General features: G+C 37.2%; 63 protein-coding genes, 1 pseudogene, 1 riboswitch and 1 other annotated feature (1 of these 66 running past the window's edge). Of the genes and pseudogenes, 57 read left to right on the top strand and 7 right to left on the bottom strand.

The annotated features are described in order from the left end of the window. On the top strand, positions 1–511 hold the 3' portion of the coding sequence (locus ACQKII_RS04840; protein ID WP_427456875.1) for a peptidoglycan D,D-transpeptidase FtsI family protein. Its footprint begins 1,694 nt before the window's first position; only the last 511 of its 2,205 coding nucleotides appear in the window; its start codon lies beyond the left edge, outside the window; it ends in the stop codon at positions 509–511. A 256-nt stretch (positions 512–767) separates the two neighbouring features. On the opposite strand, the gene ACQKII_RS04835 is transcribed toward ACQKII_RS04840, so the two are convergent. Then, a complete protein-coding gene (locus ACQKII_RS04835) occupies positions 768–962 on the bottom strand; it encodes a hypothetical protein (RefSeq protein ID WP_427456873.1) in 195 nt (64 codons plus the stop codon). Positions 963–1,528: 566 nt separating this feature from the next. Here ACQKII_RS04835 and ACQKII_RS04830 point away from each other — a divergent pair. The 9 genes from ACQKII_RS04830 (at position 1,529) to ACQKII_RS04790 (ending at position 10,675) form a co-directional block, all read left to right on the top strand. After that, positions 1,529–2,506: a PstS family phosphate ABC transporter substrate-binding protein gene (locus ACQKII_RS04830; RefSeq protein ID WP_427457451.1), complete on the top strand. Its 978-nt coding sequence runs from the start codon at positions 1,529–1,531 to the stop codon at positions 2,504–2,506. A 64-nt stretch (positions 2,507–2,570) separates the two neighbouring features. After that, positions 2,571–3,518: a phosphate ABC transporter permease subunit PstC gene (gene pstC, locus ACQKII_RS04825; RefSeq protein WP_427456871.1), complete on the top strand. Its 948-nt coding sequence runs from the start codon at positions 2,571–2,573 to the stop codon at positions 3,516–3,518. 1 nt (position 3,519) lies between these two features. Continuing rightward, complete coding sequence (pstA, locus tag ACQKII_RS04820) at positions 3,520–4,398, top strand: phosphate ABC transporter permease PstA (protein WP_143995312.1); 879 nt, start codon at positions 3,520–3,522, stop codon at positions 4,396–4,398. A 54-nt stretch (positions 4,399–4,452) separates the two neighbouring features. Further along, positions 4,453–5,244, top strand: a complete 792-nt coding sequence (gene pstB, locus ACQKII_RS04815; RefSeq protein WP_427457449.1) for a phosphate ABC transporter ATP-binding protein PstB — start codon at positions 4,453–4,455, stop codon at positions 5,242–5,244. Between the two features lie 13 nt (positions 5,245–5,257). Continuing rightward, positions 5,258–5,917: a phosphate signaling complex protein PhoU gene (gene phoU, locus ACQKII_RS04810; protein ID WP_427456869.1), complete on the top strand. Its 660-nt coding sequence runs from the start codon at positions 5,258–5,260 to the stop codon at positions 5,915–5,917. Between the two features lie 192 nt (positions 5,918–6,109). Further along, the gene (locus ACQKII_RS04805) at positions 6,110–6,982 is read left to right on the top strand and encodes a hypothetical protein (RefSeq protein ID WP_427456867.1); all 873 of its coding nucleotides are present in this window, start codon (positions 6,110–6,112) and stop codon (positions 6,980–6,982) included. A gap of 68 nt (positions 6,983–7,050) precedes the next feature. Continuing rightward, positions 7,051–8,106 carry a mechanosensitive ion channel family protein gene (locus ACQKII_RS04800; protein ID WP_427456865.1) on the top strand — a complete coding sequence of 352 codons (1,056 nt, stop codon included), beginning with the start codon at positions 7,051–7,053 and terminating at the stop codon, positions 8,104–8,106. A gap of 39 nt (positions 8,107–8,145) precedes the next feature. Beyond that, positions 8,146–8,354: a binding site (T-box leader), on the top strand. A 360-nt stretch (positions 8,355–8,714) separates the two neighbouring features. Beyond that, a complete protein-coding gene (trpE, locus tag ACQKII_RS04795) occupies positions 8,715–10,100 on the top strand; it encodes an anthranilate synthase component I (RefSeq protein WP_427456863.1) in 1,386 nt (461 codons plus the stop codon). Continuing rightward, positions 10,097–10,675, top strand: coding sequence for an anthranilate synthase component II (locus ACQKII_RS04790; RefSeq protein ID WP_427456861.1), 579 nt, complete (start codon positions 10,097–10,099; stop codon positions 10,673–10,675). The genes trpE and ACQKII_RS04790 overlap by 4 nt, the downstream gene beginning before the upstream one ends. A gap of 75 nt (positions 10,676–10,750) precedes the next feature. Here ACQKII_RS04790 and ACQKII_RS04785 read toward each other — a convergent pair whose 3' ends face one another. Both ACQKII_RS04785 and ACQKII_RS04780 read right to left on the bottom strand, forming a co-directional pair. Further along, positions 10,751–11,248, bottom strand: coding sequence for a hypothetical protein (locus tag ACQKII_RS04785; RefSeq protein WP_427456859.1), 498 nt, complete (start codon positions 11,246–11,248; stop codon positions 10,751–10,753). Positions 11,249–11,250: 2 nt separating this feature from the next. After that, positions 11,251–11,703: a hypothetical protein gene (locus ACQKII_RS04780; RefSeq protein ID WP_427456857.1), complete on the bottom strand. Its 453-nt coding sequence runs from the start codon at positions 11,701–11,703 to the stop codon at positions 11,251–11,253. 150 nt (positions 11,704–11,853) lie between these two features. Here ACQKII_RS04780 and rpmG point away from each other — a divergent pair, with 150 nt between their 5' ends. From rpmG to ACQKII_RS04760, 4 genes are all read left to right on the top strand, one after another. Beyond that, complete coding sequence (gene rpmG, locus ACQKII_RS04775; protein ID WP_008408521.1) at positions 11,854–12,003, top strand: 50S ribosomal protein L33; 150 nt, start codon at positions 11,854–11,856, stop codon at positions 12,001–12,003. Positions 12,004–12,068: 65 nt separating this feature from the next. Further along, a complete protein-coding gene (locus tag ACQKII_RS04770) occupies positions 12,069–12,653 on the top strand; it encodes a 5-formyltetrahydrofolate cyclo-ligase (protein WP_427456855.1) in 585 nt (194 codons plus the stop codon). A gap of 2 nt (positions 12,654–12,655) precedes the next feature. Beyond that, complete coding sequence (locus tag ACQKII_RS04765) at positions 12,656–12,865, top strand: YqgQ family protein (RefSeq protein WP_143995301.1); 210 nt, start codon at positions 12,656–12,658, stop codon at positions 12,863–12,865. Positions 12,866–13,149: 284 nt separating this feature from the next. Next, on the top strand, positions 13,150–15,045 hold the full coding sequence (locus ACQKII_RS04760) for an LTA synthase family protein (RefSeq protein WP_427456853.1): 1,896 nt from the start codon (positions 13,150–13,152) through the stop codon (positions 15,043–15,045). A gap of 513 nt (positions 15,046–15,558) precedes the next feature. Here the strand turns inward: ACQKII_RS04760 and ACQKII_RS04755 are convergent. Both ACQKII_RS04755 and ACQKII_RS04750 read right to left on the bottom strand, forming a co-directional pair. Continuing rightward, the gene (locus ACQKII_RS04755; RefSeq protein ID WP_427456851.1) at positions 15,559–16,098 is read right to left on the bottom strand and encodes a TlpA disulfide reductase family protein; all 540 of its coding nucleotides are present in this window, start codon (positions 16,096–16,098) and stop codon (positions 15,559–15,561) included. A gap of 271 nt (positions 16,099–16,369) precedes the next feature. Then, a complete protein-coding gene (locus ACQKII_RS04750) occupies positions 16,370–16,549 on the bottom strand; it encodes a DUF2759 domain-containing protein (protein ID WP_010859823.1) in 180 nt (59 codons plus the stop codon). 167 nt (positions 16,550–16,716) lie between these two features. Here ACQKII_RS04750 and ACQKII_RS04745 point away from each other — a divergent pair, with 167 nt between their 5' ends. Beyond that, positions 16,717–17,361, top strand: a complete 645-nt coding sequence (locus ACQKII_RS04745; RefSeq protein ID WP_427456849.1) for an MBL fold metallo-hydrolase — start codon at positions 16,717–16,719, stop codon at positions 17,359–17,361. Positions 17,362–17,728: 367 nt separating this feature from the next. Next, positions 17,729–18,379, top strand: coding sequence for a YidC/Oxa1 family membrane protein insertase (locus ACQKII_RS04740; RefSeq protein WP_427456847.1), 651 nt, complete (start codon positions 17,729–17,731; stop codon positions 18,377–18,379). Positions 18,380–18,601: 222 nt separating this feature from the next. Here the strand turns inward: ACQKII_RS04740 and ACQKII_RS04735 are convergent, their stop codons facing one another. Further along, a complete protein-coding gene (locus ACQKII_RS04735; RefSeq protein ID WP_010859821.1) occupies positions 18,602–18,844 on the bottom strand; it encodes a DUF2626 family protein in 243 nt (80 codons plus the stop codon). Between the two features lie 117 nt (positions 18,845–18,961). Beyond that, positions 18,962–19,672: a helix-turn-helix transcriptional regulator gene (locus ACQKII_RS04730; protein WP_427456845.1), complete on the bottom strand. Its 711-nt coding sequence runs from the start codon at positions 19,670–19,672 to the stop codon at positions 18,962–18,964. A 323-nt stretch (positions 19,673–19,995) separates the two neighbouring features. Between ACQKII_RS04730 and comGA the strand changes: the two genes are divergently transcribed. The 41 genes and pseudogenes from comGA to ACQKII_RS04525 all read left to right on the top strand — a co-directional run bounded on the left by comGA (position 19,996) and on the right by ACQKII_RS04525 (position 57,590). Next, entirely contained in the window at positions 19,996–21,015 is a 1,020-nt protein-coding gene (gene comGA / locus ACQKII_RS04725) for a competence type IV pilus ATPase ComGA (RefSeq protein ID WP_427456843.1), read from the top strand. Then, complete coding sequence (gene comGB, locus ACQKII_RS04720) at positions 20,993–22,066, top strand: competence type IV pilus assembly protein ComGB (RefSeq protein WP_427456841.1); 1,074 nt, start codon at positions 20,993–20,995, stop codon at positions 22,064–22,066. The genes comGA and comGB overlap by 23 nt, the downstream gene beginning before the upstream one ends. Positions 22,067–22,077: 11 nt before the next feature. Next, the gene (gene comGC, locus ACQKII_RS04715; RefSeq protein ID WP_143995293.1) at positions 22,078–22,419 is read left to right on the top strand and encodes a competence type IV pilus major pilin ComGC; all 342 of its coding nucleotides are present in this window, start codon (positions 22,078–22,080) and stop codon (positions 22,417–22,419) included. After that, positions 22,416–22,856 (top strand): competence type IV pilus minor pilin ComGD, encoded by a 441-nt coding sequence (gene comGD / locus ACQKII_RS04710; RefSeq protein WP_427456839.1) that lies wholly within the window; start codon positions 22,416–22,418, stop codon positions 22,854–22,856. The genes comGC and comGD overlap by 4 nt, the downstream gene beginning before the upstream one ends. Continuing rightward, complete coding sequence (locus ACQKII_RS04705) at positions 22,853–23,167, top strand: hypothetical protein (RefSeq protein ID WP_427456837.1); 315 nt, start codon at positions 22,853–22,855, stop codon at positions 23,165–23,167. The genes comGD and ACQKII_RS04705 overlap by 4 nt, the downstream gene beginning before the upstream one ends. Then, positions 23,164–23,589: a competence type IV pilus minor pilin ComGF gene (comGF, locus tag ACQKII_RS04700; protein WP_427456835.1), complete on the top strand. Its 426-nt coding sequence runs from the start codon at positions 23,164–23,166 to the stop codon at positions 23,587–23,589. The genes ACQKII_RS04705 and comGF overlap by 4 nt, the downstream gene beginning before the upstream one ends. Continuing rightward, a complete protein-coding gene (locus ACQKII_RS04695; RefSeq protein ID WP_427456833.1) occupies positions 23,567–23,767 on the top strand; it encodes a hypothetical protein in 201 nt (66 codons plus the stop codon). The genes comGF and ACQKII_RS04695 overlap by 23 nt, the downstream gene beginning before the upstream one ends. 19 nt (positions 23,768–23,786) lie before the next feature. Continuing rightward, the gene (locus ACQKII_RS04690; protein ID WP_427456831.1) at positions 23,787–24,302 is read left to right on the top strand and encodes a shikimate kinase; all 516 of its coding nucleotides are present in this window, start codon (positions 23,787–23,789) and stop codon (positions 24,300–24,302) included. 144 nt (positions 24,303–24,446) lie between these two features. Continuing rightward, positions 24,447–24,539: riboswitch (glycine riboswitch) on the top strand. Between the two features lie 205 nt (positions 24,540–24,744). Continuing rightward, on the top strand, positions 24,745–25,848 hold the full coding sequence (gene gcvT / locus ACQKII_RS04685) for a glycine cleavage system aminomethyltransferase GcvT (RefSeq protein ID WP_427456826.1): 1,104 nt from the start codon (positions 24,745–24,747) through the stop codon (positions 25,846–25,848). Positions 25,849–25,873: 25 nt separating this feature from the next. Next, entirely contained in the window at positions 25,874–27,220 is a 1,347-nt protein-coding gene (gene gcvPA / locus ACQKII_RS04680; RefSeq protein ID WP_427456825.1) for an aminomethyl-transferring glycine dehydrogenase subunit GcvPA, read from the top strand. Continuing rightward, positions 27,213–28,676: an aminomethyl-transferring glycine dehydrogenase subunit GcvPB gene (gene gcvPB, locus ACQKII_RS04675; RefSeq protein ID WP_427456824.1), complete on the top strand. Its 1,464-nt coding sequence runs from the start codon at positions 27,213–27,215 to the stop codon at positions 28,674–28,676. The genes gcvPA and gcvPB overlap by 8 nt, the downstream gene beginning before the upstream one ends. Before the next feature lie 442 nt (positions 28,677–29,118). Beyond that, positions 29,119–30,039 carry a serine/threonine protein kinase gene (locus ACQKII_RS04670; protein ID WP_427456823.1) on the top strand — a complete coding sequence of 307 codons (921 nt, stop codon included), beginning with the start codon at positions 29,119–29,121 and terminating at the stop codon, positions 30,037–30,039. Positions 30,040–30,571: 532 nt separating this feature from the next. Next, complete coding sequence (locus tag ACQKII_RS04665) at positions 30,572–32,740, top strand: transcriptional regulator (protein ID WP_427456822.1); 2,169 nt, start codon at positions 30,572–30,574, stop codon at positions 32,738–32,740. A 248-nt stretch (positions 32,741–32,988) separates the two neighbouring features. Then, on the top strand, positions 32,989–33,414 hold the full coding sequence (locus ACQKII_RS04660) for a membrane-associated protease 1 (RefSeq protein ID WP_427456821.1): 426 nt from the start codon (positions 32,989–32,991) through the stop codon (positions 33,412–33,414). A gap of 92 nt (positions 33,415–33,506) precedes the next feature. Then, entirely contained in the window at positions 33,507–33,935 is a 429-nt protein-coding gene (locus ACQKII_RS04655) for a J domain-containing protein (protein WP_427456819.1), read from the top strand. A gap of 46 nt (positions 33,936–33,981) precedes the next feature. Then, on the top strand, positions 33,982–34,545 hold the full coding sequence (locus tag ACQKII_RS04650) for an FHA domain-containing protein (RefSeq protein ID WP_427457447.1): 564 nt from the start codon (positions 33,982–33,984) through the stop codon (positions 34,543–34,545). A 40-nt stretch (positions 34,546–34,585) separates the two neighbouring features. Next, positions 34,586–35,113 carry an FHA domain-containing protein gene (locus ACQKII_RS04645; RefSeq protein ID WP_427456817.1) on the top strand — a complete coding sequence of 176 codons (528 nt, stop codon included), beginning with the start codon at positions 34,586–34,588 and terminating at the stop codon, positions 35,111–35,113. A gap of 6 nt (positions 35,114–35,119) precedes the next feature. Next, a complete protein-coding gene (locus ACQKII_RS04640; RefSeq protein ID WP_427456815.1) occupies positions 35,120–35,962 on the top strand; it encodes a PP2C family protein-serine/threonine phosphatase in 843 nt (280 codons plus the stop codon). Between the two features lie 50 nt (positions 35,963–36,012). After that, positions 36,013–37,656: a PP2C family protein-serine/threonine phosphatase gene (locus ACQKII_RS04635; protein WP_427456813.1), complete on the top strand. Its 1,644-nt coding sequence runs from the start codon at positions 36,013–36,015 to the stop codon at positions 37,654–37,656. 1 nt (position 37,657) lies between these two features. Then, on the top strand, positions 37,658–38,935 hold the full coding sequence (locus ACQKII_RS04630; RefSeq protein WP_427456811.1) for a normocyte-binding protein: 1,278 nt from the start codon (positions 37,658–37,660) through the stop codon (positions 38,933–38,935). Further along, the gene (locus ACQKII_RS04625; RefSeq protein WP_427456809.1) at positions 38,926–39,621 is read left to right on the top strand and encodes an iron-dependent peroxidase; all 696 of its coding nucleotides are present in this window, start codon (positions 38,926–38,928) and stop codon (positions 39,619–39,621) included. Before ACQKII_RS04630 ends, ACQKII_RS04625 begins: the two co-directional genes overlap by 10 nt. Before the next feature lie 22 nt (positions 39,622–39,643). Further along, entirely contained in the window at positions 39,644–42,289 is a 2,646-nt protein-coding gene (locus ACQKII_RS04620; protein ID WP_427456807.1) for a molecular chaperone, read from the top strand. A gap of 30 nt (positions 42,290–42,319) precedes the next feature. Beyond that, entirely contained in the window at positions 42,320–43,105 is a 786-nt protein-coding gene (locus tag ACQKII_RS04615) for a DNA and RNA helicase (RefSeq protein ID WP_427456805.1), read from the top strand. A gap of 52 nt (positions 43,106–43,157) precedes the next feature. Further along, positions 43,158–43,835: a hypothetical protein gene (locus tag ACQKII_RS04610; protein WP_427456803.1), complete on the top strand. Its 678-nt coding sequence runs from the start codon at positions 43,158–43,160 to the stop codon at positions 43,833–43,835. Next, a complete protein-coding gene (locus ACQKII_RS04605) occupies positions 43,835–45,259 on the top strand; it encodes a hypothetical protein (protein ID WP_427456801.1) in 1,425 nt (474 codons plus the stop codon). Before ACQKII_RS04610 ends, ACQKII_RS04605 begins: the two co-directional genes overlap by 1 nt. Positions 45,260–45,306: 47 nt before the next feature. Continuing rightward, positions 45,307–46,437 carry a pentapeptide repeat-containing protein gene (locus ACQKII_RS04600; RefSeq protein ID WP_427456799.1) on the top strand — a complete coding sequence of 377 codons (1,131 nt, stop codon included), beginning with the start codon at positions 45,307–45,309 and terminating at the stop codon, positions 46,435–46,437. A gap of 26 nt (positions 46,438–46,463) precedes the next feature. After that, positions 46,464–47,039, top strand: a complete 576-nt coding sequence (locus tag ACQKII_RS04595; RefSeq protein WP_427456797.1) for a serine protease — start codon at positions 46,464–46,466, stop codon at positions 47,037–47,039. Between the two features lie 25 nt (positions 47,040–47,064). Next, entirely contained in the window at positions 47,065–47,802 is a 738-nt protein-coding gene (locus ACQKII_RS04590; protein WP_427456795.1) for a hypothetical protein, read from the top strand. A 133-nt stretch (positions 47,803–47,935) separates the two neighbouring features. After that, positions 47,936–48,343: a DUF4280 domain-containing protein gene (locus tag ACQKII_RS04585; protein ID WP_427456793.1), complete on the top strand. Its 408-nt coding sequence runs from the start codon at positions 47,936–47,938 to the stop codon at positions 48,341–48,343. A gap of 33 nt (positions 48,344–48,376) precedes the next feature. Then, a complete protein-coding gene (locus ACQKII_RS04580; protein WP_427456791.1) occupies positions 48,377–49,915 on the top strand; it encodes a contractile injection system protein, VgrG/Pvc8 family in 1,539 nt (512 codons plus the stop codon). Beyond that, positions 49,915–51,123, top strand: a complete 1,209-nt coding sequence (locus ACQKII_RS04575) for a hypothetical protein (protein ID WP_427456789.1) — start codon at positions 49,915–49,917, stop codon at positions 51,121–51,123. The genes ACQKII_RS04580 and ACQKII_RS04575 overlap by 1 nt, the downstream gene beginning before the upstream one ends. 3 nt (positions 51,124–51,126) lie before the next feature. Continuing rightward, complete coding sequence (locus ACQKII_RS04570) at positions 51,127–51,501, top strand: hypothetical protein (RefSeq protein WP_427456787.1); 375 nt, start codon at positions 51,127–51,129, stop codon at positions 51,499–51,501. A 1,167-nt stretch (positions 51,502–52,668) separates the two neighbouring features. Then, positions 52,669–53,550, top strand: coding sequence for a hypothetical protein (locus ACQKII_RS04565; protein WP_427456785.1), 882 nt, complete (start codon positions 52,669–52,671; stop codon positions 53,548–53,550). A gap of 6 nt (positions 53,551–53,556) precedes the next feature. After that, a complete protein-coding gene (locus tag ACQKII_RS04560) occupies positions 53,557–53,808 on the top strand; it encodes a hypothetical protein (RefSeq protein ID WP_427456783.1) in 252 nt (83 codons plus the stop codon). 327 nt (positions 53,809–54,135) lie between these two features. Beyond that, entirely contained in the window at positions 54,136–54,468 is a 333-nt protein-coding gene (locus ACQKII_RS04555) for a hypothetical protein (protein WP_427456782.1), read from the top strand. A 2-nt stretch (positions 54,469–54,470) separates the two neighbouring features. Next, positions 54,471–54,722: a hypothetical protein gene (locus tag ACQKII_RS04550; protein WP_427456780.1), complete on the top strand. Its 252-nt coding sequence runs from the start codon at positions 54,471–54,473 to the stop codon at positions 54,720–54,722. A 41-nt stretch (positions 54,723–54,763) separates the two neighbouring features. Continuing rightward, positions 54,764–55,171, top strand: coding sequence for a YwqJ-related putative deaminase (locus ACQKII_RS04545; RefSeq protein ID WP_427457445.1), 408 nt, complete (start codon positions 54,764–54,766; stop codon positions 55,169–55,171). Continuing rightward, the gene (locus ACQKII_RS04540; RefSeq protein ID WP_427456778.1) at positions 55,161–55,616 is read left to right on the top strand and encodes a toxin-antitoxin system YwqK family antitoxin; all 456 of its coding nucleotides are present in this window, start codon (positions 55,161–55,163) and stop codon (positions 55,614–55,616) included. The genes ACQKII_RS04545 and ACQKII_RS04540 overlap by 11 nt, the downstream gene beginning before the upstream one ends. 6 nt (positions 55,617–55,622) lie before the next feature. Next, positions 55,623–56,309: an endonuclease V gene (locus tag ACQKII_RS04535; protein ID WP_427456776.1), complete on the top strand. Its 687-nt coding sequence runs from the start codon at positions 55,623–55,625 to the stop codon at positions 56,307–56,309. A gap of 310 nt (positions 56,310–56,619) precedes the next feature. Further along, a pseudogene (locus ACQKII_RS04530) lies at positions 56,620–56,864 on the top strand (IS3 family transposase); the annotation flags it as partial. Between the two features lie 249 nt (positions 56,865–57,113). Beyond that, positions 57,114–57,590, top strand: coding sequence for a hypothetical protein (locus ACQKII_RS04525; protein WP_427456774.1), 477 nt, complete (start codon positions 57,114–57,116; stop codon positions 57,588–57,590). Positions 57,591–57,671 lie beyond the last annotated feature (81 nt).

Raw genomic sequence — 57,671 nt, 5'->3', positions numbered from 1 at the left:
AGAAGTGCGTGACCCATCAAAAGATGGCCAGAAGCTTGGGCAATTAGTAACAGAAGTGGGACCGACGATTTTAAATAGCATCGATAATTCAGCAGAAGAAATTAACTATGTGAAAAAAGGGCTTCGTCGTGTATATACAGGGAATCAAGGTTCTGCACGTAAACAATTCGCCAATGCACCTTATACAGCAGCTGGGAAAACAGGTACAGCTGAGGTAGTTTATTATGGACCATTAACAGAGCATTATGGGACTAATACATCTAACTTAACACACGTTGGTTTTGCTCCCTATGAAAATCCTGAAATTGCTTATGCTGTTGTCATTCCTTGGGTAACAACAATTTTTACAGAGTATTTAGATAATAATAATGAAATTGCTAAACGTTCAGTGGATAAGTATTACGAGTTAAAAGAAAAATATGATTCTGCGAAAGTTACTGATAGCAATGTAGAGCAACCAATTTTACCAGCAATCACGAAAGAAAAAATTGCTGAAGATGAGCAACAATAACAAAACTGCTAGTGCATGAAAAATGCCTAGCGGTTTTTTTCTTCCATTGAGTTGACTTTGATTATTTAGATCGATTATCGGCTTGGCGGATAGAATCTATAAAGTGATGGATAGAAAGTGAAAAGTGACGGATAGACGGATTAAAGTGACGGATAGACGGATTACGCCATAAAGCGGGCATGGATTTTACAGCACGCAGTTCTATATAAATAAGAAAATCGACTGTTTCTCATAGAAGAGACAGTCGATTTTTTTATTAGGCAGATAGTTGCTGGACAGCTAATTCAAATTGTTGCTTTGGTTTTGTACCATAAAGCTCTATATTATTACAGAAATAAGACTGTACCATAAAATCCACAGCCTCCTGTAAAGATAACTCCCGATGTTTCATGACAAGTGTTAAATACGTTTTAAAGTAATCGGCATTTTGTACTTTTGCATGTTTTATCACAAAGTCAAACCCCTCTTATATTATTTTCTGACACACAATTGCTTATTATAGCATCTTTCATAGGGGAAGCAAGTTTTATCTTCATTCAGAAGAAGACTCTCACCCCTTAAGATGGTGAAATGAATGTGGGTGTGGCCCCTTTTCGTTGGGTGTCCAATCTCCTGTCGCTGCCGCTACGCTTTCGCACATAAAACACCTGCTTGAAATAGAGGAACTCAGGCTAAGAACTTCACATCCTGTGAAAACGCCTGAGTGACCAACATCATGTTGCTGCCGCTACGTTAGCACTACACTTTCGCACAAAAAACATCTGTTGGCCTAAAGCCTCCGGTGAATGTCACGGATTTTGAAAGGAGTGAATTGTGCAGGCACAATTCAAAATCCGAACGCAATTACGCCAAGGTGAAATTGATGTCAATTGTAAATTCTTCTTTACAATCATTTACAAACCATTACATTCCTTTACGTCTCTTTTACGAACGGTTTATACGACTTCAACAATCAGTGTTTATAGTAAAGATTGTAAGGCAAACAACTATAAAAAAGTTAGTGACGGAGGCAATGAGATGAAAAAGTGGAAGTACTTAACGATGACAGCGGTAATGGGTTCAGCATTAATGCTAGGTGCATGTGGTGGTGACAACGCTACTCAAAACGGTAACAATGCAGAAACGAATGCACCAGCAAGTTCAGGTCAAGATGCTGCTGACGAAAAACTGCAAGGTTCTGTAGCTGGAGATGGTTCTTCAACAGTAGCGCCGATTATTGAAGCAGTTGTAGAAGAGTATGCAGGTGCACAACCGGATGTCAAAGTATCAGTAGGTGTTTCTGGAACTGGTGGTGGCTTTGAAAAATTCATCGCAGGAGAGACAGACTTTTCAAATGCATCTCGTTATATAAAAGATGAAGAGAAAGCGAAACTAGAAGAAGCAGGTATTGCTTTTACAGAGCTAGCTTTAGCATATGACGGTTTATCAGTAGTCGTAAACCCTGAGAATGATTGGGCAAAGGATTTAACAGTAGAGCAATTAAAACAGATTTGGGTTGAAGACGGGAAAGAAAAGAAGTGGTCTGATATCGATCCATCATGGCCAGCTGAAAAAATCGTATTCTATTCACCAGGTACTGACTCTGGAACATATGACTACTTTGATGAAGTGATTTTAGATGGCGCGGATCTAGTAAGTGCTGCAACATTATCAGAGGATGATAACATGCTAGTGCAAGGTGTAGCAGGTGACAAAAATGCAATCGGCTTCTTCGGCTATGCGTACTACTTGGAAAATAAAGACAAATTAAACATTGTGAAAGTAAATGGTGTAGAACCTACAAATGAAACAATTGAAACTGGTAAATACGAACCACTTTCACGTCCATTATTCACATATGTAAAAAATAGCGCGATTAAAGATAATGCAGCAGCATATGATTTCATGAAATTCACACTTGAAAACTCAGGAGATATGGCTGAGGCTGTAGGTTATGTTCGTCTACCTGAAGAAAAATATGCTGAAGGTTTAAAAACTTTAGAAGGCTTAAAATAAGTAGACATGCATAGAGGGAAAGAGATGTATGCTCTTTCCCTTGCTTACTTGAAAGGAGCACCCAATGGTTTCTCAAAAAGAAAATAAGACAACTTCTGTGCAGCAATTAATTGCGAATTCACGCAATCATAAAACGAAGAAAATAGTGGAAAAAGCAATGCCAGCTCTATTATTTTCTGCAGCCCTGATCTCTATTTTGACGACATTTGGCATTGTTTTCACCCTTATTTTTGAAACGTTTGAGTTTTTCAAACGTGTTTCGATTACGGATTTCCTATTTGGTACACAGTGGCTACCGTTTTCAGGAAAGGAACCGTTATTTGGGATTCTACCACTTATTGCTGGTACGTTGAAAGTCACACTGATTGCAGTTGTGGTGGCAGTACCATTTGGGATTGCGTCAGCGATTTATTTAAGTGAATATGCGAATGAGAAAACTAGACGTATTGTTAAACCGATATTAGAAGTTTTAGCAGGAGTACCAACAATTGTTTATGGTTTCTTCGCACTCACGTTTGTCACACCGATGTTACAACAAATTATTCCTGGGTTAAAACTTTTTAATGCACTAAGTCCAGGGATTGTTGTAGGGATCATGATTTTACCGATGATTACTTCACTATCAGAAGATGCCATGTCGTCTGTACCCAATAGTATGAGAGAAGGTGCACTTGCGCTCGGGGCTACAAAGTTTGAAGTGGCCATTAAAGTAGTTTTACCTGCGGCTTTATCAGGTATTATAGCATCTGTTGTACTCGCTATTTCCCGGGCAATAGGTGAAACAATGATCGTATCACTTGCAGGAGGATCCACGCCGAAATTTGATTTGGATGTCACAGATTCAATTCAAACGATGACAGCATATATTGTGCAGGTTTCAACAGGTGACGCAGGTTACGGAACGACAATTTACTACTCTATTTACTCAGTAGGATTCACATTATTTATCTTTACATTAGTGATGAATTTAATCGCTCATTATATTTCGAAACGCTTCAGGGAGGTTTACTAGCATGCGCTATATCGATGACTCAGTTGTCATGAAACGAATGACGAAGCGTATTACATTCAATAAAGTTTGGAAGACTTTGTTTTTCTTAGCCACTACATTTGCATTAGTGATGCTTGCTATTTTGCTATACCGCATAGTGACGCAAGGTATAGATTATTTAAACTTCAATTTCTTAACAAATTTCGCTTCACGATTTGCGGATAAAGCGGGAATCAAAGCGGCATTAGTCGGCTCACTTTGGCTGATGGGCGTTGTCGCACCCGTCTCAATCATTTTAGGTGTAGGTACCGCGATTTATTTAGAAGAATACGCAAAGAAAAATAGACTGAATGACTTTATTCGTATGAATATCTCAAACTTAGCGGGCGTACCTTCCATCGTTTTTGGTTTACTAGGGTTAACGATTTTTGTTCGTATGATGGAGTTAGGTAAAAGTATTTTAGCGGCAGGCTTTACGATGAGTTTACTAATTTTACCCGTTATTATAGTAGCTGCACAGGAAGCCATTCGTGCTGTGCCAAGTGAACAACGTGAAGCATCTTACGGTATGGGCGCGACAAAATGGCAAACAATTCTACGTGTCGTCCTTCCAGCAGCAATACCAGGAATTTTAACTGGAAGTATTTTAGCATTATCTCGTGCAATTGGTGAAACAGCGCCACTTGTGGTTATCGGAATTCCAGTTATTTTACAATTTTTACCTGATAATTTACTAAGTCAGTTTACGGCGCTACCAATGCAAATTTATGATTGGGCAAAACGTCCACAAGAGGCATTTCAATATGTAGCAGCGGCCGGTATTTTAGTGCTAATGACAGTGCTCTTACTGATGAACTCTATCGCGATCTTTATTCGAAATAAATTCCAAAAACGTTATTAATGAGGTGACCTTATGGTAATAGATTTTAAAGAGGAAAAATCAGTTGTCAAAACGATTCATACAGGCGCAAAGCCTTCTATAGATGTAGCAAAAAAAATGGTATATGATACACGCAATTTAAATTTATGGTACGGCGATCACCATGGTTTAAAGGATGTCAATTTAAGCATTTATGAAAACGAAGTAACAGCTATAATTGGTCCTTCTGGATGTGGGAAATCGACGTATTTAAAAACATTAAACAGAATGGTAGAGCTAGTACCAATCGTTCGTACATCTGGTGAAATTTTATATCGTGAGCGCAATATTTTGGATAAAAATTATACAGTAGAAGAATTAAGAACGCATGTAGGGATGGTCTTCCAAAAGCCAAACCCATTCCCAAAATCTATTTATGATAATATCGCATATGGCCCTCGTATACATGGTATTAAAAACAAAAAAATTCTGGATGAAATTGTTGAGAAATCATTACGTGGTGCGGCTATTTGGGATGAGGTTAAAGACCGTTTAAATCAAAATGCATATGGACTTTCCGGTGGGCAGCAGCAACGTATTTGTATCGCGCGTTGTTTAGCAATCGAGCCAGATGTCATTTTAATGGATGAGCCTACATCTGCACTTGATCCAATTTCTACGTTAAAGGTTGAGGAATTGGTACAAGAGCTGAAAAAAGATTATTCGATTATTATTGTCACACATAATATGCAACAAGCGGCTCGTATTTCAGATCGTACAGCATTTTTCCTAAGCGGAGAAGTTATTGAATACGACAAAACGGATGTGATTTTCCAAACACCTGCCGATCAACGTACAGAAGATTATATTTCAGGACGCTTTGGCTAAGGAGGAACGAAAGATGGTAGTGCGTGAACGCTTTGAGCAAGAGTTAAAAGAAATTCAGGGGCAATTTGTAGAGATAGCAAGTAGCAGTATTAATGCTTTAAAAATAGCTTTTGATGCGTTATTGGCGCAGGATTTAGAAAAGTCCTTAAAGGTTCTTGAAGATGATTTAGTCATTAATCGTCTAGAAGAAGAAATTAATGATCGTGTAATTTTAATGATTGCTAAGCAACAACCAGTAGCGACAGACTTACGCCGTCTAATGGTGTTAGTGAAAGCTGCGTCTGATATGGAAAGAGTTGGGGATTATGCGGTCAATATTGCCAAGGAGACAATTCGCCTCGGTAAAGAGCCCCTTATCTTTCCCACAACTAATTTACAGACAATGTGCAATAAAACGGTTGAAATGCTTGAAAGTATTATCAAAGCCTTTACGGAAGAAGATACTGTAAGTGCAAAAGAAATAGCCGAGCTTGATGATTATGTTGATGATTTATATGGGGCGACAGTGACCTTGTTACTACGAGCAGGTGCTGATAATCCATCGCATATTCACCAGATTACACATTTAACGTTTGTCTGCCGTTATTTAGAACGTTCAGCTGACCATGCAACAAATATTGCTGAGCACTTATTTTACTTAGTTAAAGGTAAACATTATGAATTGAATAATTAATGAAGAAGAGAAGGGCGGAAGCCATTCTCTTTTTTTGGGATGTGTTGCAAGTGCAGAAAAAATACTGAAATAACCGCAACATTGCCCTGCGTAGCAGCGTCAAATATTGCGCAGTAAATTGTATTGGCAAAAAACCAAATTGGTTATACTATAGACATTATCCAAAATTATGTGCCAAGGTGGTGCCGCTTTGTGAAAGATGCTGTAGAAACACTCATAAAGAAATTCGAACTTGATATCACAACTGAACAACGTGAATGCTTGTGTTTTTTATATGAACACTTACATCTTGAGGAGTTAAGTGACAGAGAGCAACATTTTTTTATTAACTATTTTTACAAGAGTGAGACACTACGAAATATGGCAGCATTTGCACTTGAGTTAGCTGATATCATGCATGAAATTCGAGAAAATATACCTGCTATTGAGCAGGCTGAACGGCTAGCGAATGGAAAAGAGCAACGCTTGTATTATGAACGAAAATGGCAGGAGACAAAGCGGCAACAACTGAAGCATCATACGACTAAAAAAGGGAATATCTTCTACGTCCCGTTTGCTGAATATAAAAAAGAGCTTGGACCAATGATTGTTTGTCTTGAACAATCAACAGGAATGGTGGCCTATTCCGAGCTTTGCAAAAGTATGATTTTACCGTTATTTACGACTGCACATCGTGAAAAGCGAGATTTATATATCGTGCCGTTTGATCGCCAAATTCATGTCCATTATCGATTTGAAAATGGACATTTAAATTTATCTGATTTTAAGGATTTTATAGAATATAAGGCAAAAGGCGAAGCTGCCATCTTACCTGTGTTACAGTTTGTGAAAGGATTACTAAAAGAAAATCAGCAATGTACAGAAGCAGATATTATTATATTCACCGAAGGTAATCCCATTGATGGTCAATATTTATTAGGAAAGCGTACGAAAGCAATGTTAGAAGAAATGAAGCATATCTATCATGCTGAGTTTTCTGTAATTGCTATGCATGAGCAAAATTTTAACGAGCAACAATTTTGGTTTGCCGAAAAAACTTTTTTTGCGGATGATGCTATTCAATAAACACATGGAGCTGACCAGTTGGATTTTGGTCGGCTTATTTTATGTACATAGGTAAAAAGGAGAATTATATGGATTCATTGAAATTGTTATTACCAAATGTGACAGCACCTTCATGGGCGGAAATTTTGATTGCAATTGCCTTGTGGCTAATTGGCTGGTTATTCCAACATTTCGTGCTGAAGAAAATCATTACGAGCAGTGTCGCGTTTTTGAAAAAAAGACAACGTTCCTTTCAAGCAACGGTACTGGAACAATTTAATAAAGCGATACGCTATGCATTTATGTCAGCGGTTATTGTTCTTAGCTTATCGCTGTTTCTAGATGTGGTGGCAACGAAAAACTTTGTTTTGTCCATTATGGTGTTTTTTGCCTTTAAAGGTGTATACGATGTATTACATTATTATACAAAAGAACCCTTGTCTATCAATAATGACGGGGAGCAAAATGTACTGTTGCCCTTTTTCCTACGTATTGGTAAAGTGCTCATCATGATTTTAGCTATGTTTACCATCGCTTCTTTTTGGGATTTTAACTTGAATGGCTTTTTAACGGGAATTGGCTTGACAGGTGTAGCCATTGCATTTGGGATTCGTGATACATTGGCCCATGTTTTTGGTGGGATGTCTGTTGCACTCGACAACCCGTTTCAAATTGGCGATTGGGTAACCACAGAAGATCAAAAGATTGAAGGAATCATTGAGGATATTAACCTACGTAGTACACTTATTCAAACAGGCGATAAAGGGCTAGTTTATGTACCAAACTCCTATTTAGTAAATCGCCCACTTTATAATTTAACGCAACGTGAAAAACGAAAATGTGAACAATTTCTTTATGTAGCACTTGAAAACGAAGAAGAAAAACTACGTAGTGCATTCAGTATGATTCATCAGCAAATTTATTTACATGAGGATACGGAAAAAGATTTGATTCATGTATTTATTGATGAGTTTCGACCAGCTTCATACCGTGTTCTGGTGCGATTTTATGTGGCCACAAACGATACGGGTGTTTTGTTAAGTGTAAGACAGGATATACTATTTGCTATTCGACAAATTTTGATAGATTATGATGTTGTACTAGCAGAGCAAACAGGTGATTATTGGCTTCATAACGAAAAATAATTTGAATTGTTAGACTCTTTGATTTACAATAGACACTAACAATCAGCTTTGATGAAGAGTAGTAGCTATTATATTTTGTTTCAGAGAGCTAGCGGTTGGTGAGAGCTAGTACAAATGAATGGTGAATGGACTTCGGAGCTCTAATCCTGAAAGAATTAGTATGGATTAGCGTTTGCCTACGTTACAAGGCTTTGAGTGGGTCTTAATGAGACCAATGAAGGTGGCACCACGGCTTTTCCGTCCTTTTGTGATGGAAAGGCCTTTTTATATGCATTCGCAAATGTTTTTTGTGGAGGAAGCGAAGCGGCAGCCATAGAAGACAGCCACCTGTATTGGTGGCGAGATGAATGCGATAGTCTTTTTTCAGTGAGCGTTCAAACACTGACTGAATAAAGATAAAGTCTCCGGCGGATGCCACGGATTTTGAAGGGAATCAAGGTAGGATGATCATCTAACTTCATCACAGCCATGAGATAGTGACTAACTGACCTGCATCATGCAGGCCAAAGTACAATTCAAAATTCGTACGCAATTTTGCTGAGGCGTAAATGATATTGAATTTTTGGTGCAGTAGAGCAGAGCATAGTATAGCGAAGGAGAGACAGAGTATGACAGTAGAGCTTAGGAAATTTGCCATGAAGGTATTACAAGGTGATATGATGACGCCGATTTCGGTGTATCAATCGCTAGCAGGAAAACATAAGATGCTATTCGAATCGTCGGCTAAGCACGAGGAAAGTGGGCGATATTCCTTTATCGCCGTCAATCCAATAGCTGAACTTATTGGGGATAAAAATGGCTACACATTTACGAAAGACAAGGATATGGAAAAGTCAAGCGGTAATGTACTTGTTAAATTAAAGCAGATGATGCCTTTCCATGAGACAGACTATCCATTTGCCTTTTTCGGAGGCGCAATTGGCTTCTTTGGTTACGAAACAGCGTTTTATGCTGAGAAAATCGGTGAATATTTACATGATGATTTAGCTATGCCAGATGTACATGTTTTTTTCTATGATACGTTTATCGTCTTCGATCATTTAAAGCAGGAGGTTACGTTAGCAGCTATCGATTTATTTGAAGAGGGGCGCTCGCTAACAATGATGGATGAGGCTATTAAAGAGATGGAGGCGCAGCTTTATGCTGGGACAACGTTTGAAGAGATGGAGCTAGGAACGTTAAATTTTCAACCCATGATACCAAGAGAAGAATTTGTTGACATGGTAGAACGTGCCAAACAGCATATTATAAAGGGTGACATTTTTCAAATCGTATTATCTCAGCGTTTTTCATCACGATATACTGGCAGTCCCTTTGCATTATACCGTCAGTTGAGAACATCAAATCCATCACCGTATATGTTTTATATGGATTATGGAGCGTATATAATTTTAGGCACTTCTCCTGAAAGTCTAGTAAAGGTTAAAGATCGAAAGGTAACAACGAATCCCATTGCAGGTACGAAGTCACGTGGTAAAACACTTGAGCAAGATGAGGCAATGGCTGAGAGCTTACGTAACGACGAAAAGGAAATTGCAGAGCACCGTATGTTGGTAGATTTAGGTCGTAACGATATTGGGCGTATATCAAAAGTAGGTTCAGTGAAGTTGGCTAAATATATGAACATTGAGCGTTATAAACATGTTATGCATATTGTATCAGAGGTCATCGGCGAACTACGCGATGAGGTGCATGTATTGGATGTGCTGCGTGCGTGCTTGCCAGCGGGTACAGTATCAGGAGCGCCGAAAATTCGTGCTATGCAGCTAATTAATGAGATGGAACCGGTGAAGCGTGGAGTTTATGCAGGAGCAGTTGGCTATATTTCTTCAACAGGGGATATGGATTTAGCCCTTGCAATTCGGACAATGATTATCAAAGATGACCGTGCGCATGTACAGGCGGGAGCTGGTATTGTATATGATTCGGTTCCTTTATCAGAATATGAAGAAACACTCAATAAAGCTCGTGCGCTACTGGAGGTAAAAAAATGATTTTATTGATCGATAACTATGATTCATTCACATATAATTTATATCAGCAGGTAAGTATGTTAGGAAAAGAAGTGAAGGTAGTACGTAACGATGAACTAACGATTGCAGCGATAAAGGAATTGCAGCCAGAGGCGATTATTTTATCTCCTGGTCCAGGTACACCAGATGAAGCAGGGATTACGGTGGATGTGGTGAAAGAGCTATATACGGAGTTTCCGATTTTAGGGATTTGTCTAGGACATCAATCGATTGGGCAGGCGTTTGGCGGGAACATCGTGCAAGCAAAAAATATTATGCATGGAAAGCTGTCTTCTTTGCGATACAGCAAAACAGGTTTATTTGCTCATTTAGACGGTGAACTTGAAGTGATGCGCTATCACTCGTTAATTATTGAGCCGAGTTCTTTACATGAGGATTTTATCATAACGGCAACCTCAAGTGATGATGCTGAAATTATGGCGATTCAGCACAGGCAATATCCGTTATTCGGGTTACAATTCCATCCAGAATCAATCGGCACAAAAGAGGGCAGTGAAATGGTGCTAGCCTTTCTAGAACAAGTACAAATGGTATAAAAGAAGGCTGTTACAAAAGTCAGTTGTTTCTGATTTTTGTTAACAGCCTTCTTTCAATAGATTATAAGTTGGGACTTATTGCTTCTTTCCGGTAATAAGTTTAGCAATTTCCTCTAATGACATCGAAGCGTTTACTTCGTAAGCGCCAATTTGTAAGCTGCGAGCATATTTAGCATTTGCCAGAAGGAGCTCCATTTCTACGCTATTCGGAATAATACCACCATCTTCAAGTTTCTGTGCCACGATATATGGGGTAATACCACTATATATTTGAAGCGTCATCGTAGTTGCATCTGTTGGGACATCTGTCTCAGTGTCAACTTCGTTTGTTTCTTCAGGCGTATGATCGTCTTGTGTATTTTTAGCAGCAGCCTGCTGCGTGGCCTGTTCTTTTAACGAGGCAAGTTCTTTCTTTGCGTTAGCTAATTTCTTTTGTAATGCCTCTACATCCTTGTCCGTAGAGGAGGTTACAGTGGGTAAGCCAATATTGACATCAAAACGATCTGCTAATGCAAGCAATGCCCCGATTAGAAAAAGTGCGATGCCAAATGCACGGATAGCGGAGTTATTCATAATTACCGACCTCCGTTTGCAATCACTTGTCGAACTTGCTCTTCTGTTAAATTTGAACGAATACTAATATCAGTTATAGAAAGGCCTTGCTTATTGAGTTCAAGTACCTGACTAATAATGATTTGGTGAATAGGCTTCGTTTGTTGGGGCGTTTGAGCTGACTTTGTCGCTTGAGCTGCTTGTTGAACAGCGTGCATAACCTGTTGCATTTTCGGATTTTGTATCGATTGATTTTGCGTTACAGGTGATTTCACCTGAAATTCTGGCTCTAGAAGAAGCTCCTCTTCAACAATTTTCAAGCGACGTTTCAAATTATTTGTTTCTTGAAAAATAGAGATAGATAACTCTTCTACATCTTGTTCGACTTTTTTCGCAGTATTTTTGAAAAAGAACGATACAACTATAAGAACGATACCAGCAATCATAAGTATGATGGATAAATCCAATAGTTTCACCTCATTAAATTATGTAATTATAAGGTATTTTACCACATGCAAACTTAATATGAAATGAAGGTAGATTTTTTTTCAGTTTATGGTATAATGGGTTAGTCGTATAAATCATGCTCAAATTTTAATTCTTGATATAGAGTGGGAGGGTTAATGATGCGCGTAAACATTACTTTAGCTTGCACAGATTGCGGCGAACGTAACTACATTTCAAAAAAGAACAAGCGTAACAATCCAGAGCGTCTTGAACTTAAAAAATATTGCTCTCGCGAGAAGAAGTACACTCTTCACCGTGAAACAAAGTAATCGCTCATTTAGCCAAAACCACATGTGGTTTTGGCTTTCTACATTCTAATAGGAGGTAGCCTCGTATGGATAAAACAATTTTACGAAATGAAGTGCACGAATCCCTTGCTAAAATGACTGCAACTGCATATCGCGACCAATCATTTTTAGTGGCTAAAAAAGTGTTACAGGAAACATATATAATAGAAGCAAAGACGATTGGTATTACGATATCCAATAAGCCAGAGGTCGATACAATTCATTTAATTGAAGCGCTATGGCAACTTGGCAAAAAGATTGCTGTTCCTAAATGTAACCCGAAAACGAGAGAAATGTCGTTTTATGTCATAGAATCGTTCGCTCAGCTAGAAACTGTTTATATGCATTTGCGTGAGCCAATTCCGGAACTCTCTGAATTTGTTGACGCAAATGAAATGGATGTCATACTTGTTCCAGGAGTTGTGTTTGACATACATGGCTATCGTGTAGGCTATGGTGGTGGTTATTATGATCGCTATTTAGTAAACTATACAAAGGGTAAGCTCATGTCGCTGCTTTTCGATGAACAGCTACGTGAAAATGTCCCAAAAGAGACACATGATTGTCCGGTGGATATCATTGTGACACCTACAAATCGTATTAACTGTGTAGCACAACGAGGAGCGAATTAAAAATGGATAAAATGTTAGATATTTATGAATTATTGAAAACATATGGCACTTATATTTATACACGTGATCCAATTGGTGATTTAATGTTAATGGAAGATGAAATTCGCGAGTTATATAAGTCTAATGTGCTAGATATTAAAGATTATCAAATGGCTTTATTATTGATTCGACAAGAAACAACAAGACTTCGGGTTGAACAAAATAAACAATAGTGTTTTAATTGTGAATGATTTGGGTATGGTAAAAATATTGTAATATGTATGTAATATTCTCAGAAACAGTGGTTTCCCACTGTTTTTATGTTTTTACGAAACTTTTTACAATGAGAAACGTATATATTAAGTATCCCGAGCATATAAGAGCATGAGCGGAAATGTTTTCCAAAAATATATCTGTTGCTTATCTGTGAAAAAAGGATTAAGATATATTTTGTTTCAGTAACAATTTAGTTAAATTTATTATTTTTTTGTGTAAGGAATAGGAGAGGATGTTAGGAATGAAATCATTAAAGTGGCCTAAACATTCATTTATGATACTAGCAGTCGTAGCAACTTGGATAAAAACGGTCATTGTTTACCACACAAGCTTTGAGATGAAAATTGAAAATGCAATGCAACAATTTATTTTGTTTATTAACCCGCTAAGTTTTTTACTGTTTACTTATGGTTTATCGTTATTCTTTAAATCACCGAAAGCAAAAAATCGTTATATTCTTATTGTCAGTGTTATTTTATCAATAGTCTTATATGGGAACGTTGCTTTCTATCGTTTCTACAATGACTTTATTACATTACCGGTATTATTCCAGACAAGTAACTTTAGTGATCTAGGAACATCGGCAGCAGCCATTATTAACCCTTGGGATTTATTGTACTTTACGGATGTATTTATTTTAATACTTGCAAATAAATACTTACCAAGAATGAAGGCAGCAGTAAAAGTTAACGTTGAATTCCGTCGTGCATTCTTCGTATTAGCAATTGCAATGACTTTCTTAAACTTAGGTTTAGCGGAAACAGAGCGTCCACAACTTTTAACACGTAGCTTTGACCGTGAATTACTTGTGAAAAATATCGGTACGTACAACTACCATTTGTATGATATTTATATTCAGTCAAAATCTTCTGCACAACGCGCATTAGCGGATGGCAGTGAATTAGTAGAAGTGAATAACTATATTCGATCAAATCAGGCAGCTATCAATAAAGATATGTTTGGAAAATACAAGGATCGTAATCTTATTGTTGTATCACTTGAGTCTTTACAAAACTTTGTGATTAATAATGATATGGACGGTCATGAAATTACACCGTTCTTAAACTCTTTAACAAAAGACCCAGACACGTATTATTTCAGTAATTTCTACCACCAAACAGGTCTAGGGAAAACATCTGACTCAGAATTTATTGTTGAAAACTCATTATTTGGCCTTGGTCGTGGTGCAGTGTTCTTCACACATGGTGGTAACACGTATAACTCAATGGCTGAACGTCTTGGGGAAAATGGTTACTTTACAAACGTTATGCACCCGAACAACAAATCGTTCTGGAATCGTGACATGATGTACAAATCATTAAAAATCAATAAATTTTATGATGTAGACTCATATAAAGTAGAAGAAGGGCAAGCAGTCAACTGGGGTATGAAAGATATTCCATTCTTTGACCAATCTGCTGCATTAATGAAAGACATGCCACAGCCATTCTACTCTCGTTTAATTACGTTAACGAACCACTATCCATTCACATTGGATCCAGATGATGTAATGATTCCTGAATATACTTCGAACTCAGGTACATTAAATCGTTACTTCCAAACAGTTCGTTACATGGACGAAGGTATTAAAGACTTTTTCCAAGCATTAAAAGATCAAGATGTCTATGATAACTCAATTATCGTTATGTACGGCGACCATTATGGTATTTCTGAAAACCATAACAAAGCAATGGCACAGTACTTAGGTAAAGATAGCATTACAGCTTATGATAATGCCTTGTTACAAGAAGTACCTTTATTCGTCCATATTCCTGGTTCTGGTGAAGGTAAAGAAATGCAGGAGGTAGCTGGTCAATTGGATTTACGTCCAACGATTTTACACCTTCTAGGAGTTGAAACGTCAAAAGATATGCAAATAGGTGCAGATTTATTCTCTCCTGAGCATGAGGATTTTGTTATTTTCCGTGACGGTCGTTTTGTAACTGACAAATATGTCTATGCTGGAGAAGCTTGCTACGACAAAGCAACAGGTGAGCAAATCGATGGTGAGCCATGTCAGCCTTATGCTGATCGTGCAACGATTGAATTAGAAAACTCTGATGCCATTATTAATGGAGACTTACTCCGTTTCTATGATGAAAAGACGGGCAACTTAAAGCAAGACGCAGTGAAATAAAGTGAAACTTCCATCAGTGGGGCTTTCTTCATCCCTACAATAAATAGAGGAACACAAGCTAAAACCTTCACATCCTGTGAAAAAGCTTGTGTGACCAACATCCTGTTGCTGGCGCTTCGCTTTCGCACAAAAAACATCTGTCGCTGCCGCTTCGCTTTCGCACATAAAACATCCTGTTGCCCCGAACCAATCGGGCTATTACGGTCAGTTAGATCGCCCACCTCAACTTTTAACTTGAGGTGGGCGGCTTGTACCTGACGCTTCGCTTTCGGAACAGATAAATTACTGACCGTTAATGCGGGATAAAAAAAAGAGATCTCCTTGTGAGGTCTCTTTTTTTATATAGCCATTTAATTAATGCTGAATATTCGAGTTTGCGGCTTTCTAATACTTATAGAGGGCTAAATACTACAATATGATGGCTGAGAGAGCGCTGGCTCATAAAATAGAGGCAGGGACAGAATGGAAATCAATTTCAAGCTCTTGTGATGAGCAGGTTAACTCCCACGACAACTAAAGAGTAGATAGCAATTTATCTAATTGCTTTTGATTGACTTGACCTTTTATCGTGTACTTTAGTATGCCCTCAGCATTAATAATAAAAGTTGTTGGAAAAGCCATTACTTCTAATGATTTACCTAGCGATCTATCTAAATCTAGAAATATAGGGAAACTTAAATTATACAATTCCTTAAATTTAATGGCGTTTTCACGGCTGTCTGATGAAGTTGCATTTATTGCTAATAACTCAACATTATCAGGTTTTTTGTCATAAAAGTCCTTTAAGTCTGGCGCTTCTTCTTGACAAGGGCCGCACCAAGAAGCCCAAAAGTTAATGATGAGGATCTTCCCTTTATATTCTTCCAATGTTGTCGTTGATTCATCTAATTGTGTCAATTTCGTGTCAAAGACGATTTGTTTGGTCCCATCTTCTTTATCAACGATCAAATTTATTGCTGCTTCCTTAGAAATTTCATTTTTCACAGCAATCCCAATGAGTGAAATGATCAATAACACTGAAAATATCATAAAAATAATTTTCTTACGCTGCATGAGAATCTCCTTAATACGGTACTATTTGTGATAAAGTGGATACTAAAAAATATACTATTTTTCTATATATTTACTTCTATTATACCTCAAATGAAAAGAGGTAACAGTAACTATTTTTTTACAAGGTACCGATGTATAACAGGACAAATTTCTGCAATTTGCACGATGTTAACTTGATTCGATACGTAGATAACAACGCTTTATTAAAAGGAGGGAAAGACATAGAAAAAGAGCAGCCTCTCATGAGACTGCTCTTTACTCTGTCTAAATCTTAGTGTAATGTTGGTGGGTATCCGCTATGGATAACTGTCATGATTGTGAACCAACCAAATACAGCTGCACTTAATAAGTTGAAAACAACGCTTAATAGGTTCTTTTCTTTAATTGCTTGGAATGTACCAACGACTGCTAAGATCGCTACTAGACCAAAAATAACCATTAATAAGTTCATTAAAAAGACACTCCTTTCGACATCAGAAAATGAATGTCGTAAACAATATTCCTACTTAATTGTAAACGTTCTACCTTTGTTTGTCGAGAACTAATATAGCGGAAACTATGAACTTTTATCGTCAAATTGTGGCAATGAATGTATAATATGAAGTTGAGGTGATGAGGATGATGAACGTACGAAGCTATTCGCTTGGTCCAGTGCAAACGAATTGTTATATCGTATCGAATAAAGACAAAGAATGTTTAATCTTTGATCCAGGCGAGGAAGCAGGACGTATTATAAAGGTTATACGAAGTAATGGACTTAAACCGCTAGGCATTTTTTTAACACATGCGCATTTTGATCATATTGGTGCAGTAGATACAGTAAGAGAGACTTTTGCACTTCCAGTATGGATTCATGAAAAAGAAGTTAGCTGGTTAAGTGACCCAACTAAAAATGGCTCGAGTAAATATGCAGCGCTGCCGAATTATAATGTCGCAGCACCAGCTGAAGAAAATATTATTAAGAAAGAACAACAATTTGACATAAGCAATTTTGTTTTTAAAGCTATTTTTACACCAGGTCACTCACCAGGTAGTATTTCATATATATTTGAAAATGATGGATTTGCAATTGTTGGAGACACATTATTTGAGCAAGGTGTTGGTCGAACAGATTTACTTGGTGGTTCGACAAAGGTATTGCTGGTATCGATTCATGATAAACTATTAACGCTACCAGAGGATACCATTATTTATCCAGGTCATGGTAATTATACGACAGTTGGGGCTGAGATGGAAACAAATCCATTTTTAAATGGCTTTTAAAAATTATTAGTCTGTATAAATTGTAAAATTATACAATCACATGCATTTATGATAAAATAGAACTAGGTGATGTGAATGGAATTAATACTACTACTGTCGTTGATTACTGATTTTAGTTACTTAGTTCAACATAGTCCATTTATTAAGGTATACATCTTTACCATTTTTGATAAAATTTCTGCCATCTATACTAAACTTGATGTAACGATTGATTTAACTGTTAATGTTAATTTCGAAAATAGGATTTATCTATCTCGTATATTTCTTAATAAATGGTTGAGAAAAGTAATTTACAGTAAGTCCGATAATGACGAAGAATTAATATCCCTTTTATAACAAACAATTATAAAAGGAGAGATATTAATTAATGTTTGAATTTTTATTAACACAACCAATGACAAATTTGTTAGATGTTTTCTTTAACTTTACAGGTAGCTACGTATTAGCTATAGTCCTTTTAACCGTTGTGATACGCTTAATGCTGATGTACCCTAATTATAAATCCTTTAAATCCCAACTAGCTGTTACTCAAACTACACAAGGAAATAAAGGTCACTTAATAGAACTACAATCAAAATTAAGCAAAGCTAAAACAGAAGAAGAACGTAAACAATATCAAGTACAAATCTCTCAAATAGTTATGGAAAACTTTTCAGGAATGAAAAGTGGTTGTTTAACAGCGCTCATTCAATTTCCGATTTTAACCGGATTGTACTATACCATTTCAAAAAGTAATTCCATCAAACATGAGGATTTATTATGGTTTAATCTAGGTTCTACGGATAGTTTTATGGCCATTATTGCAGGTTTAGCGATGATGATTCAAATTTATTTGTCATTTAAGCAATCGGACAATAGTAATCCACAAATGAAAATGCTGATGTTCGTGATGCCTGTTATGGTAGTCCTATCTTCAATTTTCATGCCTTCTGCCATTCCGTTCTATTGGACCGTGTCATCTATTTGGATGATTTTACAGACTTTTGTATTCAATAAATTTAAACCTACATTAACTTAATAATATGCAAAAATCCCCCAAACGTTTCATATAGGTTTAATAGCAAACGAACCTAATTGATGGTGAAGGGGGATTTTTTCTATGTTTTTATGCGACCAACTGCAAAGAAATGTAGATTTATCACGTATTTATGTATCAATTTCTGCTCTTATCGAACAGATTTCCTAAATTAACAAAAAAAGCGTGTCTCACATATTTATGAGACACACTATTTTCTCTGTATTAATGTCCCGCACCAGGTACGTGAATGAATGTTGTATAGTACGTGAAGCCAGCGAAGAATACAGTTAAATATGCTCCGAAAATGTACATGTACATACGTTCTGAAAGGTTTAAGAAGCCTAATAATAAGAATAAACCTGTATTACCTACGAATAATAGCGATACTTCGTTCATACCACCAAGGTAGAACATAACTGCAAATATACCTGTCCAGAATGCCATAACTTTATACATATTATCCATGAAATTTCCCCTCCTTTTGCCCACGACACAATAATCTCTTACTCATTATAAATGATATGAAAGGTGTCTGTAAACTGGAACTTCTTCTTCTTTGTGACAAACAATTGGATTTTTGATTTAGCTTTCGATTTCTGTCACGTTTATTTCATATTTACATAAATCGCAGTTATGTACCATGCTTTCAATTTGGACAAATTCATTACTTGAAAATAGGGCATCTAACTGTCCTTTTAAATAAGATTCATGTAAAGTACAAACAATTTCTGAATGGTTATTAAGCTGCTCTTGGAATGGACAATTAAAAATGGAGAAGATCACTTTTTTTCCATGTTCTGTTTGCTGTATTTGTGGCACATAACCGATTAATGCAGCGTTATCTGTTAGCAATTGGAGCTTTTGTTCAAAGGAAAATGTATTATTCAATGTTAATTCAGCGGTTACATAATTTTTCATTTGCTGGAAGCCATCTTGATAACTAATGTCTTGGCATTTTGCCAATGCAGGTTCACCTAATTCTTGAATCAGTTGAATGCACCATTTTAACAGGCGATCTTCATCACGGCGGGGAAATGTAAGGGATACACCTTTTTTCGAGGCCTTATAAACACGTCCAGGGCGACCGCCTTTACCGGTTTTGGCAAAATCGGCTGAAATAATATTGATTTCAGATAGCTTCGTTAAATGAAGGCGTGCAACATTTGGATGTATGCCAAATTGATCAGCGATATTTTGTACGGTTACTGTTTTTTTCTCTTTTAGGATGTACTCATAGATAGAGTATCTTGTTTCATCGGCTAATGTACTAGTAATTTTTAATGGATGGATCATTTGTTTCACCTCAATATTGTTTTTTTGAATATGTTGTTAAAATTTAGCTAGGAAAAAATTATGTTGATTCTATTATATTGTATTATTGAAAAAGTTACAGTTCCTTTCAACATAAATATTAACTTTAGCATATAGTTATATTCATTTTTAGTGAAAATTTGCAAGTTATCCACAATTTTTTAGCAAAAACCACATTCCATAGTAAAATTTATAGCAAAAATTTTTTTTAAGAAAAGGGCTTTTCTCGTATCATTTTCCTATTTATACTAGGAAATAACGAATAGAGCGGTCATATTCGCACGAACCAGAAAAGAGGTGCATCTATGCAAAACTTTGAGTCGATAGTCGAACAAAAATGTGAGCAACTTTTGTTAAAGGCCTATCATTTTGGTGCTTCGGATTTACTAATCATACCGGATGAAGGTCGTTATCGTATTAACTTTCGAAAATATGATAAGTTGCTGCACGCAGGTGATCTTCCAAATGAGTTAGCGGAGCGAATTGTATCCTATTATAAATTTTTAGCAGCATTAGATATTAGTGAGCGACGAAAACCCCAAAGTGGCTCCTTTCAAAAAACAGTCGAGCAAAATCGTTTTGCTTTCCGCGTTTCTACACTTCCTTCTGCCTATTTAAAAGAGAGCCTCATTATTCGGCTTCTACTTCAAAACCACGCATTCCCACTTACTTCCTTAAGTTATTCCCAAAGTGCAGCAGATAAGTTGCTGGAGCTTGTAGATAGTCGACAAGGCATCTTGCTTTTCAGTGGAGCAACTGGCTCCGGTAAAACGACATCCTTATATTCCCTCATTCATCATTGTTCTACGCATCTCAATAAACATGTCATTTCTTTAGAAGATCCAGTAGAAAATAACCAAGCTCATCTTCTCCAAATTCAAGTGAATGAACGAGCAGGCATTACTTATGCTTCCGGTTTAAAGGCAATATTACGTCATTCACCAGATGTTATTATGATTGGCGAAATACGAGATCAAGAAACAGCAAAAATCGCAATAGAGGCATCACTTACAGGTCATCTTGTATTAACGACGATACATGCGAAGGACTCTGTTAGTTGTCTCTACCGGTTGATCGACTTAGGGGTATCTATTGAGGAACTCCGTCAGACAGTTATTGGTATTGTGGCACAATTACTTATCCAAACACCACAAAAGCAAGAAGAGCGACGTGCATTGTTAGAAATATTAAGCGATGTGCACCTGAGTGAGGCTATCCATGCCATTCGACAGAAAGCTATCTATGAGTTGCCGCATGATTTAACGCTTACAGGTCAAATAAAAATGTTAGAGAGACAGCATTATGAAACTACGAGAGCTTATTGAGAAGTTGCAGGTGGATTATAAAAGGGCGACCAAATGGAGAGTAAGGGAGCAGGCTAATTTTTTCAGCCGCTTAAGTGTGTTAATGCAGGAAGGATATTTGTTCGCACAAGCTATTTCCATGCTCTTACCGCATCATATAGAAGCGCATGAAGAGATACAGCAATTGGTAGATAACAAATTTAAGGAAGGCGCAAGTGTAACAGGAGTACTGGAAACATTGCAAATATCAAAGCATTATTTAGTAGCTATATCGATTGCAGAAAATAATGGGCATATAATGGAAGCTTTAAAAGGTGTCGCCAAGCAAATGGCATTGAATGAGGCAACAAAGAAAAAATTTACAAGGCTCCTTTTGTACCCCGTCGTATTAATGCTGTTTTTATTGTTGCTGTTCTTAGTATTTCGAACGATTTTCTTTCCAAATATAGAAAAAATGGTTTTGAGTCGTAGCAGTGAAGCAGGGGAGGGGAGCATTGCACTCTCACGTTACTTATTACATTTGCCTGATGTGCTTCTTATTATAGCTATAGTCGCCGTTTCCAGCTCGATCATCCTTCGGTTCTTTCTTAAACGAAAACCAATTGCTCAGCAGCTGTACATGACTTTAAAAATTCCGTTTATTAGCATCTTTATTCGCTTATCGATGACAAGAGAATTTGCAGCCTATTTAGGAAGCTTGCTGCAAAGTGGTTTCTCTTTACAGGCAAGTCTTCAAATTTTAGAAGAACAGCAATTACAACCATTTGTTCGGTATTTTGCGGGGCGTATAAAAGAAAGGGTTATTTACGGCGATACACTTACACATGCAGTGCTGTTTATGACTGAATGGCAAAAGGATTTCTCAATTTTCGTAGAACATGGGGAACAGAGTGGTTATCTTGGGAAAGAGCTCGTATTGTACAGTGAATTACTGGCAGAAAAACAGGAACATTTACTGAAGCGTATGCTAACCTTTGTGCAACCAACGTTTTTCATCATCATTGCGCTATGTATAGTAGCTGCCTATGTAAGTTTATTATTACCGATATATCACATGATTGAACTAGTATAGGAGGATAATAAATGAAGCCTATAAAACAACAAGCAGGATTTACGCTAATCGAGATGTTAATCGTACTTCTGATTATTTCGGTGCTAATCTTAATCACCATTCCGAATGTAACGAAGCACTTTGCGACGATAGATGAAAAAGGCTGTACTGCCTATATATCCATGGTGCAGGGGCAAGTAGAGGCATACAGAGTCGATTTTATGGCTTACCCAACGCTGGGGGATTTAGTAGATAAAGGTTATTTAAAAGAAAATGAAACCACTTGTCCCAATAAAAATGAAATTGTAATTACAAGTGAAGGTGAAGTACAGTTAGCAAATCCACCTTCAGGAGCAGGTGCTAGTGGAACATGATCGATATTAAAAATGAGCGTGGCTTTACGTTGATTGAAATGTTAATGGTTTTGTTTGTCGTGATGTGTTTAACAGGTATTGTGACAAAGCTTTCCTTAAAAGTAGCTGAAATAAAGGAGCTTGAGCGTTTTTTTACACAAATCCAATTGGATATTCAATTTATTCAAACTTATAGCATGCAGCAGCGTGAGTATGTATCCATGAAGTTTGAGAGCCCACCCCACCGATATATTATAAAAAAAGATTTCTATACCAATTACTATGAGCGACCTTTCCCAAAGGGAGTTGAATTAATGACAGCTTCAAGTACGATTCAAAGCATTATGTACAATTACAATGGCAATGTTATCAATGCAGGCACTCTGTATTTTAAAACGCCTCAAGGGATTAAAAAGGTTGTCATTACATTAGGGCGCGGGAGAGCCAGAGTGGAATGAATGAATCGGGATATTCATTTGTAGAAACCATTTTATCGATGGTCATTGTCATGGTAATCTGTACAACAATATTACCAATCAGTTATAATATGAAAACTAATTTGTACAACAAAAAGCTTGAGGTTGCTGCTGCAGAAACTGCTTATGAAGGTTTAAAGCAATATCGTTACCTACATCAAATGGAAGGTATGAAAACAATTGAAGGTGTTGATTATCAGTGGACTTACGATGGGCAGGAGATATGTGTCACTTTTCAAAATACACGCGAATCGCGTCAAAAATGTATTCAACTTACAGGTGAGCGTAAATGAACGAAAAAGGTTACACACTTTTAGAAGCATTGTTTCAAGTAGTTGTTTTTGTGTTGATTACTCATCTTTTTATAGTGATCATGCTATGGTATGCAGAAATGAAAACAACCGTATTGACGGATGAACAATCGAAGTGGGAGCTATTTGTTTATGATTTAAATATGTATTTAGTGGATGTTTCATCGTTTACGATTCGCAATGATCAAAAGAGAATAACATTTCAAGTTTCAGATACACTTCATCATATCGATTGCTATAACAATATTATACGTGATCAAGTGAATGGTGGCCATATACCAATGCTTATCGGTCTTAATAGCTGCCAGTTCCAATATACAAATAATGAACTAACGGTAGCTGTCGAATTTCCAAGTGGTTTGCAGAAGGAGCGGACCTATTATGTACCAATTATTGAAAAATGACAGAGGGGCTATTTTTTTAATCGCAATTGCATTATTATTTTTTGTAACTACTTTTGTTCTTACGTATTGTATGTCTTATGAAATTCAGTTACGAACATATGATGCGCTTGAAAAGGTCAATGTTCGCGCTACGATAAATTTATTAGGACAAATTTTGTCAGACAGTGTAGAATCGTAGTTATAAGAAGGTGATTCGAATGCGAAAAATATATTTAGTTGGCTTTATGGGGTGCGGAAAAAGTGCATTAGGAAGGCGGTTAAGCTATTTATTAAAGCTGCCTTACTATGATATGGATCATGAAATTGTTAGACAACAGGGCATGACAATTCCGCAGATTTTCGAAAAATATGGAGAGGCACGTTTTCGGGAGATAGAAACAGAATTTTTGAAAAATTTCCGAGACGAAGCTTGTATTATTTCAACAGGCGGCGGTGTGGCCGTAAATAAAGAAAATAGAAAAATAATGAGATGCAGTGGACTCGTGTTCTTTTTAGATGCGACATTCGAAGATATTTACAAACGAATACAGCATGATCAAAACCGACCCCTTGTACAAAGTTCAACGAAGGAAGAGTTAGAGGAGCTGTATCACTACAGAAGAAAATTTTATCGTGAAGCAGGACATATACAGGTTCTGACAGCAGGTAGAACAATCCGCAATATTCTAGAGTATTTAGTATTTCAAGTAAAAAGACTAAAAGGCGAACGATGATATTTAAAATTAATGACAACGTTCGTTTTTGGAGTTAATTTAAAAAATGTTTGCCTTTTCAATACAATCAATGTTAGGATATAGACTAATAAGGTAACTTAAGTACATTGAATACTAAATAGTACCAAGATGATTCTTGGGCGGATGATTGTGCGGGGAGAGCGCGTATAGACGCCACCGAAGGAGCAAGTAGCTAAGGGCTATGAATCTCTCAGGTAAAAGGACTCGTACAAGACGCAACTCTGGAGAGAGCTGTAGTACAACAGCCACCAAAGGGGAAAGCCTACTGATTGGCAATCAAGAAAATGCGAGTCAGTCTGGTGTAACTTTCAGGTGCAAGGACAGAGAATCCCGAAAAGGGGTTCGTCTGTCTTTTTTTATGTCGAAAAACAGACGAACTACTACTAGTAAAAATGATACTAACAATAAGGAGGCAATACTAATGACGAATGAATTAAAACGTACACCTCTATTCGACGAATACGCAAAGTTTGGTGGTAAAACAGTTGACTTTGGTGGATGGGAACTACCGGTGCAATTCTCTTCTATTAAAGAAGAACATGATGCCGTGCGTAATCGTGCAGGCCTATTTGATGTGTCACATATGGGAGAAATTTTTGTAACAGGTCCTGAAGCGCTAAGTTTTTTACAAAATCTTTTGTCAAATGACATTTCAAAAATTGCTACGGGTCAAGCGCAATACAATGCAATGTGCTATGAAGATGGTGGCGTTGTCGATGATTTATTAACGTATAAATTAGCTGACAATCATTATTTATTATGTGTCAATGCAGCGAATATTGAAAAAGATTATGACTGGATGTTGGAAAATCAGAACCAATATGATGTCACAATCGACAATCAATCGAATGCTTATGCGCAAATTGCCCTACAAGGTCCATTAGCAGAAGAGGTTCTTCAAACATTAACAACTACTGATTTAAGTGCAATTAAATATTTCCGCTTCCAAGAAGACGTTGAAATTGCTGGACACAAAGCTTTAGTTTCTCGTAGTGGTTATACAGGAGAGGATGGTTTTGAGCTATATGGTTCTCCTGAAGATATTAAAGCACTTTGGGGCAAAATCTTAGAGGCCGGTAAAGACAAAGGTGTTGTGCCAGCAGGTTTAGGCTGCCGTGATACACTTCGTTTTGAAGCGGGCCTTCCTCTATACGGTCAAGAGCTATCAGCGACAATCTCACCGCTTGAAGCAGGAATTGGATTTGCAGTGAAATTAAATAAAGATGACTTTATTGGTCACGATGCATTAGTTGCACAAAAAGAAAATGGGTTATCTCGCAAGATTGTTGGGATTGAAATGATCGATAAAGGGATTCCACGCCATGGCTACAAAGTGTTCAAGGACGGCGAGGAAATTGGTGAAGTCACAACAGGTACACAGCTTCCTTCTTCTAAACGTAATGTTGGTCACGCATTGATTGACAGTCAATTCACAACTATCGGAACAGAATTAGAAGTTGTAATTCGTGGTAAGCACTTAAAGGTAGTAACAGTTGCAACACCGTTTTACAAGCGTTCAAAATAAAATTTGAAAAGAGGGACCTACATTTATGAAACATCGTTATTTACCAATGACGGAGCAAGATAAACAAGAAATGTTAGACGTAGTTGGCGTATCCTCAGTTGAAGAATTATTCGAGGATATCCCAGAAAAAGTACGTTTCAAAGGCCTTTATGACATTAAAGAAGCGAAATCAGAATCAGCACTGTTAAAAGAATTAACAGCACTTGCTGCGAAAAATAAAGATACCAATGCCAACGTATCATTTTTAGGAGCAGGCGTTTACAATCACTATAAACCAGTTATCGTGGATCACGTAATTTCTCGTTCAGAGTTCTATACAGCTTACACACCTTACCAACCAGAAATTTCACAAGGGGAATTACAAGCAATTTTTGAATTCCAAACGATGATTGCCGAATTAACAGGTATGGATCTTGCTAACTCTTCTATGTATGACGGAGGTACTGCACTAGCTGAAGCAGGTATGCTTGCAGCAGGTCATACACGTCGTAAGAAAATTTTAGTATCTGAAACGGTTCACCCTGAATACCGTGATGTCGTTGCTACATATGCATACGGTCAATCGATTGACATCGTAACAATCCCTCAAAAAGAGGGTGTGACAGATGTTGGCGCATTAAAAGAGCTGATCGATGACAATACTGCTGCTGTCATTGCACAATATCCAAACTTCTTCGGTCAAGTTGAGGACTTACAAGTAATCGGTGATATTGCACATGAAGCAAAAAGTTTATTTGTTGTTTCCTCAAACCCACTAGCATTAGGTATTTTAACACCTCCTGGGAAGTTAGGAGCTGATATTTGTGTTGGTGATGCGCAAGTCTTTGGTATCGCTGAAGCATTCGGTGGTCCTCACTGTGGTTTCTTCGCAGTGACAACAAAATTAATGCGTAAAGTTCCTGGCCGTCTTGTTGGTGAAACAGTGGATGGTGAAGGTCGTCGTGGTTATGTTTTAACATTACAAGCACGTGAACAGCATATTCGTCGTGACAAAGCGACTTCGAATATTTGTTCAAACCAAGCACTTCTGGCACTTGCAGCTTCAGTTGCGATGACTGCACTTGGTAAGCAAGGTGTTCGTGAAATGGCTACGCAAAATATTGCGAAAACGCGCTATGCAAAAAATGCCTTTGAAGCGGCAGGCTTCACAGTAGCATTCCAAGGCGCGCACTTTAATGAAATCGTTGTGAAAACGAATAATTGCGTGAAAGAAATCAATAAAGGCTTAATTGAAAAAGGTATTATCGGTGGGTATCCATTAGGGCAAACGTATGAATCTTTAAAGCGCCATGTGTTAATCGCTGTAACTGAATTACGCACGAAGGAAGAAATTGATGCACTTGTTGCAGAAATGGGGGCTCTCAATGCATAACGAAAATCAATCACTCATTTTTGAAATTACAAAAGAAGGTCGCGTAGGGTATAACTTAGAAGCACTTGATGTACCAGCAGTTGATCTTGCAGATTTACTTCCTGCGAACTTATTACGCGCTGAAGCAGCTGAATTACCAGAGGTTTCTGAGCTAGATATTATGCGTCACTATACAGCACTTTCTCGTCGAAACCACGGTGTAGACTCTGGCTTCTATCCTTTAGGCTCTTGTACGATGAAATATAATCCGAAAATTAATGAAGCCGTTGCACGTTTTTCTGGCTTTGCGAATGTTCACCCATTACAAGATGAATCGACTGTACAAGGCGCAATGGAGCTTCTTTATGACCTACAAACTTCTTTAGTAGAAATCACAGGTATGGATGAAGTAACATTACAACCAGCAGCAGGCGCACATGGTGAATGGACAGCACTAATGATGATCCGTGCCTTCCATGAGGCGAATGGTGAAGGTCACCGTAATAAGGTCATCGTACCTGACTCAGCGCATGGTACAAATCCGGCATCTGCAACGGTTGCTGGTTTCGAAACAATTACTGTAAAATCTGATGAAAATGGCTTAGTTGATATTGAGGATTTACGCAATGTAGTGGGTCCTGACACTGCTGCTCTCATGCTGACAAATCCTAATACACTTGGCTTATTTGAAGAAAACATTATCGAAATGGCAGAGCTTATTCACGCTGTTGGCGGTAAAGTTTACTATGATGGCGCTAACTTAAACGCAGTAATGAGTAAAGCGCGCCCTGGTGACATGGGCTTTGACTGTGTCCACTTGAATTTACACAAAACATTTACAGGTCCACATGGTGGCGGTGGTCCGGGTTCAGGTCCAGTTGGCGTAAAAGCAGATTTAATTCCATTCCTTCCAAAACCAGTCTTAGTAAGAACAGAAGAGGGAACATATCACTTCGACTACGAACGTCCACAATCCATTGGTCGCGTAAAACCTTACTATGGTAACTTTGGTATTAACGTACGTGCGTACACATATATCCGCACTATGGGTCCAGATGGCTTAAAAGCTGTAACAGAATATGCAGTTTTAAATGCAAACTACATGATGCGTCGTCTTGAGCCTTTCTTCGATCTACCATATAACCGTCATTGTAAGCATGAATTCGTATTATCTGGTCGTCGTCAAAAGAAACTTGGTGTACGTACACTGGATGTGGCAAAACGCCTGTTAGATTTTGGCTACCATCCACCAACAACATACTTCCCACTTAACGTGGAAGAGGCGTTAATGATTGAGCCAACTGAAACAGAATCAAAAGAAACATTAGATGCATTCTGCGACATCATGATTCAAATCGCAAAAGAAGCAGAAGAAAATCCATCTATTGTACAAGAAGCTCCTCATACAACAGTCGTATCTCGTCTAGACGAAACACGCGCTGCTCGTACACCAGTGCTTCGTTATCAAAAAGCATAATTTTTATTGAAATAGAGCTATCCGATAAGTATCCATTTACTTATCGGATAGCTTTTTTGTGCTGTTAAAACCTTTTTTAATTTCCTTTCCTTGTATACCTAAAGGCTAAAAAATGGAGCGTACAAGGTCCCTACTCGAAGCGTTCCTAAGAGGAAACCTGAGCAATTCGAGCCCCACCCACGCGTTCCGTGACCAAACCAGAGCGTTCAGGGATTCTACCCAAGCTTTGCAAATCATAACAGTTTTATGGATAATAATTGAAATCATAATAAGAGTCATTGTTATAACACTGACAATTGACAAGAAAATTGCTAATATATAGAAATATATTTATATTAATTACATTAATTCGGAATTTAGCGTCTGAGAATTTATACTAATTTTATCATATAATATACATATTTTTCAAAATAGATATTGCAAAAAGGATGGTAGAAAGCACATGAATGCTATTCAGTATGACATAAACTTACCAATAAACTGTGTCCTAAAAGATACATATAAAATAAATGAGATTATTTCTTCCAGTAAGTTGTCAATTGTTTACAAAGGAGAAAACATCGATACTGGGGAGCAACTTATTATAAAAGAGTTCTATCCAAGTGAGATCGCTTTACGTGACTTAGATAATATAACTGTAATTAATCGCCTTCCCTCTACAAAGGAAAAATTTGCAGAGCTAAAGGGAAATTTTCTACATGAAGCTGATCTCTTGCAGCAAATCGTTCATAAAAATATTGTTAGGTACATCGAACATTTTCAAGAAAATGGGTCCATTTATATCGTCATGGAATATTATGAAGGTATGCTTTTAAATCAATTTGTAAAAAAATATCAATTGGCTGATAGAGATCAGTTGCATAAAAGTATATTTCTTCCGTTAATTGATGCATTGGACTATCTGCATAACAAAGGCATATTACATCGAGATATTAAACCTAGTAATATAATAATTGATAAAGATGGAAGCCCGCAGTTACTGGATTTTGGTTCAGCTGTATTATATAAAACAGTGACGGAACATAAAATCTTTACAACTCCTGGATATTCTCCACTTGAGCAATATTCTGACAAAGCTCAGCAGGGGGTATATACGGATATCTATAGTTTAGCGGCAACATTTTACTATGCCCTCACTGATGTTGTACCGATGGATGTAACTCAAAGAGTTATTGAGGATGGCATAAAAAATGTCAGACAATATAACAAAAAAGTGAGTTTTATAATGGCTCAGACGATCATGTGGAGTCTAACAGTAAATGCGAAAAAAAGATGCTTTTCGCTAAAATTTTTATTATTGACTATTTTATCAGAGAGTATAGTCAATAAAATAAAGTATTATTTTGACTATAATAATAAATAATTTTACAAAAATAAATCTATGTAATCATTTTACAGTCTCATAGTAAGAAGAATTATAACAGCTAGTGGATACCTAAACAGTAATCCACTAGCTGTTTAATATTGTTAAATCAACGTTTATGTACCTAATTAAGTTATTTATTTACATAAAATTTTATGTGGTTATTTTTTACTAAAAATACATTTATATAATTTGATTTGAAAAAATTACTATTGTAAATATTGACAATATTTTTTCGTAATGTATAGTTACTTGTGATACATATTGTCATTAGTGTAACGCCTGATATGGCTGGTTCTTCAGTGAATACAGTTTTACATACGAATAACATAAGATAAGGAATTTCAAGAGATTTTTCCGCCTTATGATACCAATTAATACCTTATTAGTATGGAAATAGTGTTTGATAACTGAGTATTACTGGGTTCAAATACGTTACGTTACCACTAATGATTATGTTTTACAAATAGTTATTGTTACTTGAAATTCGTTATAAAAGGAGGGATGGCTGTAGAATTTTACAGCCGAATAAATGGAGATTATCAATCAAACCAACAGAACAATGCTCTTTGAGGAGATTAATCCAGAAAAGCTGGACTTAATTACCCTTGTAGGGGATGTGAAGGGCATTGACAGCCTCAGTGATGAGAAAATCAAAGAAATTAATCAATATCTTCTTGTAAAAAGTTTCGACGAATTTTTAGATAAGTTTTCGCCAACAGTTTATTCATTCTACAATGCAGCAAATCAAAAGGTTATGTACACATTAAAAAAGCCAGAAGGCATTCAAGATGATTGTATTTCTGAAATCGCAATCGATCAAAATAATGATTTTTTAAAGATGCTATTTACGCTCATTGATACGAAACGCAGTCAGGGCATTACCAATGTGGACTTTAAATTTGAAAATCTATTAGATATGATTTCTCCCAAAAAGGTTATGGATGATATTCGTCAAGTCAGAAAAGAAATTCATTACATATACGGTGAATATGAAAAGTTAGACGACGGTGATCCTAAAAAGCTAGATACCGGGGATAAGCTAAACCTGATGTTTGAAGTAGCAAGTCGAAACTATAACAACGTAATGGCGATGTTGCCATTAGCTATCGAAGATATTAAGACGAGACTGCTACTAGGTGCTAACCAAGAAGAAGATGAATCCGAAAAACTGCAAATTGGAACACTTACTATTGGTGAAACTGGTGAACTAAAGATTATCGAAGCACCTCAAAATAATAGTTCTGATCTAATGGTTATTGAAGAAAACAGTAACTATGGTTTAAGTACAGTTTTTGAAGAGGACTATGAATCGATTACAGAATCACCTTCTTCTTATGTGAAGGATTTAGTAGTAAGAACCTTCTCACCATTACCAACAGTGAGAGCAGAATTTGATGTAGAAACAGAGGTACAGAACTACAATACATACCTAGAATTCTATAAAGATGCTAAAGATGAATTCGTGAAGACTGTAAAGCCATTAGTGGAAAAATTACTTGGCGTCAAAATGTATTTTGATCAGTATGCTACAAAAAACAAAGGTATGCAGCCTTCGTTACTTGTAACAAATACAAAATTGGACATGCTCGTTAAAAGTAATAATATCCCAAGGTTAAGTACGTATCTAAATACAGTAAACTCGAAAAATGACTTTACTGACACGGTCTGGTATGGCATTGTACCATCACTAGAATTGGAAGCGTCTGGGAATTTGAAGGTGAGCAGAGCACGTTTCAAAGGGAACGAAAAAGTTGCCAAGCAGGAAGGTAACACAATGGAATCCTTGACTATGCTGCTTGATACTGTAAAGGATTATAAAGTACAAATATTCTTCAACTTTATGGCTGAAGAAGAAACAACTTTCAACGGAATAGCAACAGCTGGTATAGATCGACTCATCGATAAATGTTCTGTTCTCGTAAGAAAAGAATTCAGTGAATTTGCCATCCCTTGTCTCCCGAATTTCACAATTATTCCAAAAGATAAATCTGGAGTAGTGATTGATACAAGAATGCAGACAACGGAAAATGGGGCAAAGCTGTCTAAGGAAAAGGAAGATATTTTAAAGCTATGGATAGAGGGTGTCTATGTAGGTGCTAGCTATGTAGCTGCAGGTATTGTTTCTGCATATCAATGTCCAGAGTATCTAAAAGAATCCTTCCGAAATGTCAAAAGAAGCTACCCTGGCGTTCGATTTGATATTGAAGCAGGAGATAACTCTCTAAGAGCTGTTACAACGATGGCAAAAGAAATCTCAGGTTTTACGAACAATATTAAAGACGCCATTAACAGTAGAAGCTTCGGCTTTGTTTTCTCATCTGAAAACGCTCAGCTTCAGGATAAAGACATTAAACGTATTACCGTGTATAAAGCAAGAAGCCTTGCAATGGAGGAAGACGGATTCGATTCCATCTACAAAACACAAGTTAGTACCTATATCGAACGCATTCTACGTTTCCAATCAGGTGACTTTAAACATGAAAATATTGTTCGATTCTTTAGTAATAATCCAAGTAGCCAAAAAAGTAAGTGGCTCAATGATAAAGGCTATGTAAACTCGGTTATCCATGATGGAGACGATATCGGCTACATTATTGATGAGAAAACGAGCTTATGTCAAATAGATTTAGTATTTAACGGCAATGTGAAGAACCTTGAAGTCATGATTACAAAAGGCACAAGTGCAGTTAAAGCTTAAGCAACTTTCACCTGTAGTTTAATTTTTATCCATTGATGTATTCGTTGGATGTTTAAGATTTATTAACTAATAAATCTTTTAACATATATATATGAATCTCCTTAAAACATGTACTTGGTGAAATACTTACATATTTCTCGATGATTTCTTTATCCAATCGACGAGAAATTAAGAAGGCTAGAACCATTTTCTATTTCATCAAGAACAGGTTAAAGTGTTGATTCAAAAAATTCTAGGAGGTAATAAGAATGGGTTTTGTATTAAAAGTAGAAGGATCAGAAGCAATTGAACTAGGGTTAGAAAGTATTATGACGGTTGAGTATGAAACAGATACGCCGGATGACTCAAACGCGCGTTCTACAGATGTAGGAGCAACTTTAAAAATTAAAGGGAAAATCCTTACTGCAACAGATGGTGATAATTCTGATGACTCGATGAAATTAGGATTATGGTCATTAGTACCTGCTGAAAAAGCTGACTGTTACCGTAAAGTAACATTAGAAGTTATTTCGGCTGATCAAGTAGTAAGAAAAATTAATTTCCCAAATGCGTTTGTTGTTGACTACACAGAAAGATACGGCGACACAGAAGGTATTGGTGAATTCTACTTATTCATCAAACAAAAGAAAGACAAAACAGATTTAGCAAAAATCGAAGGCGGCTACGCTGTCTAAATCGTAGTTTGATAGAACACTCCAAATTATCTAAGGGACTATATAGTTCCTTAGATAATTTTGAATAATCCTAATACTGGGGATGAAATTTAATGAAAAGTCATTACGAAATTTTAGGTGTTAGCAGGCAAGCAACACAAGATCAAATAAAACTTGCATACAGAAAACTATCAAAAAAACATCATCCAGATGTAAGTGGTGGCAACAAGGAATCGGAAAAGATTTTTTTAGAAGTGCAAGAAGCATACAAAGTACTAAAAGATACGGCTTCTAGGGAGGCATATGACGCTCGTCTTGATAAAGCAGGACAAGGTACTAGTTATACAAATGAAAATACAAGTAAATCACGTCAACAGTCCACTGTAAATAAACAAGACTTTAATATGAATGATCTTGAAAAGAACTTCGAGCATTTTTTTGGCTTTAATCCGAAAACAAAAGAAATGTCAGCACAAAATAAATCGACAAAGAAAAATCCGATAGATACGACTGATTTATTCGAGCGCTTTTTTAATAAATAACAACAAATGAACAATCAGTGTGGGGGAGAGTGATAACGTGTATGACATGAAAAATTCAGCCTATGCGCAAAGTGAAAAGAAACAAATGATGCTAAAAATCATAGATATATTAATTGTTACCATCGCTTTCTTTTTCATTTTATATGTATTCGTAATGAATCAAGATTTTCTGTTGAAAACGATTATTGGATCAATACTAGCGATAATCATCATTGTTTATGGGTCCATTATGTATGAAACGAAGAAAGTTTTAAATGACATAACGGATACAGACATTCAGAAAATCGTCCTTCTCAGTGAACAAGGGAAAGAAATGAAAGAATGGTCGATAAAAGGAAAAACCTCACTACTTATAGGAAAAAGCTCAACTGAACAAGAAGCTGACATCGATTTAAGTGGTACCGAATATGAATCGCTCATCAATTACGAGCATGCTGTTTTAAATTGTGTTTCTGGCATGTGGTACATAGAGGATATTGATTCTGTTAACGGAGTAGGCATTAAAAAATCCCATAAACGAGTTAAAAATAGATTAAAATATGACAATCCTTCTCGCATAAATAATGGAGATATTATATACATAGCAAATACACGGATTTTAGTGAAATAAAGAAAATCTAGATTCGTAATAAAGACGGGGGAAAATGAAAATGAGTTTGATTAGATGTACAAATGGTCACATGTTTAGTTCGAGAAGACATAGAAATATTTGTCCATATTGCAATGTGATGGTGGAGCAGGAACCAAAGGTAAATAGCCAACCCATCGCTGTTATGGAAGCGGATGATAAAACAATGCCCTATCTTGGAGAAATGGATGGAATTGACCCTGTTACAGCTTGGTTAGTTTGTATTGAAGGTCCCCAAATGGGTAGAGACTATCGCATTTTATCTGAAAAGAACTTTATCGGCAGAGCTGAAGATATGCATATACGGATTATTGGAGACAATTCCATTTCTAAACGTAATCATGCTGTTATTGTCTATGACCCTAAAAAAAGAAATTTCTATCTCCTACCCGGCGATGCATCAGGATTAGCATATCTCAATAATGAAGCAGTCTATACGCCCACAGAGTTAGCGGCATACGATGTTATTCAGTTAGGTAGAAGTATGTTTCTGTTTATTCCCTTATGTGGTGTTCACTTTGAATGGGAAAACAACCAGAGTGAGGAATGATGACAAATGGAACAGAAGTTACTGCCATACATAGTTGTACTTGGATTTATCATTGTACTCATAGGTTTGCTAATCATTAGAAATATTATAGTACGAAAAGTTGAAACGCGAAAAATTGACATTGGAAATGGTCAGACAGTTGGCAGACGTGACGAGCAGGATGATTATTTTTCAACAGCTGAAACGAATATCGGCACAATGGCTGTACTTGCAGATGGGATAAGTGGTTTAGCGAACGGCAGAATGGCAAGTACGATTGCTGTCACGACATTTATTCAAGGCTTTATGAAGCTTAATAGTCTAGCAAATATACAATCCTTTTTTAAGGAAACGGCTCTGGCCAGTAATCAGGTGATTGTGCAAAATTTAAATGGTTCTAATGGAGGCACTACACTCGTGGCTGCAGTTATTGATGAACATGGATTTCTACATTGGGGAGCCGTCGGGGATAGCGTTATTTCAATCTTTCGAAACGGAGAATTTATAGCGATCAATCAAAAGCATATTTTTGAGTCGGTATTAAAAGAGCGCTATATATCAGGGGAAATCTCGCAGCTAGAGGTGCAAGAGAATCCATTAAAAAAAAGGCTTATTAATTATTTAGGGTATGAAGGATTTAAAAATATAGATACTGGAAAAAGTCCAATTAAGCTTAATAGAGGAGATAAGGTATGTCTATTTAGTGATGGCATCTATGATACCTTAACAGAGGTTGAAATGGAAAAAATCCTTTCGCAACAAGCTCCGCCCTATGATTTAGCTCAAAATATGATAAAAGCTGTTGAACAAAAGCGCTTAAAAAATCAAGACAATGCTACCATCGTCATTCTAGAAACAACATGGACATAATGCTGATTTATGCGTGATTATTATTGGCTCAGTAAATAAGGAGGATAATCATGAGAAAGGAAAATAGCGATTTCAAAACAAGCTTTCTATCAGAAGCGGGCTCGTTTATGCAGAATAAGGACTATTTCGCCTATGCAGAGCTAGACGATGTTGCCTGCTGGGTGGCTGTAAAAGGACTAGATGCTGATCAGGAAATCAATAGTGCCGAGCTAGCGGTCAAGGGTATTCTTGAGAAGTTTATGGAAAAACCATCAATGTCTAAACGGAGCATTAAAAAATATATAAAAAATGCCCAAAATTTACTACAGGCGCAGAGTTTAAGAGTAAGACTGAAGGCAAGCATTGTCATCGTTGTATCAGATTACTCCAAAATGATTTGTGCAGTGGCCGGGAACTCAAGACTTTATCATTTTCGAAACGGCACATTGAATTATAAAAGCGGTGATCAAAGTCTAGCACAAGAGCTAGTGAACGACAGGAACAGTTCATTCGATATTAGCCAACACGATGAACGAACGAATTTGTTAAATTATCTTGGAAAACCAAATAGTTTTCAACCTTTCGTTTCGAATAAGATCAAGCTAATGGATGGCGACGTATTGCTACTTTGTACAGCTGGATTATGGGAAGAAGTTAGTGAAATTGAAATGGCAGACGCATTAGAGGGCGTCAAGGAACCCGAGCAATATACAGATCTATTGGAGGAAGTACTTTTAAGTAGGCAAAAAAAAGTCGTCAATAACTACACAATAGCGTCTATTTTCGCAAATAAGATTTATCAGGAAACAAACAAGAAAAAAATGAAATACATCAAGATGATTGTAGCTGCCCTTATCGTAACATTAGTGGTTGGTGGAAGTACGATCTTTTATCAAGCAAAACAAGCAAAAAAATTAGCAGAATTGACAGTAGAGATGAAGGAGCATGAAAAGACCGGAAACGTTAATTTTCAGGATGGGAATTATGCGGATGCTTTACTGGAATATAGCGAAGGTAGAAATGCAGCCAAGAAATTGAAAGATCCTATACATAGAAATTTACTAGCTAAAAAGTTAAGAGTTACACAGCTAATTATTAATGGCGACAAGGCAGCTGAGGCAGGGGAATTTACTGACGCAATGGAGCAATATGAGAAGGCCAATAAGGAAGGCAAGCTTATTAAAGGCTTCGGCGAAGAGGTTATTGAACAAAGAATTGCCAATATGGATTCCATTGTCCAAATTGTTGAAGGCATAAAGGATGGCGATTTTAGATTTGAGGCAGAGGACTATAATGGCGCACTGGCAATCTATCAAAAAGCACGAAAGAAGGCACTTGCTATATCCTTTACTGGTGAGCCTCAAATAAAGGTGAAGATTGAAGAAACAGAAGAAAAAATAGCGGAATTGAAGAAAGCACAGAAGGAATTGCAAGCGGAAGGATTAGAAAAAAACGGCGATCAAAGCTATGCGCGACAAGAATATGTGAAGGCAATTGAATCCTATACACTGGCTCAGGAAATCTATCAGGAGACAGATTTACTCGCGAAGGTTTTAGGTCTCGAGCGTAAAATTATGAATGCCAATGACAAGTTAAATCCGGTTCCTCAGGAACAACCAGCTGAAACAGCAGCGAGTGAAGCGGCACCGCCAATGGATGAAGCGACAGCGGCCGATCAGCATTCAAATACTGAGATGATGAAAGAAGGAAAGTAAAGTGATAAAAGAGCTCATGTTTGAACGGTTACGTAAAATAGAAAATCTAGAGCAACGTCAACTGCTAAAGGATATTGTCAGTGGCGTCTTTGTCAATTTAGTCGATTATCAGGATGAAATGAACAAAAAGCTTGAGGAGCGCATATTCAACGAAATGGAAGATTTGGAGAATAAGCACGATATTTATGTAACGCTCAGTTCAAAGGAAGATGTCGATCCAATTCATGATTGCTTATTCCCTATGCTTCCATCTGATCTTGAACAGAAACAAATCCATATTGAAAAAATGCTTGAGGCGCTAAGAAAAAATGAAAAATTTGTCCTGCTCACGTTATTTTTACAGTGTGATTCTAGACAAATCCAGCAGTTACTTGCGCAACAACGATACTTTACTGGCAAGCTTTTGACGACGCAAGGACAAGTCGAGGTAAAGGTAAGTCTTCAAAAGAATACAACTTATTTGGAAGAGATAGACAAGCTATATCCCATTTTTCAAATAAATGGCCTACCGTGGAAAACCATCAATCACCCCTATGCCCATAAATTTTTTGATGTTGTTCTCGTCGATAGCCCTCCTTTAAACGAGGATGCCGAAATTATTGAATTCACCATGGATTTACAAGAATTTGAGCATAAAAAGCGCCTGGATATGGTGCCGCTATGGAATATTGAAAGACATGTGGTGAAGAATGTAGGATTTCCCATCCCAGCCGTCGATAAAGTGAATTATGAGCATGTTCTTTCACTTCGAAAGACCGGGAATCACCATGGCTATCTCGTGGATACGCAAGAGGAAAATGTACGTTATGTGAAGCGCTTAGACAATGAATTAACTATTGTTTCACCACAGGATAAATCCGGTGTATGGCAATTATTAAAAATAGCGCAAATAGAAGAAGCGAAAATTGGGAAACTGAATTATCCACTTGTGTCTAATCGCAGAATGGATCGTTTTATGCACAAGTATGCAAGCAAATATTCAGCCAATGTGAAAACAAAAGGTGAAATCATAAGACTTGTAAATTCCTTTGAAATTGCTGAAAAGATAGAGCTGGCAAATGTAGAAATAATGGAATCATTCCAAGGAACAAGCTTCAGTCATTCTACAGATCCGTCCTTATTAGATGTAATAGGAGAGAATAGTAACAAGAAAATCATGTTGTTGCAATTTACAGCAAAAGAGGAAAAAAGTTTTATTTCAAATGATATTTTAAGCTTCCTTGTTTCAGAAGTGCAAAGACATTTCTTTGAATATAGATGTGAAGGTATATGGCTATGAACTATATTTGGGACTTGCTTATTAGAGCCGAGGATGAGGGATTATCGAAAAAGGATATCCAGTTTCATCTTGCCAAGGACTTTTCACCCTATATGGAACTTAGCCCACAATTATTGAATGCACGACACCTAGAACAACAGGTCGAAGTAAACCCCTATTATCGCTACTATGAAATTTTTAAAAACCTATTTCATCCAGATAACATGAATGACTTAGAGCTAAGGGAGTACTTCTTGGATTTTGTGCTGCATTTTCTTGCAGAAATCGATCGTATGCAAGGCATGAATAAACGAGAGTTCTCTATACAATTCATCCTCAGAGAAATTGACGCAAATGTATTTGGCAATACGGTGAGGGACAACATGCATGCATTTACAAAAAAGGAAAAAGAGATGGTCGTGCTAAATATTCTAAGGCTATATCAAACAGGTGATGAAATTTACCTGTTAAAGGATACGATGAAAAGGCTTTTTACACATTGCATGATTTATGTTAAATCGGAGGAACAAGATGAGCTACTTCTATATATTGGCCAAAAGAAGTCAGCGCTTAACGAGATGAAAGTACGACTTGTTGAAGAAATCTTCCTGCCGGTGAACTTTCAAATGGAGGTTTATTGGCAAAATCACTTTGGCATAATCGGTGCAGAGGAGACAATGAAGCTGGATCGAATAGCCCTTTACTGAATGGAGCGGAGGAGGATTCAGGATGAATAAATATTCGTATAAACTGTATGCAAATAAACGCTATACAGAAAAGAAATATATGACATTTACACGTGTGGAATTAATGGAAATGACAACTTTTCAGCTTAGAAATATTTGCTATAAGGAAAAGCTTGTCACAGGACTCATTAATACACTGACAAGAGATCAGCTAATTCAGACCATATTAAGATACCGAGGTGCTGAAGAAAATCTTCTTATTAAAGAGAACAAGGATGGGGGCTTTGAACGAGTTGAAGCTGCCATGCAAAGCTATTTAAAAACGCCCCTTTCTGATAATGGTGAGATAAAAATTCCCGCTAAAATGAGCCTTTATCAAGGAATGAAAATCGATAAGCCAGACCAGTATCTTGTAGAAACAGGCGGTTTTCTTGTGGAGTCCAATGTACTGTTAGTGAATGAACAGTTTGCGCTCTGCGGAATTCTTAACCTAATAAAAGATGACCAATATCCGAATCGTTACTATCTTGCAGCTGAGCAAGCAATCGGCATACGGGAGACAAAAAATAAAAACTACAGCTGTATTTTCTTAAGAAAGCAAGATTCAGAGTATATTTACAAGTCTTACTATCAAGAGAACCCACTTCCACCGACAAATCTTCATTATTATAAAGTGCCAATACCAGATTTGGAAATCAAACAGCTGGAAACGACCAATGCCATTCTTGCAATCGATTTTGGAACGACGAATACAACGGCAGGTGTTTATTTAGATAGTGATTATGTTACCTCGCCATGTAGTCAAGATTTATTAAACCAAAGAATCCAGTTAAATAGCATCAACTTTGTGGCTTTCCCAGACCCACTTCATCAAAATGAATGGATTGAAGTAGTGCCGACCGTTATGACTGTGGCAGATTGCTCGAATCCAGATCAAGTAAGCTATCATTTTGGCTATGAAGCATTAAAAGTGATGAAAAAAAATAGCTATACAACCCTTGCGACAAAATTTCAGGGCATTAAACGCTGGGTCAGTAACTATGCAAAGCTGGAAGAAGTGATGGATGCAAACGGCAACACGGCACTTGTCCCACGCAGTCAAATTTTAAGAGAGTTTGTGCTGTACATTGTCCGCATGGCAGAGCATCAATTCAAATGTCGATTCAAGCATTTGCACATTTCAAGTCCCGTAAAGCTGAAAACACAATTTCTTGATATGTTCCATGCTATTTTGCCTGAATATCAAATTGAATCACAACATGCACTCGATGAAGGGATGGCTGTGCTCTATAATACCATCGCGAACCAGATAGAGAATAATAGCTTTATGGATGGCAAGGAATACAAGGCACTGGTCATCGATTGTGGAGGCGGTACAACCGATCTTTCTTCCTGTAAGTTTCAAATCGAGGATGGACATATCTCTTATAAAATTGATATTCATACAACGTACGAAAATGGAGATACAAATTTCGGCGGCAATAATATTACATACCGTATTTTTCAGTTTATGAAAATTGTTTTTGCGAATTATTATAGTCGAGGAAAGAGTGCCTATGATATCGATGCGTTAATCGATATTCCAGGCAAGGATATTTATAGACATGTCGATGATTTTGGTGTGGAAGCAGTCTATGAACAATTCGAAACGGCCTTTCGTGAAGCCGAATACATTATTCCTACTCGTTTTAAAGAATATGAAAATCGAACGCGCGATGAATACTTGCGTGTACGTAATAATTACTATTTCTTATGGGAAATGGCAGATGAGATGAAGAAGGAATTCTTCCGCAAGACAGGGATTTTAAGAAGTCGTTTTTATTCAGAAAATGATCTGCATCAGGATAGTGATATAAATGTAACAGCAGTGGATCGCTGGTGTCTGTCACTTCTCGAAAACAATCAATTCAAAGATGTCTACGACTATCCCAATGTCTATTTCAATATTAAGGAAATTAATCACCTCATAAAGGCTGATATTTATGATATCGTCAGAGAGTTTTTAGAGGAGTTTTATGAAAACGGCCTTCTTGGCGAGTATTCCATTATTAAGCTGACGGGCCAATCTTGTAGAATCGATGCCTTTCGAGAGGCATTAAAGGAATTTGTACCAGGACGCAGCATTGAATTTAGGCAAAAGGCTGAAAATGTTGGAAAAGTACCGGAATTAAAGCTTGCTTGTTTACGAGGTGCACTTCGATATTTAAATGCCAAGAAGATAGGCATGATTGAAACCAATGTGACCAACCATGCACCTGTAGTACCTTACGCTGTTAGTGCCTTTACGCATAATCGTCAGGAAAAACTGCTCATCAGCAGTCTGGAACGACTGAACCAAATTCACGGTACGATTTCACGTCCATGGGGTGTTACGGAAGTTGAATTTTACCTCAGCGGCAGTGACAATCATACGACACATAAATACATTTACTTTAATCGACAAGAAGATTTTGTTTCAGTCCTTTATGAGAATATCGCTGCGTATTATCAAGATAAAATTCCACAAGATGAGACGGATTCTATCGTTAATGGAGAAGTAAAATTCTTTGTATTTGCAGGAGAAGATCATTGGGGCTTCCATGTAGTACCTGTAGCGAGAAGAGAAGAGCAACTATTTATAGGGAAGAAAGAATTCTTTGCCTTTGAAACAGATTTGTCTGAACTGGATTTCTTTGATGGATTAAAGTAAGTCACATCAATATTGACATAGAGGAGAGGGGTGAACGACAGAGTGTTTGCCAATCAGTATCCGCATTTCCAAAAAGGAAGAATTTTAAAACGAGAAATGCTTGAGAATCTTCGTGATTATCCAAGAGACTTTCTTGATTTGTATTTTAAGGACTACTCAAATGGCATTATCACCGGGGTAAATGTCCTTGTAGCTGAAACGTCCCTCATTATTACCCAGGGAATTGTCAAGTATAACGATCATCTCTATATACTCCATTCAGATTATGAGCTGCCCTATCATGCAACAGGGCATGAAACGATGCTGAAAATAAGATTTGCTGACGAAGTAAACGAATTAGACTTTACATCTTTCACAACGCAAATCATTCTAGATGATTCGGGGAAATTGGCTGAAAATGAGCTGGAATTAGGTCGCTTTAAATTAAAACCAGGGGCTCGACTTCGTTCAAAACATGTCGATTTTCACGATTTAGCTACTGAATATAATACGGTCAATTTTATTCACTGTCAGTATGCAGGTGTACAAAAAAGTACATCTCATCCAATCATTTTACAATTTTTTGCGCGCGAGCTTTTAAAAAATAGACCCTCTAATGCCTATGATATAGCATTTGCGCTGGAATGTTTAAATCATGACCGTGTGCAACGGGATGTCATCGACTTTTATGTAAGCAATCGACTAGGGTTGGAAGACCAAGCGTATACAAATGTACAAATTCATAAATATTTAAGTCGTATTTTGGTGGAAGCAAAGGGCGGTAGTCGTCAGGCAGGACAGACTCTAGGACGCCCAAAGCGCATGATTGTCGACTAATAATGAAAGTCTGTTAGTGATAATACGTTCAAGAAAGGGAAGGTGAAACAGGTTGAAATTTTTAGATGAAAAGATACTTGCACTGAGAAATGAAATGCGGGAACAAGAAAAGCATGAATTAGCCCAGAAGGAAGCGGCTTTACAAGAAAATGAGCCGGAACCTCAACAGGAGGAACAGCAGGAGTTACAAGCAATTGACCTTTACCAGGACTTTGTAAATATAGATGGCGAAGATGTTCCAGTCATCGACCAACCTATATTGGATGGGAAAATTACGTTACGAATGCCCAAGCTATTTTCCATCATGTCACCTGAATTGGCATCTCTCAAATACCCTTCGGAACGTAGGCCGAATATTATTTATACAGATGAATCGACAACGATCAATCTAGCCTTCAACATGACACCACATGCTTTAACAGAAGCAGGGGTTGCTGAGTTTCAAGAAAACATGATTGACGTTCTCGAACAAGCTCAGCCATCAGCAGAATGGTTAGACACAGATGTGACAGAAATTAATGACAAAACAATTGGCTTCATCGAAGTGATTACACCTGCTATAGATGGCGATATTTTTAATTTAATGTTCTTTGCTTCTATGGATGGACAAGCGCTCATTGGTACCTTCAATTGTATGGAGGAGGATCTTGAGGATTGGCGTCCTATTGCGAGGGCGATGATGGAAACCTTACAATTTACTCCTAATGGAATGAATGGAGGGGCACGGTGATGAGCGTATCCGTTACAGCGTATCACAATTTACAGGTCTTACCCTTTGAGCTAGTCAGTCTCCAAGAGCTTACAGTGACAAAGAAAATGAATGAGCATGCCACATTACGCTTTACTGGTATTGTGCCTGAGGAGATTAGAGATAAATACGTCGAAATGACGGAAGCCAACGCAGCCATTACAGTCAATCAATTGGATCATCAAGGAAATCCCATTCCTTTATTTAAAGGTGTGATATTAAGCATAAAAGTGAGAGCGGTTCGAGATATTTACTATCTAGAAGTTGAGGCTGCCTCAAACAGCTATCAACTTGATATTAAAACGAAAAGTCGCTCCTATCAGCACAAAGATATGACCTACTCATCCTTGTTCCAACTAATGAGTCCCGCTTACCCTGGCCTCGATATTATTGATGAAGCAACAAAAGGCGGTAAATTAGACAAATTTACCATGCAGTATCGAGAAACAGATTGGCAATTTTTACAACGGCTTGCCTCTCGTTTTAATACGGGGTTAGTACCTGCGGCGACCTTCGATAAACCGAAGTTTCATTTTGGTGTTCCTGCTGGTAGTGCTAAAGGTAAGCTTGAAGACTATCACTATACAACAAGAAAAAAACTAGCAGACTATCTCCTCTATACAGAGAACGGTAATGAAGGTATGGAAGAAAATGATTTTCTTTACTATGAGGTGGAGACGGACAAAGTTTTCAATATTGGGGATCATGTGTCGTTTAATGAACAAACCCTCTATGTAGCTGAAGCATCAACGTCCATGAAGGATGGGCTGCTAAAACATATTTATAGCCTTTCAACAAAAAAGGGCATGAACAAAAGCGAAATCTTTAATCAAGCTATTTCTGGTCTGTCCATTGAGGGTAAAGTGCTTGAGGTGGCCAAGGATCATATCAAGGTCCATCTAACTATCGATGAAAAACAAGATAAAGAAAAAGCACATTGGTTCTTGTACTCGACTGGCTATACAGCTGAGGGGCATAGCGGCTGGTATTGTATGCCTGAAATCAATGATTATGTCCATGTATATTTCCCAAGCAATAAAGAAGAAGAGGGACTTGCAAGTAGCTCAGTTCGCAAAAATTTAGATAGTAGTGCGACGAATAAGCTCGATGATCCTTCCACTAAATACTATCGAACGGCCTTTGGTAAAGAAATTAAGATGAGCCCAAGCGAAATTGTCATTACGGCACAGGATGGCGATATTTTTATCCGATTAAATGAAGAAAGCGGCATCGAGATTTTTAGCAAGAAGGAAATTAAACTCATTTCAGCCGCAGATATTTCTGTCAATGCCAGTAAGAAAATTCTTTTGTCTGCGGAGGAAGAAATTTCATTAAAATGCAAAGAAAGTAAAATAACGATGGACGGCAATGTCCAGATTTTCGGGAAAGAAGTCAAGGCCAATTAACAGCCATATGGGAGACGTTCTGAAGAAAAAGAAAGCAGGAGACGGATATGCAAGCACAGGAAATTTTACAGCATTTTTATGAAACCGAAGTAGAAAAAAGACGATTGAAGTATTTATTGGCATTAGAAGATTTTTTTCAAGCCTCTAAAGATGAGCTTGCAGAAGACTTTCAAAAATCTTTTCAAAACATTTGTCTACAGTTACATCAACAACAAACCAAGCAACAAAAGGGGCCAATCGGACATATCACTTTTTCCATGCTACGAACAGAACTTCTAGAGGGGCAGCATCGCTACCTAGTGGAGGGCACAGATGAAGAATGGTTTTTTGACCTACACCCTATTTTAGCTAGCTATGATGCAAACTGGGCATTTCGTTTTTTAGAGCAATTCTTAGAAGAGCTAACTATGTACAGCAAAACATTCATGGGCGCGATTACACAGGCAGAGATAGAGCGCATCAAGTTACAGGAAGCCACTCTTTTTCATCAGTATGTCATTAGCCTTGCAAGGTATGCACTGCCTGACATCATCAGATGCCCACAATACTTAGCACTTGAAAGAGCTGAAACTGTTGAAATTCGTATCGGCGAGTATATGGATATAAATGAAGTTGTTTATAGTGATGATTTCTCCAAGAAAGATACGGAAGAAATCAAGGCTTGGCTCGACCAAAAACTAGAGGACGAATATCCGTATGAGGTCTTTAACAATTTAGATCTATCCGCAGGCAACTATGAAAGCCTTGATGTTCGCTATGCATTTTTCAAAAAAACCAATTTATCGCATAGCCACATGCGAGGTAGTCTGCTGATTGGCGCTAACTTAAATGCTAGTCAGCTGATGGCAGCAGATTTGAGCTTTAGCGCGATCCATGAAGCGGATTTCAGCCATAGCCAGCTTCAAGGGGCTAATTTCCAACAGGTGCAAGGGGCAAGCGGTCTTGCTAATCGAGAGAAGTGGGAAATGCCAGGTTATCTTCCAGTACGCTTTACGGGAGCCAATCTAGAAGGGGCGAACTTCGAGTTGGCTAATTTACGAGGGGCTTGTTTTATCGGCGCGAAGCTAAAAAATACTGATTTTGCAGGCGCGAATTTAGAGGGGGCTATATTCTCGCAGGAAGCACGGGAGCATCTTAAGCTTGATCCGTTTCAAGCCGCAAATGTCATTTGGAAGTAGATGTTGTAAAAAGGAGCCTATAGAAGATGAACTATTTTATTCTATCCCAGGATGATCGTATCTCGAATGCTGTAGAACCAATTGGTATAGCCCAAGTCATCAAGAAAGAATTATTGACAGTGGAAAGAATGGAGGAGTTGGAGGACATTGATCGTCAATTCCCCGTTTTAAATAAGAATGACATTGACTATATCGATTTTATCGCGAAGCCTATTGCGCTATTAGCAGACCCTGTTAAACAATTAGTCGAAAAATACGAACCTCGACTACCATTCAAACCGGTAATTTTAATGGAACAGGCCAAGTTAAAACAGGTGTTATATTGGCTCATCATTCCACCACAAGTGGCTTGTCTTTCAGCTCAAACAGAGTTCCACCTAGATGGAACTTTAAAAAAGCTTGTTATCGATGAGGCGCTAGCTGCTCCGTATACCATCTTTAAAGTTGCGGGCATTAAAGAGGATTATCTCATCATTAATATCGAGCTAGCAGAAAGCATACTGCGCCGAGCTTTTCGAGGCATGCGCTTGCTAAAGGTGCAAACCGAGGGGACATGGAGAGAGACGTTTAGCAAGGAACAGATTGCAGTAAAACCATCATAAAGACTAGATTTGGAGAGAAGTAATCATGAAAAGTAAATGGATTTCAGTTATGTTCGCAGCATTAGTACTAGCAGGCTGTGGATCACATGAAGCTGAAAAAGCTGAGAAAAAAGAGGAAGTAGCTGGACAGGAAAGCGCAGCTAAAGAAAAAGTAGATAATAGCAAAGCGAATCTCGCTAAAATTTTTGCAGAAGGGTCTTACAAAGCTGATGTTATGGCAATCGGTCTACCTGCAGATTTAAATGAAAAGATGGAAAAAATATCACAAACTATGCAAGCGTCTCTTGCAAAAAATGAAGCCTGGTATTTAGAAACAGTAAGTGGCTTAGCTGAAGGTGAGATTCTGCCCTACGATGAAAAACTAGGCATTACAGAAGATGAGTACAAGTTTTTACTAGAGGCAGATCAGCACTTCCAACTTGGAAAAGTTGGTGAAAGCGACATTACCATTACAACAGCTGATGAACAGCCAACAGTACAAAACCCTACAGCTTCCATTGTCAAAGAACTGACAATTAGCGCAGATGGCAACACGCTAACAAGCGATCTAGGTGACTTAACATATATAGAGGAAATCGTAGCTTCTGATGCGCAAAAAATTACAGGCAGATGGAACGGTCACTTCTATCGTATGGGTGGAGAAAATACAAAACAGGTGTTACAAATTTCAATTGGTCAGCTAGAGGATAGCGAGAAAAAAGTTATTTATACAGAGTTGTTTGAGGAAGGACAAGAGAAAAAAGAAGAAATTCTAATGTTCTGATACAAGGCACTATAAATTTTCTAATCAAAGTCTAGGCATTCACTCCACACGTTTGAGTTCTGTTTGTTATGCAAGTAAAGAAACACTTCAAACGGACGCGAATGCACGATTCATATAGAAAGGAAGGTTCTCGATGGCAGACGAAATGCAAACAAAGGGCGACGAGCAGCGCAGCTATGTAGTAGCAGGCGCCAAATTATCATGCTCTCAGGGAGATCAAACAAGTAGTTTACAGATGCCCATGAGCCACGGCGTTTACGTGAAGAACAAGGCACAGATGAATACGATGGATTTTAAACCGGGTGTCAATATTCAACCCTTTGGCTTATGCCAAACATTATCCAATCCAACGGTCGCAGCCGCTACAGCAGCGAATAACGGTGTCCTGACACCAATGCCCTGCACACCTGTTATCACGATGCCATGGATTAATGGCAAAGCAGATCAGTTGATTGAGAAATCCCCCGCACTCATCAATCAATCTATCAATATGTGCCTCTATTGCGGGACCATTAAAGTAGAAGATGACGGTCAGGAATAAGCCGCCATCCCCTGCGGAAAGAAGGGAATTCATGTGAAGACGTATGAGGAAGTGATTGGGTACGGAGAACTCGATCTCGTATCCCCCTATGAAGTCCAGACGTTGCATGATATCAGCCTGATACAAACCGTTAATGACCATGCAAGGTTATCCATTACGGGAATCATCCCCGAGGAAAAGAAAGATAGCTGTCTGCAGCTAGCTAGTAGTGCAGATCGTATAGAGCTCTACCAAAAGAACAATGGCCAGCGCGTGCGCCCACTTTTTAAGGGACAAGTAACCGAAGTGGTGGTGCGTATGGTAAGAGGCGTCTATCAAATCGAACTTGAAGCTGTGTCGGCAACATTCACGTTAGATTGTAAACGAAATGCGCGTTCCTTCCAGCACGATAAGCTGACGTATAGTAAAATGCTTGAGCAAGTGCTTGCTGCTCATCCCGGAGCGGACGTCATAGATACGGCGTCAAAGGCTACTCCTATCAAGCAGTTTATATTACAATATAAGGAGACAGACTGGCAATTCTTACAGCGTATGGCCTCTCATTTTCGCACGGTACTGGTACCCGCAGTAGATGCCGATACGCCCAAGCTGTGGTTTGGTCTGCCGGAAGGACAAGTAGAAAAGCTGTCCGCTACTAGCTATACCATCGCTAAGGATCGCTCCATCTATTTACATACGCTACACAATGACACCGAACGACCAATGGAGGAGCGAGATACGGTATCGTATATAATTGAATCGAAAAAAACATTAGCACTCGGTGACCGTGTCCTAATCCAAAACAAGGAGCTAGTCGTGGCAAAGTCAATTGCCCGCATGCAACGAGGTGTTCTTAGCTATGAATACCATTTGTTATCGGAGGCAGGCATTCGTCAAGGGAGACTCAGCATTCCCTCACTTCCAGGCACAGCGATTGAGGGGACCGTCTTAGAGGTAAAGAAGGATCAAGTGCGACTGCATCTAGCGATTGATGAGGCGCAAAACAAGGAAGAAGCCACATGGTTTTCACTCGCTACGCCGTATACAGCGGAGGGACATAGCGGTTTTTACAGTCCACCGGAAATCGGCGATAGCGTCCACCTGGCCTTCCCGAATCATCGAGAGGAAACAGCAGTCGTTCGTCACAGTGTTCGCAAAGGCGGCGATGCCAACCCTAAAATAGCCGATCCAAAAACGGCTTATTGGGGCACACCAAAAGGCAAAGACATGAAAATCGACCCACAATCTGTGAGCTTTACCGCCAAGGAAGGCGCCGTTTTCCTGCAGTTAAACCAGGACAGTGGTATTGAGGTGCATAGTAACCATCCGCTTACCCTAAAAGCCAATGACAATATCACCTTTGCGGGTAAAACCATCGCCATAAGCGCCACAGAATCCATGCGTTTGACCTGTGGTTCCAGCAGTATCGTCCTCGATGGCATTACGGATATGCAGGGACAAGTTGTCGAAATGGAGGGTTCCATCAAGGCCGCTGTTCCGGCATCAAGTGCATCCGAAGAGGGTAACGGAGATGACCTTGAATCCGCTCTCGACGTCATGGGCATGATTCCCCTCGCAGGGGGTGGTGCTTAATGGCGAAGAAAGGGAAAGGTGGGAAAGGCAAGGGCTTCTTCGGAACAATAGGCAGTTTTCTTGGGAGTATCCCAGCTGTCGGCAAAGTCAAAAATGCCGCCAAGTCTGTAAAAAAGAAAATCAAAAATACGAAAAAGAAACTGAAAAAAGCGCTCAAAAAGGCGAAGAAAAAGCTCAAGAAAAAGATTGGGAAAGTATTTACAAAAGCCAGGAAGCTTAAAAATAATCTATCGAAGAGTAAAATGGTCAGGCGGATAAAAAGTACCGCGAAGAAAGCTGTGCTCGCGACCAAGCAGGCGGCAAAGAAAACCTATACCCAAGTAAAACAAGCCGTGAAGGAAGTAAAAACGAAGGTGAAAGAGACAGTAGTACCATTAAAATCTTCGAAAGCCAAGGTAGAAAAAGTATCCAAAAAAGTTGGTCATAAAATTGAAGGGGAAGAAGAATTAAATAAATTCTTTGACGAGTACCTTAAAGACCGAAAGACGGTTGGACCAATAGGAAACAAGTATTCAGTTAACGATGGCAATCCACTGACAACTTTACAGGACATGCGTAAAGTTCTGAGTGCTCCATCTACAGTAAATCCAGATGGTTTAGCCCCATATGCAGTATTTGGTTACAAAATGTTTATCGAAGATTTTGTCACACTAGCGAATCCAAACGCGACATTTCGAGAACAAAGTGAAGCAACGTTATCGGCACTCAGCCCTTTTGGGAAGGCGGGAAAAGGGAAAAAAGTGGCGGAAGCCTTAAAAGATATGGAAAAAGGTTTGGGAGCTGCTCAGGATGTCACTAAAAACGCAAACAAGGGGAAGGATGCCCAAAAAGCCACTCAGAAAGAAAAAGAGCAACTTGGCGAGTATGTGAAGAATCTTGATAAGGGTACGGGTAAACTTATCAAATTCAAAGGTGATGAAGCTATAATACATTATGAAAAGCATAGTAAAGAGATAATGGATGCAATGGGTAAAAACCAATACAATTTAAAGACTTATATTGAAGATGCTAATCATGTTATTCAGACAGGACAATATGTACCAGAACTGAATGCATATGTGAAGCTTGTTGGTGGTAAAGGAAGTGCAAAATACGGATTGGTTGGGCTAGATAGAAATACAGGAAATATAACCACGTTCCATATAAAGTCGGTTAAAGAACTTGCTAAAAAAGCACCAAGTTTAGGTATTGAAACAAAGAAGAAGTAAAGGGTGGATACATTGAAAATAAAAAAAATAAATTGGATTTCACAAGAAGCTTTAGAAGCTGAAGTAGTTGTAACAGATGGGAAATTTGAAATAATGTGTTTTGCACAACCATTAAATTACTTGAAAGAGAGTGAATTAATAGGTCCAATTTACTGTTTAAATGTCTCGAATCTTATGATAGCTGAAAGAAAAGAATATAGTATTGAAAAATTAGATGATCATTTTGCCTATAGATTTATAGGGAAATTAATTGATAAAGATTATGAAAAAGTGAAATTAGGTAAACTATTATTAGAATTGGATAACAATTTGTTACCAGGAGATATAAATGAAGGTGATTTTATAAGCTTTTGTTGTCAAAGGTTAGATATCTATTAAAACAAGGTGAAGTTTTTAATGAAACCTATTAAACATAACCCGATATTAAATTAAATAGCTTTTGAGGGTGAATAGACGGGTCAAAATAATGTTGATGATCTAGAGGTCAGTTTCATACGAAATCTAGTAACCTCTATGAAACTATTAGGTGTTTTTCTTGTATTATTGGTTTTAAAATGAACGAAAGCAAATTTCCTTTTGTCTTCAAAATAGAAAAAATATATGTGGACAAGTTATAAAGAAAAGGTGAGGTGCATAGAAAGCATCCACTATCTATTAAATCCAATGACAATAGTATCTTTGCAGCAGATAAACACATCTCCATGATCGCAAAGACATGTGGTTCAGCTGTTTCGTCTTTGAAGGCAACACAGGTATCAGAGTAGTGTCCAATACATCGGGAGAAGTGGTAGACCTTGAATCTACACTAGACAATGCTGTTGGAGTTTTAAAAACTTGCATTAAATGAATGAAACGAGAAGTAGGCGAGATGACATTTTTTATGTGGGAACTATAAACTTATTGGATAAACAATAAACTAACGAGAATGAAAAAGCTCCCAGCGATAAGTAAAAGGTAAAATATCACAGATGCATTTTTAACTTGTTTACAGTTAAAAAATCCTTGAATTTGAATTAATAACTCATGAAGGCAGGCCATCAAGAGATGTTATTTTAATACTAATGTAATAAGAGCGAGAATAGGCGAGATGACATTTTACTTACAAGGGCCACTTATGGATGTTATAAGTAACAACACACGAGATTAAACAAACTAAAGGGTTTAAACGTTACACTTGCCAAGTAGTATAAAAGATGTCATACTGTCGATATAAAAATAACTTATAAAACTTTCAAATATATTAATAAACTTAGAAAATATATAAACCTAAAGCACTTGATTGTCTATAACAGGCGACAAGTGCTTTTTTGCATGTTTAAATACGTAAATTGAAAAGATTACGATTATTTAATTAGTGTACTAAGTGTTAAATTTAATACAAGTACTAGCATACAAGGGGAAGAACAGGCGATGGAAATAAAGGTTTCGATAGATAAATTTGTTATAGATTAGTGGGGCAAACAAGCGGCTAAGAAGACTCAACAGGTTGGTCAACAGGCCCAAAAAGTCTATAACCAAACTAAGCAAGCCATAAAGGAAGTAAAAGTGACGGTAAAAGAAGCCGTAGTTGTCTATAAGTCGTTAGATAAAATCAAGCTTCCAAAGCCTACTAAGGACATGTCCAATAAAGAGAAATTGGTACTGCTAGGATTGAATAAAGGTTTACAATTTGCTCAAAAACATAAAGGAATGTTGGACGCAACCGTAGATGTTGTGAAAAATACCTATGGCGATTTAAAAGAACTAGTTACCAATCCAATTGGTGTATTAAAAAATCTAGGGTACGCAGTTTCCCATCCAATTGAAACAGCAAAAGGGATAGGAAATTCAATAAAAGACTCTTATGAGAAAGATGTGCTCAATGGAAATGCCTATTCGAGATCATACTGGTTAACTAGTGCAAAATTAACCACTGTTACTACAGTCGCTGGTACAAAAGGTGCTGGCTCACTAATAAAGGGAGCTAAAGGGACTAAGGGTACGGGTAATTCTATACATTATGCTGAATCGGGCGGAAGAAATATATCCCCTGAGCAGATCTTCAAGGAAGAAGCTATTGCAGAAGAAATGTATGAAAAATTTAGGGGTTTAGGAACAGAAGACGTGAATGCTATTGCTAATAATACTGGCTTTTCTATTACTAGAGTACAAAGGATTAAAGATCATGTCTTTAATAACTCCCATATAAAGGATCACGGAGTTGGGAGATTTGACCCGGACTACGAACTGGCTCAAGCATGGCAAAGATTGATGGATGGGAAACAATTAGATTCTGATATACAATTAGATTCTGATATACAATTATTACATCACGAAATTTTTGAATCAAAATTTGAAGGTATAATCCAGACTAACTATAGAAAAGCGCATGACAAAACAATAGAATCTGGAAGGCCATGGAATTGGGAGAAAAACTATGAGGAGTGAAGATTCATGGCAGTTTTTGTATTGATGTTAAAGGAGTTTGAAAACGAAGATAGGGTAGTCTATCAATATGGACCAAATGAGAATTCAATGGGGCGAATTGAGTATGATAAAAAAAATAGGGTTATCAATCAGCTTTCACCAATTGATTCACAAGAGTTTGCTGATGATTTCTTCTTTAAGAGAGCAGGAAGACGTCTTTCGAGAATGATTATTAAAGAGAATCAGAACTTTGTTGACCGAACAACTATAGAATCTTGATAATTGCTAATGAGTTTAGTAATTTTTTATTAGATTTAGCTATGCAAGAAATATAACATAGCATTTGAACCTTGATTGGCTTTATGTCTCTCAAGGTTTTTTAGTGGGGCTAACCAGAGTCGAATAAATTTTCATTAATTATGAGAATAGATGTAACCTTTATGAGCACTACAAAAAAGCTTCATTTAATTATATCTCCAAAAGTAAAAATGCAACCAAAGCAACTGTATTAGCTTTAAAGATACTAAGGGTACGGGTAAAGTTCAAACTGGTGGTAGGGAACTTTCAGTAGATGAGTATTTAAAGCGACTTGATAAAGCAGATGAAATGTACGAATCCTTTAGAAAATCCAAAACTGATGTAAGTTCTATTGCTAAAAATACAGGAATGACTGAACAAAGGGTACAAAGAATCAAAGAGCATTTATTGTTCAAAGAGCACATAAAAGAACATGGAGTTGGACGTTTTGACTCAGATTATGAAATTGCACAAGCATGGGATAGGCTCCAAAAAGGGACCCACAAAAAGAATGATATTGATTTATTAAATCATGAACTTTTTGAGTCAAAATTTGAAGGGATATTTAAAACGGACTATAGGAAAGCACATGATAAAACAGTAGAGTCTGGGCGCCCATGGCATCCACCAGAGGAGGAATAAAGATGGCTTCATACGTTTTATTACTAAAAGAATATGAAGATAATGAAACTGTGATTTACAGATTCGGACCTAATGAAAATATTATGGGGAAAATTGAGTTAAATAAATTTACTAGAAAGTTTTCCGAGTTAGAAGTTATTCCAGATAACAATTTTCCAACTAAGTTTTATTATGATAGAGCTGCTCAAAGATTGGCAGTTTGCTTAGTAAAAGAAGGTGGTGTATTTCCTGATAGAACAGCTTTCGAATCGTAGTAACTAAAAAATTTCCTTGACGTGGAGAAACAGTTCAGGAACTGGAAAAACTTAAGCAAACAACGAGTAATAATAAATTAGGTCCAGCTTTCGCAGGAGCTTACGATAAAAAAACAGGTGAATATTACTACGCTTTGAATGATGTTAAAGGAAATACACCAGCTATGTGGGCTCCACAATTAGAAGAACTTTTTATAAATGCCCCAGAAAGTGTGAAAAGCTCCTATAAATATACAAAAGGATTTGCATCGCATGCAGAAGTTGATGCTGTCAACAAAGCATTGTTAGCAAATCCTAATGCTAGCATAGATGATGTTTTAGTCAATGTAATTCGGACAGGACAAAATAAGACGAAACCTTCTGGAATGATGTTTAATCGTTGTCCTCATTGTGCTTATATGTTAGATGGATTTGAAATGATTTCGGAGGTGCCGAAAAATGGAAGATAACAAAAGAGAAAAAGTTTTGTCAAAAGAGTATGTTATTGAACAGGGTGTTAATTTTGATAAACATTTGGCTTATGGCGGAATGCATGATTTAGAAATTGTTGAGTTCGATAGAGAGAACAATGAAAAACAATTTACAGGTTTAGCGTATGATTTGTTTAAAAATGGTAATGTGGATTCGTATATGTTTGTAAAAGAGGGTATAAAGCAAGGAGAATTCGTAGAATTCTATCCTAATGGAAATATCAAAAGAATTAATAATATGGTTGATAATGTTTCAGAAGGAAAGCAAGTTGAATATTATGAAAATGGCTCAATTATGTTGCTTGAAGAAAGAAGTGGCGGATTTCTTTTGACGTTTACTAAGTATGATGAACAAGGTAATATCATAGAAGAAAAAAAAGAACCTACAGAATTTGATAAAATGATGGTCAGAAAATTTGGTTAAGGAAATATGATAGAATTACAAGAACAATTTCAAAAAGAACAAGCCAAATGGATTTCAAAAGTCTCTTTGAAAAACAATTTTCAGAAAGGTGATATTAAGTTAGTTGCAGGGGTGGATATTGCTTATTGGAAAAATCAAGAGAAAGAATACGGTGTATGTTGTATTGTTGTAATAGATTATGAAACAAGAGAAGTCATTGAAAAAGTTGATTACTTTGATGAAATTCATGTACCATATGTTTCAGGTTATTTAGCGTTTAGAGAACTTCCATTAGTTTTAAATGCAGTCCAAATATTAACTAGGGTACCTGATTTGTACATGTTTGATGGAAATGGGTACTTGCACAATTGTCATATGGGGATAGCAACGCATGCTTCGTTTTATTTAAATAGACCTACCATAGGTGTGGCTAAAAATTATTTGAAGATTGACGGAGCTGAATTTGATGAACCGAAAAATGAGCTAGGAGCTTCTGAATTAATTCAAGTGGAAAATGAAGTATATGGAATGGTGTTGAGAACAAGGAAAGATGTGAAACCGATTTATGTTTCTTGTGGTAATTGGATAGACTTAGAGTCGGCGAAAACTATTACCTTACACTTTGTGAATAAAGAAAGCCGTTTGCCGATTACAACAAGATATGCAGATTTAGAAACACATAGTAAGAGAAAAAAATATATTTCTTTTAGTTGATAAATCTTATTTTGTTAGATTTTAGGAAAAAAGAAGAAATTAGTAGAACAAGATATAATGTAAAAGTAAAACGGTAGAAATGTTCAGTTAAAAAAGTATTTGAAAAATTACTAGAGTATTGGTGTCAGAACTGAAAACAGATATTAATAAAAAAAGGTCAGCAACAAAGTTTAATAACACGGAACTGCCCCCAAAAGTATTGACAAATAAAAAAAGCATCTTCGATTGAATTCGAGTTTAGAAACCTAAACTTCAATTAAAGGTGTTTTTTTCTATGGGGACAAGAGTGAGTTATCCATAAGAAGTAAAAATGAAGGCGATTGAGATGCGATTAGCTGGTGTATCAACAAACAAACAGGTATTAAGTGAATTAAATATACTGAATAAAATGCAAGTAAAACATGGATGAGTTGGCATAAAAATGGATAAATGCATCGGTTTGAAAAACCTGTTGGTAAGCAATATACGTTTAATAAAGGTCCTGAATATGAGAATGCACAAATAAAATTAGAAGTGGAAAACCGTTATTTAAAACAACAGATTGAGGTTTTAAAAAATTGGTATTAAAATAGCCGTTTCTTTGCCCGTCTTTCCATCTCATCTAGCTTTTTTAACAGTGTTAATTCAGCTTCAAGTAAACGAATACGTGCCCGAAGTTTCTGAATCAACAATGATGAAAAAAAGAATTGATCATGATACATCACATTTATAATGCCTCTCCATTTAGCGTTTATCATCTGATGTTATTAAATCAATGTCAGACATATTTAGCAAAAAATAGGTAAAATTTTGGGGGTTGGACGAATGATTGCTTTAGCTAATTTAGGACAAAACAAAAAAGGTAAGTTATGGGTAAATGATTTGCCCGATTTAAATTACAAGATTATAAATAGGTTAACAACTTCCATAGATATTGAAAAATCCATGTATATTAAGCCTACTAGCATAGCACTTGAGCTTTTGCTTTCAAGACGTGACATGAGTAATTATGCTTTCTTAGGCATTAAATTTATGCCTAAAAATATAAAAAATCTTAATATTAGAGTAAATATCAGTTCGGAAGAAGATGAAATTTTATCTGATAATATTGCAATGAAGTCAGATACTGTATTTTTAGGAATACCAAACGAATATGCAGAAGCGATTATCGATACTACAAATAAAGTTGTCAGAGAACATTCCTTATTTCCATGTGGAGATTTAGATTTTTTTATAGGGGCTCATGGAGAAATTGGATCAAGTAAATTCTCATTTTCGAAGGTAACAGAATCAATTTCATAATACGTATTTTTAAAAAATCATAGACGTGCAGAATATTGAATGATTTCTTAAAAAAACGAATGAAATACCTTATGATGCTGT

It is taken from the genome of Lysinibacillus sp. NPDC048646 (genome assembly GCF_050272295.1).
GTDB lineage: Bacteria > Bacillota > Bacilli > Bacillales_A > Planococcaceae > Lysinibacillus.
Note: the sequence above shows the minus strand (reverse complement) of the source record. Positions and strands in the feature narration are given on the sequence as shown.

Bases quoted from the DNA above. Each gene is read 5' to 3' on its own strand.
- ACQKII_RS04670 (WP_427456823.1), top strand. From the start codon at position 29,119: ATGAATGCTATTCAGTATGACATAAACTTACCAATAAACTGTGTCCTA.
- ACQKII_RS04705 (WP_427456837.1), top strand. From the start codon at position 22,853: ATGAATGAATCGGGATATTCATTTGTAGAAACCATTTTATCGATGGTC.
- ACQKII_RS04640 (WP_427456815.1), top strand. From the start codon at position 35,120: ATGGAACAGAAGTTACTGCCATACATAGTTGTACTTGGATTTATCATT.
- ACQKII_RS04660 (WP_427456821.1), top strand. From the start codon at position 32,989: ATGGGTTTTGTATTAAAAGTAGAAGGATCAGAAGCAATTGAACTAGGG.
- ACQKII_RS04830 (WP_427457451.1), top strand. From the start codon at position 1,529: ATGAAAAAGTGGAAGTACTTAACGATGACAGCGGTAATGGGTTCAGCA.
- ACQKII_RS04605 (WP_427456801.1), top strand. From the start codon at position 43,835: ATGAGCGTATCCGTTACAGCGTATCACAATTTACAGGTCTTACCCTTT.
- rpmG (WP_008408521.1), top strand. From the start codon at position 11,854: ATGCGCGTAAACATTACTTTAGCTTGCACAGATTGCGGCGAACGTAAC.
- ACQKII_RS04745 (WP_427456849.1), top strand. From the start codon at position 16,717: ATGATGAACGTACGAAGCTATTCGCTTGGTCCAGTGCAAACGAATTGT.
- ACQKII_RS04730 (WP_427456845.1), bottom strand. From the start codon at position 19,672: ATGATCCATCCATTAAAAATTACTAGTACATTAGCCGATGAAACAAGA.
- ACQKII_RS04595 (WP_427456797.1), top strand. From the start codon at position 46,464: ATGAACTATTTTATTCTATCCCAGGATGATCGTATCTCGAATGCTGTA.
- ACQKII_RS04655 (WP_427456819.1), top strand. From the start codon at position 33,507: ATGAAAAGTCATTACGAAATTTTAGGTGTTAGCAGGCAAGCAACACAA.
- comGD (WP_427456839.1), top strand. From the start codon at position 22,416: ATGATCGATATTAAAAATGAGCGTGGCTTTACGTTGATTGAAATGTTA.
- ACQKII_RS04540 (WP_427456778.1), top strand. From the start codon at position 55,161: ATGGAAGATAACAAAAGAGAAAAAGTTTTGTCAAAAGAGTATGTTATT.
- ACQKII_RS04690 (WP_427456831.1), top strand. From the start codon at position 23,787: ATGCGAAAAATATATTTAGTTGGCTTTATGGGGTGCGGAAAAAGTGCA.
- comGC (WP_143995293.1), top strand. From the start codon at position 22,078: ATGAAGCCTATAAAACAACAAGCAGGATTTACGCTAATCGAGATGTTA.
- trpE (WP_427456863.1), top strand. From the start codon at position 8,715: ATGACAGTAGAGCTTAGGAAATTTGCCATGAAGGTATTACAAGGTGAT.
- ACQKII_RS04625 (WP_427456809.1), top strand. From the start codon at position 38,926: ATGGCTATGAACTATATTTGGGACTTGCTTATTAGAGCCGAGGATGAG.
- comGF (WP_427456835.1), top strand. From the start codon at position 23,164: ATGAACGAAAAAGGTTACACACTTTTAGAAGCATTGTTTCAAGTAGTT.
- ACQKII_RS04525 (WP_427456774.1), top strand. From the start codon at position 57,114: ATGATTGCTTTAGCTAATTTAGGACAAAACAAAAAAGGTAAGTTATGG.
- ACQKII_RS04755 (WP_427456851.1), bottom strand. From the start codon at position 16,098: ATGCAGCGTAAGAAAATTATTTTTATGATATTTTCAGTGTTATTGATC.
- ACQKII_RS04585 (WP_427456793.1), top strand. From the start codon at position 47,936: ATGGCAGACGAAATGCAAACAAAGGGCGACGAGCAGCGCAGCTATGTA.
- ACQKII_RS04765 (WP_143995301.1), top strand. From the start codon at position 12,656: ATGGATAAAATGTTAGATATTTATGAATTATTGAAAACATATGGCACT.
- ACQKII_RS04560 (WP_427456783.1), top strand. From the start codon at position 53,557: ATGGCAGTTTTTGTATTGATGTTAAAGGAGTTTGAAAACGAAGATAGG.
- ACQKII_RS04650 (WP_427457447.1), top strand. From the start codon at position 33,982: ATGAAAAATTCAGCCTATGCGCAAAGTGAAAAGAAACAAATGATGCTA.
- ACQKII_RS04590 (WP_427456795.1), top strand. From the start codon at position 47,065: ATGAAAAGTAAATGGATTTCAGTTATGTTCGCAGCATTAGTACTAGCA.
- ACQKII_RS04785 (WP_427456859.1), bottom strand. From the start codon at position 11,248: ATGAATAACTCCGCTATCCGTGCATTTGGCATCGCACTTTTTCTAATC.
- ACQKII_RS04600 (WP_427456799.1), top strand. From the start codon at position 45,307: ATGCAAGCACAGGAAATTTTACAGCATTTTTATGAAACCGAAGTAGAA.
- ACQKII_RS04800 (WP_427456865.1), top strand. From the start codon at position 7,051: ATGGATTCATTGAAATTGTTATTACCAAATGTGACAGCACCTTCATGG.
- ACQKII_RS04575 (WP_427456789.1), top strand. From the start codon at position 49,915: ATGGCGAAGAAAGGGAAAGGTGGGAAAGGCAAGGGCTTCTTCGGAACA.
- phoU (WP_427456869.1), top strand. From the start codon at position 5,258: ATGGTAGTGCGTGAACGCTTTGAGCAAGAGTTAAAAGAAATTCAGGGG.
- ACQKII_RS04770 (WP_427456855.1), top strand. From the start codon at position 12,069: ATGGATAAAACAATTTTACGAAATGAAGTGCACGAATCCCTTGCTAAA.
- comGB (WP_427456841.1), top strand. From the start codon at position 20,993: ATGAAACTACGAGAGCTTATTGAGAAGTTGCAGGTGGATTATAAAAGG.
- comGA (WP_427456843.1), top strand. From the start codon at position 19,996: ATGCAAAACTTTGAGTCGATAGTCGAACAAAAATGTGAGCAACTTTTG.
- ACQKII_RS04695 (WP_427456833.1), top strand. From the start codon at position 23,567: ATGTACCAATTATTGAAAAATGACAGAGGGGCTATTTTTTTAATCGCA.
- ACQKII_RS04740 (WP_427456847.1), top strand. From the start codon at position 17,729: ATGTTTGAATTTTTATTAACACAACCAATGACAAATTTGTTAGATGTT.
- ACQKII_RS04760 (WP_427456853.1), top strand. From the start codon at position 13,150: ATGAAATCATTAAAGTGGCCTAAACATTCATTTATGATACTAGCAGTC.
- pstC (WP_427456871.1), top strand. From the start codon at position 2,571: ATGGTTTCTCAAAAAGAAAATAAGACAACTTCTGTGCAGCAATTAATT.
- ACQKII_RS04635 (WP_427456813.1), top strand. From the start codon at position 36,013: ATGAGAAAGGAAAATAGCGATTTCAAAACAAGCTTTCTATCAGAAGCG.
- pstA (WP_143995312.1), top strand. From the start codon at position 3,520: ATGCGCTATATCGATGACTCAGTTGTCATGAAACGAATGACGAAGCGT.
- gcvPB (WP_427456824.1), top strand. From the start codon at position 27,213: ATGCATAACGAAAATCAATCACTCATTTTTGAAATTACAAAAGAAGGT.
- ACQKII_RS04735 (WP_010859821.1), bottom strand. From the start codon at position 18,844: ATGGATAATATGTATAAAGTTATGGCATTCTGGACAGGTATATTTGCA.
- gcvPA (WP_427456825.1), top strand. From the start codon at position 25,874: ATGAAACATCGTTATTTACCAATGACGGAGCAAGATAAACAAGAAATG.
- ACQKII_RS04665 (WP_427456822.1), top strand. From the start codon at position 30,572: ATGGAGATTATCAATCAAACCAACAGAACAATGCTCTTTGAGGAGATT.
- ACQKII_RS04555 (WP_427456782.1), top strand. From the start codon at position 54,136: ATGTACGAATCCTTTAGAAAATCCAAAACTGATGTAAGTTCTATTGCT.
- ACQKII_RS04750 (WP_010859823.1), bottom strand. From the start codon at position 16,549: ATGAACTTATTAATGGTTATTTTTGGTCTAGTAGCGATCTTAGCAGTC.
- ACQKII_RS04535 (WP_427456776.1), top strand. From the start codon at position 55,623: ATGATAGAATTACAAGAACAATTTCAAAAAGAACAAGCCAAATGGATT.
- ACQKII_RS04620 (WP_427456807.1), top strand. From the start codon at position 39,644: ATGAATAAATATTCGTATAAACTGTATGCAAATAAACGCTATACAGAA.
- ACQKII_RS04645 (WP_427456817.1), top strand. From the start codon at position 34,586: ATGAGTTTGATTAGATGTACAAATGGTCACATGTTTAGTTCGAGAAGA.
- ACQKII_RS04550 (WP_427456780.1), top strand. From the start codon at position 54,471: ATGGCTTCATACGTTTTATTACTAAAAGAATATGAAGATAATGAAACT.
- ACQKII_RS04790 (WP_427456861.1), top strand. From the start codon at position 10,097: ATGATTTTATTGATCGATAACTATGATTCATTCACATATAATTTATAT.
- gcvT (WP_427456826.1), top strand. From the start codon at position 24,745: ATGACGAATGAATTAAAACGTACACCTCTATTCGACGAATACGCAAAG.